Annotated in this window: 55 protein-coding genes and 1 pseudogene (2 of these 56 only partly in view); 34 read left to right on the top strand and 22 right to left on the bottom strand. The window is 68.0% G+C overall.

Annotated features, from left to right (window positions below; translation table 11 throughout):
* A protein-coding gene (locus ACH438_RS39135; RefSeq protein WP_397014934.1) for a DHA2 family efflux MFS transporter permease subunit crosses the window boundary here: on the bottom strand, positions 1-1354 show its 5' portion. Its footprint begins 200 nt before the window's first position; 1354 of the gene's 1554 nt are visible here — the first part of the coding sequence; it begins with the start codon at positions 1352-1354; its stop codon lies beyond the left edge, outside the window.
* Positions 1355-1433: 79 nt separating this feature from the next.
* Positions 1434-1604, bottom strand: coding sequence for a hypothetical protein (locus ACH438_RS39140; RefSeq protein WP_397014936.1), 171 nt, complete (start codon positions 1602-1604; stop codon positions 1434-1436).
* Between the two features lie 169 nt (positions 1605-1773).
* Between ACH438_RS39140 and ACH438_RS39145 the strand changes: the two genes are divergently transcribed.
* Genes ACH438_RS39145 through ACH438_RS39165 form a run of 5 tightly spaced genes read left to right on the top strand, consistent with a single transcriptional unit; the run spans position 1774 to position 5801 of the window.
* Positions 1774-1992, top strand: a complete 219-nt coding sequence (locus tag ACH438_RS39145) for a hypothetical protein (protein WP_397014938.1) — start codon at positions 1774-1776, stop codon at positions 1990-1992.
* Positions 1993-2048: 56 nt separating this feature from the next.
* On the top strand, positions 2049-3155 hold the full coding sequence (locus tag ACH438_RS39150) for an SPFH domain-containing protein (RefSeq protein ID WP_397014940.1): 1107 nt from the start codon (positions 2049-2051) through the stop codon (positions 3153-3155).
* A gap of 43 nt (positions 3156-3198) precedes the next feature.
* Positions 3199-3597: a cold-shock protein gene (locus ACH438_RS39155; RefSeq protein ID WP_397014942.1), complete on the top strand. Its 399-nt coding sequence runs from the start codon at positions 3199-3201 to the stop codon at positions 3595-3597.
* 51 nt (positions 3598-3648) lie between these two features.
* Entirely contained in the window at positions 3649-4731 is a 1083-nt protein-coding gene (locus ACH438_RS39160) for an ATP-dependent DNA ligase (RefSeq protein WP_397014944.1), read from the top strand.
* Positions 4728-5801, top strand: a complete 1074-nt coding sequence (locus ACH438_RS39165) for a DNA polymerase domain-containing protein (RefSeq protein ID WP_397014946.1) — start codon at positions 4728-4730, stop codon at positions 5799-5801. The genes ACH438_RS39160 and ACH438_RS39165 overlap by 4 nt, the downstream gene beginning before the upstream one ends.
* Before the next feature lie 162 nt (positions 5802-5963).
* Here ACH438_RS39165 and ACH438_RS39170 read toward each other — a convergent pair whose 3' ends face one another.
* Both ACH438_RS39170 and ACH438_RS39175 read right to left on the bottom strand, forming a co-directional pair.
* Positions 5964-6263, bottom strand: coding sequence for a hypothetical protein (locus tag ACH438_RS39170; protein ID WP_397014948.1), 300 nt, complete (start codon positions 6261-6263; stop codon positions 5964-5966).
* 188 nt (positions 6264-6451) lie between these two features.
* Positions 6452-7135 carry a hypothetical protein gene (locus ACH438_RS39175; RefSeq protein WP_397014950.1) on the bottom strand — a complete coding sequence of 228 codons (684 nt, stop codon included), beginning with the start codon at positions 7133-7135 and terminating at the stop codon, positions 6452-6454.
* 93 nt (positions 7136-7228) lie between these two features.
* On the opposite strand from ACH438_RS39175, the gene ACH438_RS39180 reads away from it, so the two are divergent.
* Both ACH438_RS39180 and ACH438_RS39185 read left to right on the top strand, forming a co-directional pair.
* Positions 7229-10261: an alpha-mannosidase gene (locus ACH438_RS39180; protein ID WP_397014952.1), complete on the top strand. Its 3033-nt coding sequence runs from the start codon at positions 7229-7231 to the stop codon at positions 10259-10261.
* A 54-nt stretch (positions 10262-10315) separates the two neighbouring features.
* Entirely contained in the window at positions 10316-11356 is a 1041-nt protein-coding gene (locus ACH438_RS39185) for a DUF4232 domain-containing protein (protein WP_397014954.1), read from the top strand.
* Here ACH438_RS39185 and ACH438_RS39190 read toward each other — a convergent pair.
* Positions 11344-12351 carry a hypothetical protein gene (locus ACH438_RS39190; protein WP_397014956.1) on the bottom strand — a complete coding sequence of 336 codons (1008 nt, stop codon included), beginning with the start codon at positions 12349-12351 and terminating at the stop codon, positions 11344-11346. The genes ACH438_RS39185 and ACH438_RS39190 overlap by 13 nt on opposite strands.
* A 271-nt stretch (positions 12352-12622) precedes the next feature.
* On the opposite strand from ACH438_RS39190, the gene ACH438_RS39195 reads away from it, so the two are divergent.
* The 3 genes from ACH438_RS39195 to ACH438_RS39205 all read left to right on the top strand — a co-directional run bounded on the left by ACH438_RS39195 (position 12623) and on the right by ACH438_RS39205 (position 16072).
* Positions 12623-13780, top strand: coding sequence for a serine hydrolase domain-containing protein (locus ACH438_RS39195; protein WP_397014958.1), 1158 nt, complete (start codon positions 12623-12625; stop codon positions 13778-13780).
* A gap of 139 nt (positions 13781-13919) precedes the next feature.
* Positions 13920-15245, top strand: a complete 1326-nt coding sequence (locus ACH438_RS39200; protein WP_397014960.1) for a diguanylate cyclase domain-containing protein — start codon at positions 13920-13922, stop codon at positions 15243-15245.
* Positions 15246-15250: 5 nt separating this feature from the next.
* Positions 15251-16072, top strand: coding sequence for an SAM-dependent methyltransferase (locus ACH438_RS39205; RefSeq protein WP_397014962.1), 822 nt, complete (start codon positions 15251-15253; stop codon positions 16070-16072).
* Here ACH438_RS39205 and murJ read toward each other — a convergent pair.
* Entirely contained in the window at positions 16058-17746 is a 1689-nt protein-coding gene (murJ, locus tag ACH438_RS39210; RefSeq protein WP_397014964.1) for a murein biosynthesis integral membrane protein MurJ, read from the bottom strand. The genes ACH438_RS39205 and murJ overlap by 15 nt on opposite strands.
* Positions 17747-17886: 140 nt before the next feature.
* On the opposite strand from murJ, the gene ACH438_RS39215 reads away from it, so the two are divergent.
* On the top strand, positions 17887-18201 hold the full coding sequence (locus ACH438_RS39215; protein WP_397014966.1) for a hypothetical protein: 315 nt from the start codon (positions 17887-17889) through the stop codon (positions 18199-18201).
* Positions 18202-18207: 6 nt separating this feature from the next.
* Here ACH438_RS39215 and ACH438_RS39220 read toward each other — a convergent pair whose 3' ends face one another.
* Positions 18208-19437 (bottom strand): thioredoxin family protein, encoded by a 1230-nt coding sequence (locus tag ACH438_RS39220; RefSeq protein ID WP_397014968.1) that lies wholly within the window; start codon positions 19435-19437, stop codon positions 18208-18210.
* Between the two features lie 99 nt (positions 19438-19536).
* Between ACH438_RS39220 and ACH438_RS39225 the strand changes: the two genes are divergently transcribed.
* Positions 19537-19974, top strand: a complete 438-nt coding sequence (locus ACH438_RS39225; protein WP_397014970.1) for a hypothetical protein — start codon at positions 19537-19539, stop codon at positions 19972-19974.
* An 84-nt stretch (positions 19975-20058) separates the two neighbouring features.
* Positions 20059-20196, top strand: coding sequence for a hypothetical protein (locus ACH438_RS39230; RefSeq protein WP_397014972.1), 138 nt, complete (start codon positions 20059-20061; stop codon positions 20194-20196).
* A 20-nt stretch (positions 20197-20216) separates the two neighbouring features.
* Here ACH438_RS39230 and ACH438_RS39235 read toward each other — a convergent pair whose 3' ends face one another.
* Complete coding sequence (locus ACH438_RS39235; protein ID WP_397014974.1) at positions 20217-21053, bottom strand: LLM class F420-dependent oxidoreductase; 837 nt, start codon at positions 21051-21053, stop codon at positions 20217-20219.
* Between the two features lie 48 nt (positions 21054-21101).
* A complete protein-coding gene (locus tag ACH438_RS39240; protein ID WP_397014976.1) occupies positions 21102-21983 on the bottom strand; it encodes an AraC family transcriptional regulator in 882 nt (293 codons plus the stop codon).
* Positions 21984-22132: 149 nt separating this feature from the next.
* On the opposite strand from ACH438_RS39240, the gene ACH438_RS39245 reads away from it, so the two are divergent.
* Entirely contained in the window at positions 22133-23179 is a 1047-nt protein-coding gene (locus ACH438_RS39245; RefSeq protein ID WP_397014978.1) for a saccharopine dehydrogenase family protein, read from the top strand.
* A 9-nt stretch (positions 23180-23188) separates the two neighbouring features.
* On the opposite strand, the gene ACH438_RS39250 is transcribed toward ACH438_RS39245, so the two are convergent.
* The 3 genes from ACH438_RS39250 to ACH438_RS39260 form a co-directional block, all read right to left on the bottom strand.
* Positions 23189-23827 carry a TetR/AcrR family transcriptional regulator gene (locus ACH438_RS39250; protein ID WP_397014980.1) on the bottom strand — a complete coding sequence of 213 codons (639 nt, stop codon included), beginning with the start codon at positions 23825-23827 and terminating at the stop codon, positions 23189-23191.
* 1 nt (position 23828) lies between these two features.
* A complete protein-coding gene (locus ACH438_RS39255; protein ID WP_397014982.1) occupies positions 23829-24974 on the bottom strand; it encodes an acyl-CoA dehydrogenase family protein in 1146 nt (381 codons plus the stop codon).
* 99 nt (positions 24975-25073) lie between these two features.
* Positions 25074-25772: a TetR/AcrR family transcriptional regulator gene (locus tag ACH438_RS39260; RefSeq protein ID WP_397014984.1), complete on the bottom strand. Its 699-nt coding sequence runs from the start codon at positions 25770-25772 to the stop codon at positions 25074-25076.
* Positions 25773-25961: 189 nt separating this feature from the next.
* Between ACH438_RS39260 and ACH438_RS39265 the strand changes: the two genes are divergently transcribed.
* The 5 genes from ACH438_RS39265 to ACH438_RS39285 all read left to right on the top strand — a co-directional run bounded on the left by ACH438_RS39265 (position 25962) and on the right by ACH438_RS39285 (position 30776).
* Positions 25962-26177 (top strand): hypothetical protein, encoded by a 216-nt coding sequence (locus tag ACH438_RS39265; RefSeq protein ID WP_397014986.1) that lies wholly within the window; start codon positions 25962-25964, stop codon positions 26175-26177.
* Positions 26174-27706, top strand: a complete 1533-nt coding sequence (locus tag ACH438_RS39270; RefSeq protein WP_397014987.1) for a hypothetical protein — start codon at positions 26174-26176, stop codon at positions 27704-27706. Before ACH438_RS39265 ends, ACH438_RS39270 begins: the two co-directional genes overlap by 4 nt.
* Before the next feature lie 104 nt (positions 27707-27810).
* Positions 27811-29271, top strand: coding sequence for an SDR family NAD(P)-dependent oxidoreductase (locus tag ACH438_RS39275; RefSeq protein WP_397014989.1), 1461 nt, complete (start codon positions 27811-27813; stop codon positions 29269-29271).
* A gap of 369 nt (positions 29272-29640) precedes the next feature.
* Complete coding sequence (locus ACH438_RS39280; RefSeq protein WP_397014991.1) at positions 29641-30018, top strand: DUF2784 domain-containing protein; 378 nt, start codon at positions 29641-29643, stop codon at positions 30016-30018.
* A gap of 38 nt (positions 30019-30056) precedes the next feature.
* Entirely contained in the window at positions 30057-30776 is a 720-nt protein-coding gene (locus tag ACH438_RS39285) for an O-methyltransferase (RefSeq protein ID WP_397015049.1), read from the top strand.
* Here the strand turns inward: ACH438_RS39285 and ACH438_RS39290 are convergent.
* Positions 30773-31534 (bottom strand): thioesterase II family protein, encoded by a 762-nt coding sequence (locus tag ACH438_RS39290; protein ID WP_397014993.1) that lies wholly within the window; start codon positions 31532-31534, stop codon positions 30773-30775. The two genes, ACH438_RS39285 and ACH438_RS39290, sit on opposite strands and share 4 nt — an antisense overlap.
* 34 nt (positions 31535-31568) lie before the next feature.
* Here ACH438_RS39290 and ACH438_RS39295 point away from each other — a divergent pair, with 34 nt between their 5' ends.
* Entirely contained in the window at positions 31569-32942 is a 1374-nt protein-coding gene (locus tag ACH438_RS39295) for a CoA transferase (protein WP_397014995.1), read from the top strand.
* Positions 32943-33093: 151 nt separating this feature from the next.
* Positions 33094-34656 carry an MFS transporter gene (locus ACH438_RS39300; protein ID WP_397015051.1) on the top strand — a complete coding sequence of 521 codons (1563 nt, stop codon included), beginning with the start codon at positions 33094-33096 and terminating at the stop codon, positions 34654-34656.
* A 16-nt stretch (positions 34657-34672) separates the two neighbouring features.
* Here ACH438_RS39300 and ACH438_RS39305 read toward each other — a convergent pair whose 3' ends face one another.
* Positions 34673-35245 carry a TetR/AcrR family transcriptional regulator gene (locus ACH438_RS39305; RefSeq protein ID WP_397014997.1) on the bottom strand — a complete coding sequence of 191 codons (573 nt, stop codon included), beginning with the start codon at positions 35243-35245 and terminating at the stop codon, positions 34673-34675.
* Between the two features lie 109 nt (positions 35246-35354).
* Here ACH438_RS39305 and ACH438_RS39310 point away from each other — a divergent pair, with 109 nt between their 5' ends.
* The 5 genes from ACH438_RS39310 to ACH438_RS39330 all read left to right on the top strand — a co-directional run bounded on the left by ACH438_RS39310 (position 35355) and on the right by ACH438_RS39330 (position 40658).
* Complete coding sequence (locus ACH438_RS39310) at positions 35355-36566, top strand: FAD-dependent monooxygenase (RefSeq protein ID WP_397014999.1); 1212 nt, start codon at positions 35355-35357, stop codon at positions 36564-36566.
* A gap of 146 nt (positions 36567-36712) precedes the next feature.
* Entirely contained in the window at positions 36713-37759 is a 1047-nt protein-coding gene (locus tag ACH438_RS39315; RefSeq protein ID WP_397015001.1) for a nucleoside hydrolase, read from the top strand.
* Complete coding sequence (locus tag ACH438_RS39320) at positions 37756-38637, top strand: amidohydrolase family protein (RefSeq protein WP_397015003.1); 882 nt, start codon at positions 37756-37758, stop codon at positions 38635-38637. The genes ACH438_RS39315 and ACH438_RS39320 overlap by 4 nt, the downstream gene beginning before the upstream one ends.
* Before the next feature lie 107 nt (positions 38638-38744).
* A complete protein-coding gene (locus ACH438_RS39325; protein WP_397015005.1) occupies positions 38745-39128 on the top strand; it encodes a hypothetical protein in 384 nt (127 codons plus the stop codon).
* Between the two features lie 384 nt (positions 39129-39512).
* Positions 39513-40658, top strand: coding sequence for an FAD-dependent oxidoreductase (locus tag ACH438_RS39330; RefSeq protein WP_397015007.1), 1146 nt, complete (start codon positions 39513-39515; stop codon positions 40656-40658).
* Positions 40659-40665: 7 nt separating this feature from the next.
* Here ACH438_RS39330 and meaB read toward each other — a convergent pair whose 3' ends face one another.
* The 3 genes from meaB to ACH438_RS39345 all read right to left on the bottom strand — a co-directional run bounded on the left by meaB (position 40666) and on the right by ACH438_RS39345 (position 45993).
* A complete protein-coding gene (gene meaB, locus ACH438_RS39335) occupies positions 40666-41769 on the bottom strand; it encodes a methylmalonyl Co-A mutase-associated GTPase MeaB (protein WP_397015009.1) in 1104 nt (367 codons plus the stop codon).
* On the bottom strand, positions 41766-44057 hold the full coding sequence (gene scpA / locus ACH438_RS39340) for a methylmalonyl-CoA mutase (protein ID WP_397015011.1): 2292 nt from the start codon (positions 44055-44057) through the stop codon (positions 41766-41768). The genes meaB and scpA overlap by 4 nt, the downstream gene beginning before the upstream one ends.
* A gap of 70 nt (positions 44058-44127) precedes the next feature.
* Entirely contained in the window at positions 44128-45993 is a 1866-nt protein-coding gene (locus ACH438_RS39345; protein ID WP_397015013.1) for a methylmalonyl-CoA mutase family protein, read from the bottom strand.
* Positions 45994-46175: 182 nt separating this feature from the next.
* On the opposite strand from ACH438_RS39345, the gene ACH438_RS39350 reads away from it, so the two are divergent.
* Positions 46176-46892, top strand: a complete 717-nt coding sequence (locus tag ACH438_RS39350; protein WP_397015053.1) for a TVP38/TMEM64 family protein — start codon at positions 46176-46178, stop codon at positions 46890-46892.
* 6 nt (positions 46893-46898) lie between these two features.
* Here the strand turns inward: ACH438_RS39350 and ACH438_RS39355 are convergent, their stop codons facing one another.
* Positions 46899-47594, bottom strand: a complete 696-nt coding sequence (locus tag ACH438_RS39355; protein WP_397015015.1) for a L,D-transpeptidase — start codon at positions 47592-47594, stop codon at positions 46899-46901.
* Between the two features lie 64 nt (positions 47595-47658).
* Here ACH438_RS39355 and ACH438_RS39360 point away from each other — a divergent pair, with 64 nt between their 5' ends.
* Positions 47659-48048 carry a pyridoxamine 5'-phosphate oxidase family protein gene (locus ACH438_RS39360; RefSeq protein ID WP_397015017.1) on the top strand — a complete coding sequence of 130 codons (390 nt, stop codon included), beginning with the start codon at positions 47659-47661 and terminating at the stop codon, positions 48046-48048.
* 2 nt (positions 48049-48050) lie between these two features.
* Here the strand turns inward: ACH438_RS39360 and ACH438_RS39365 are convergent, their stop codons facing one another.
* Genes ACH438_RS39365 through ACH438_RS39375 form a run of 3 tightly spaced genes read right to left on the bottom strand, consistent with a single transcriptional unit; the run spans position 48051 to position 50656 of the window.
* A complete protein-coding gene (locus tag ACH438_RS39365) occupies positions 48051-48527 on the bottom strand; it encodes an NUDIX domain-containing protein (protein WP_397015019.1) in 477 nt (158 codons plus the stop codon).
* A 9-nt stretch (positions 48528-48536) separates the two neighbouring features.
* Positions 48537-49934, bottom strand: a complete 1398-nt coding sequence (locus ACH438_RS39370; RefSeq protein ID WP_397015021.1) for an ABC1 kinase family protein — start codon at positions 49932-49934, stop codon at positions 48537-48539.
* A 50-nt stretch (positions 49935-49984) separates the two neighbouring features.
* Positions 49985-50656 (bottom strand): TetR/AcrR family transcriptional regulator, encoded by a 672-nt coding sequence (locus tag ACH438_RS39375; RefSeq protein ID WP_397015023.1) that lies wholly within the window; start codon positions 50654-50656, stop codon positions 49985-49987.
* A 226-nt stretch (positions 50657-50882) separates the two neighbouring features.
* Here ACH438_RS39375 and ACH438_RS39380 point away from each other — a divergent pair, with 226 nt between their 5' ends.
* From ACH438_RS39380 to ACH438_RS39400, 5 genes are all read left to right on the top strand, one after another.
* Positions 50883-51446, top strand: coding sequence for an SRPBCC family protein (locus ACH438_RS39380; protein ID WP_397015025.1), 564 nt, complete (start codon positions 50883-50885; stop codon positions 51444-51446).
* Positions 51443-53002, top strand: coding sequence for a flavin-containing monooxygenase (locus tag ACH438_RS39385; protein ID WP_397015027.1), 1560 nt, complete (start codon positions 51443-51445; stop codon positions 53000-53002). The genes ACH438_RS39380 and ACH438_RS39385 overlap by 4 nt, the downstream gene beginning before the upstream one ends.
* 180 nt (positions 53003-53182) lie before the next feature.
* A complete protein-coding gene (locus ACH438_RS39390; RefSeq protein WP_397015055.1) occupies positions 53183-54010 on the top strand; it encodes an ABC transporter permease in 828 nt (275 codons plus the stop codon).
* Positions 54007-55065 carry an ABC transporter substrate-binding protein gene (locus tag ACH438_RS39395; RefSeq protein ID WP_397015029.1) on the top strand — a complete coding sequence of 353 codons (1059 nt, stop codon included), beginning with the start codon at positions 54007-54009 and terminating at the stop codon, positions 55063-55065. Before ACH438_RS39390 ends, ACH438_RS39395 begins: the two co-directional genes overlap by 4 nt.
* A gap of 71 nt (positions 55066-55136) precedes the next feature.
* The gene (locus ACH438_RS39400; RefSeq protein ID WP_397015057.1) at positions 55137-55937 is read left to right on the top strand and encodes an ABC transporter ATP-binding protein; all 801 of its coding nucleotides are present in this window, start codon (positions 55137-55139) and stop codon (positions 55935-55937) included.
* An 81-nt stretch (positions 55938-56018) separates the two neighbouring features.
* On the opposite strand, the pseudogene ACH438_RS39405 reads toward ACH438_RS39400, so the two are convergent.
* Positions 56019-56351: pseudogene (locus tag ACH438_RS39405) on the bottom strand (transglycosylase family protein); the annotation flags it as partial.
* 450 nt (positions 56352-56801) lie between these two features.
* Between ACH438_RS39405 and ACH438_RS39410 the strand changes: the two are divergent.
* Positions 56802-57282: the 5' portion of an IclR family transcriptional regulator gene (locus ACH438_RS39410; protein ID WP_397015031.1), read on the top strand. Its footprint extends 245 nt past the window's final position; 481 of the gene's 726 nt are visible here — the first part of the coding sequence; its start codon is at positions 56802-56804; its stop codon lies beyond the right edge, outside the window.

Consider the following 57282-nt stretch of genomic DNA (forward strand, 5'->3'; position numbering starts at 1 on the left):
GCGAGGCGGTGGCCGTGTTGGCCAGCGAGTGCCCGCCCACGCCGGCGGGGCCGCGGTTGAGCAGGCTGGTCAGCACCACGGAAATGGTTGCGGTGCCGATGGATCCGGCGGTCTGGTTGACGATGTTCATCAGCGTGGAACCGCGTGCGACCTGTGCGTAGGTCAGCGTCTGGATGGCGGCGGTCATGGTCGGCATCATGGTGCAGCCCATGCCCAGGCCCATCACGAACAGCGCGCCCAGGATCAGCGGGTAGGAGGTGTGCGCCCCGACCTGGGTCAGTACGGCCATGCCCGCGCACATGACGACGATGCCGGTGAGCACGATCTTGCCGGGCCCGATCTTGTCGACCAGCCGGCCCGCGACCGGCATGGTGAGCATGGCGCCCAGGCCCTGCGGGGCGATGAGCAGACCGGCCATGAGCGTGGATTCCCCGCGCACCTGCTGCAGATACGACGGCAGCAGCAGACCGGATCCGAAGAACGCCATGGCGAACAGGGTCATGGTCAGCACCGCGTAGCGCAGTGACCTGTTCTGGAACAGGTGCAGATCGATGAGCGGATGCTCGGTGCGCAGCGCGTGGAAGATGAACGCGATGATCAGCACCAGGCCGACGCCGGCGGGGATGAGCACCTTGGCCGAGGCCACGGTGCCCTCGCCCGGAATCGAGGACACGCCGTAGAGGAACGCGGCGAGACCCGGTGAGACCAGCAGCATTCCGATGAAGTCGAAGGACTGCGAGGGTTCGGGATTGTCGCGCGGGAAGACCACGAAGGCCAGGATCAGCGCGATGATGCCGATCGGCACGTTGATCAGGAAGATCCAGTGCCAGCTGAAGGAGTCGATGAGCCAGCCGCCCAGGATCGGGCCGCAGATGGGCCCGAGCAGCATGGGCACGCCGAGCACGGCCATGACGCGGCCGATGCGGGCCGGGCCCGCGGCGTGGGTCATGATCGTCATGCCCAGCGGCATGAGCATGCCGCCGCCCAGACCCTGGATGACGCGGAAACCGATGAGGGACTCGATGTTCCAGGCGGTCGAGCACAGCACCGAGCCGAGCACGAAGAAGACCAGCGCCATCATGTAGAGGCGTTTGGTGCCGAAGCGGTCGGCGGCCCACCCGGTGAGCGGGATGACGGTGGCCAGCGCCAGGGTGTAGCCGGTCATGGACCAGGCGGCGATGGCGTAGGTGGTGGAGAATTCCTGCTGGAACTTGGGGATTGCGACGGTCACGACGGTCACGTCGAGGATCGACATGATGGCGCCGAGCACCACGACGCCCGCGATCTTGAAGACGCGCGCGTCCAGTTTGTCGTCGGCCGAATCGGCCGCCTGTATATCCGGAGGGGTTGTCACCGGTTCAGCCTGCCAGCCGGTTGGTAACGAAACCAGCACATTTTTCTCTCGGCCATGATCGGCATCTCTCGAGCACCCTTCATGCGGGCGGCGGCCAGCCGTCGTCGTTGTCGTAGAAGTTGTCGGCCTCACGGTCGGCGAGCGCCTCGGCACGCAGGTCGAACTCCGAGGGGTCACCCGGATCCGGTTGCGGCGCAGTCTGTTTACCCGTCGAATCGACGGGATCGACCGGAATTGCATCCTTGCCCACGAGAAGTCCTCTCCTACCTCGGCGTTGGGCATCGAGCGCGGTCCCCTATCGTACCGAGTGATAGCAAATCTCGGGCAACCATCGGGAGGTGCATTGCCTCGCGCCGGTACCGCCCAACCCGCGCGTACGCTGGCGGTTTCAGGTGGGTAAGGGAGAGGTGTTGGGCGAGATGTCCGACCCGGTACTGGGGTTGACCGGTACGCTGACCACGCCGATCCGTGGCGCGGGAACGCTCGGGGAGGTGTTGGTCGCCATACGAGGGGGAACCGAGCTGTACATCGCGCGCGCCGAAGAACCACTGGCCGCAGGCACGTCGGTGCTGGTCGTGGCCGTGCATCCGGGACGCATCGTCGATGTTGTTGCGTGGGTGCCCTTTCCCGGCGATTGACATAGCGCCACATTCATTCCAGTTCAAGCATCCAATTCATTGAGGGAGACGAGTCGATGCTGGGTTTCCATGTACCCGATCCGGACGAGGCCATGCTGGTCAGCGGATCGCGCAGCGGTAGGGGCGACGGTTCGCCGTTCCGGGTGGTGATCGGGCACGGGGTGTTCGTACTGCCGATCTTCCGCAAGGTGCGGTACCTGTCGCTGGCCATGTTCGAGGCCGAGATCGGCGAGCGCTGTGTCACCAAGCAGGCCATCCAGCTCGATGTGCGCGCCGTGATCGCCTTCAAGGTCGCCAACGACACGGCGTCGATCGTCAATGCGGCGCAACGCTTCCTGTCCGAGCAGGAGCGCGAGATGTCGGTGCTGACCGGGCGCATCTTCTCCGGTCACCTGCGCTCGATCGTGGGCTCGATGACGGTGGAGGAGATCATCCGCGAACGCCAGAAGCTGGCCGACGAGGTGCTGGTGGCCTCCAAGGTGGAGATGAGCAATATCGGGCTGTGGGTGGACTCGTTCCAGATCCAGTCCATCGACGACGGCAACCTCGGCTACATCGCCGCGCTGGCCGCCCCGCACAATGCCGCGGTCAAGCGCGATGCCTCGATCGCGCAGGCCGCCGCCTCCCAGGCCGCGGCGCAGGCCGAGCAGGAGTCCCAGCGCCGGCAGGCCGAATACCAGCGCGAGACCTCGCTGCTGCGCGCGCAGTACCAGCGCGATATCGACAAGGCCAATGCCGAAGCGGCGCAGGCGGGTCCGCTCGCGCAGGCCACCGCCCTGCAGGAGGTGCTCACCGCGCAGGCCGTGCAGGCGCGCAAGCAGGCCGAGCTGCGCGAGCAGCAGCTGCAGGCCGAGGTCGTCAAACCCGCTATGGCAGAGGCGGAGCGGGTGCGCATCCTGGCCGAGGCCGAGGCCGACCGCACCCGCATCCAGGCCGACGCGGCGGCGTCGAACAATCGCATCGCGCTGGATCAGCTGCTCATCGAACAGCTTCCGGAGATCGTGAAGCAGGCCTCGCTCGGGTTGTCGAAGGCGAACCTGACCGTGCTCAATGGCCCCGACGGCGTCAGCGAGATCGTGAACGGGATGGTGGGCCAGGGCCTGACCGTCTTCAATTCATTGCAAAAGGCACTTTCTTCCAACAATGATCAGCCTGCGGACTAAAGTGACCGCAAGAGGGACGCGGCGACGAGGAGCGGGTGTTTAGGTGTCCATCGGGAAATTGGTGTCGTTCGACAGCTCTCGGGGTTTCGGTTTCATTCGTCCGGAGGACGGCGGGCCGGATGTGTTCGTGCATGTCAACGACATCGGGTTGGACGAAGACGAGTTGCGGCAGGGGCGAGTGTTCGAATTCGATGTGACCGAGGGTGACCGGGGTCCGAAGGCGATCAATCTGGCCTTGGTGGCGGGGCAGCCCGCCCCGCCCCGGCACAAGGGCAAGGAGCGTGGTGACCGCCCCGGCGGTCTGCTCAGTGCGTCCGAGCATCGCCGGCTGATCACCGAGCTGCTGCTCGATGCCTCCCCGGCGCTGACGGCCGGGGAGATCGTGACCATCCGGGATCGGCTCACCGCCTTCGCGGATCAGCACGGATGGATCGAAAACTGATCGGTTCGGATTAGGATCGTTCCCGGGTCAACCGCGAGCCGAGGAGGTCCAGTGGATCTGCCCGTCATGCCACCGATCAAACCGATGCTGGCGAAATCGGTGTCGGAGGTGCCACGTGAACCGGGGCTGCGCTTCGAACCGAAATGGGACGGCTTCCGCTGCATCGTCTTTCGCGACGGTGCCGAGATCGAGCTCGGCTCCCGCAACGACCGGCCCTTGACCCGGTATTTCCCCGAACTGGTGGAACTACTGGGCAAGGCGCTGCCGGAGCGTTGCGTGCTGGACGGGGAGATCGTGGTGGTCACCGAGAACGGCCTGGACTTCGACACGCTGCAGCAGCGGCTGCATCCGGCGGCCTCGCGGGTGAACAAGCTGGCCGTGGAGACCCCGGCCAGTTTCGTCGGCTTCGACCTGCTGGCCCTGGGTGACGAGGATCTGACCGAGCAGCCGTTCTCCGAACGGCGGCGCCGGCTGGAAACGGTGCTGAGCGAGGATGTTCCGCGCCTGCATCTGACCCCGATCACCGATGATCCCGATACCGCCGCGGACTGGTTCACCCGGTTCGAGGGCGCGGGGTTCGACGGGGTGATGGCCAAGGCCGCGGATCTGCCGTATCTGCAGGACAAGCGGGTGATGCTGAAGATCAAGCACGAGCGCACCGCCGACTGCGTCATCGCCGGGTTCCGCTGGCACAAGGACGGTAAGGGCGTGGGCTCGCTGCTGCTGGGGCTCTTCGACTCCGACGGGCGGCTCAATCATGTCGGGGTGGCGTCGAGTTTCACCGCGGCCCGGCGCGCCGAACTGGTCACCGAGCTGGAACCGTTGCGGCGCAATGCGCTCGAGAATCATCCGTGGCGCAGCTGGGCCGATGCCGCCGAACAGGCCAAGGCCGAGGGCAAGATGCCCGGCGGGGTGAGCCGCTGGACCGGCGGCAAGGACCTCTCGTGGGAGCCGCTGCGCCCGGAACTGGTCGCGGAGGTCCGCTACGAGCATGTGATGGCGGGGCGATTACGCCACGGCGGGCGGCTGGTGCGCTTCCGCACCGACCGCACGCCCGAATCCTGCACCTACGCCCAGCTCGACGAGGTCGCCCCGGCCGAACTCGACACCCTCTTCGACGAGGCGCGGCGATGAGCGAATCGGTGGATCTCGAGGTCGACGGCCGTACCGTCACGCTCACCAATCCGGGCAAGATCTACTTCGGCAAGCGCGGGGAAACGAAGCTGGATCTGGCGAATTACTATCTCGCCGTTTCGGATTCGATCATGAACACCATCAAGGACCGGCCGGTCCTGCTCGAACGCTACCCCGACGGCGCCTCCGGCAAATCGTGGTTCCAGAAGCGCGTACCCAAGGGCACCCCGGACTGGTTGCAGACCACCGTCGTCTCCACCCCCAACGGCACCACCAGCGATGCGCTGGTCGCCGCCGATATGGCGCACATCCTGTGGGCGGTGAACCTGGGCTGCCTGGGTTTTCACGTCTGGCCCACGCACGCCGGCACCGATCCGGAGATCTCGGCGCCACCGGTGCACGACGCGGCCGGGGAACTGCTGCCGCCCACCGGTGTCACCGATGAACTGCGGGTGGATCTGGATCCCTCCCCCGGCATCGGGTTCGAGGATCTGCGCGAGGCCGCGGTGCTGACCCGCGCACTGTGCACCGAACTGGGTATCGATGTGCGGGTGAAGACCTCGGGTTCGCGCGGGCTGCACCTGTATGCGCTGCTGGAACCGCGCTGGGACGGCTATCAGGTGCGCGCGGCCGCGGTGGCGCTGGCGCGCGAACTCGAGCGCCGCCATCCCGAGCGCATCACCGCCCAGTGGTGGAAGGAGGAACGCGGCGCGCGCGTGTTCTTCGACTTCAACCAGAATGCCCCGCACAAAACGGTTTTCGGCGCCTGGTGTGTGCGCCCGAAGGTGGGCGCGCAGGTGTCCACGCCGATCGCCTGGGACGATCTGGCCGATATCGTGCCCGACGAGCTGACCATCGCGACCGTGCCGGCCCGCGTCGCCGCGGGCGCCGACCCCTGGGCGGATCGGGTCCCGCAGTCCATTCAGGTGCTGCTGGAGATGTCGGAGAAGGATATGGCCGCCGGGCTGATGGACGCGCCCTGGCCGCCGGTCTACCCGAAGATGCCCAACGAGCCGCCGCGCGTGCAGCCCTCACGCAAGGCCACCGGCAAGAAGGACGCCGCCGAATAACGCGCACGCGGGCCGGCATCCGGCAGGCCGGTGCGCCCTCGGGCGACGATGACCGAGGACGCCACCGGCGTGCCGTGACACCGGGATCGGCGCGGGTTCGCGCGACTACCGTTGCGCGACAGTGGATTCCGCGACAATAGTTTCCGCGACGGTGCTTTCGGGCTACGGGCTGGGCTGCGGCGGGTTGGGGTTCCAGCAGGCCAGCGGCGGGCCCGGCGGGTAGAGCTGGGTCCAGCCGACCAGGGCGCCGATGCCCGCGCCGATCAGCGCGCCCGGCAGAGCACTGAAGGTGCCGCCGATGAGTCCGCCCACCAGCGCGCCTATCAGGGCGTTGCACTGGTGCATGGTGGTGTCGGGATCATCGACCGGGGCGGTGACGCTCGGGCTCGGCTCGGGTTGCAGATCGAGCGGTTCCGCGCTCGCCACACCGATGGTGGCCGCCGTGAGACCGATTGCGAGCACGGCGGTTGCTGTAAATCGTTTGATTTTCATTGCTCCTTCTCCCGTGCAAGTGAACCTGACTGGTGAGAATGCATATCGGTTTTCTCGGAGCAGCTGAACAGCTCATTTATGCGTACCAGATATGACCGTTTCTCAATGTCGTTTCCGAAATTTCGTGACCGCCACGGCGTGCGGTCGTAACCGGTGAGTTAAACGGCCGCGGCCTGACCGTGGGCGTAATCGATGACGTCCGCCGCGTAGGACGCGGCATCGTGTTGTACACCGAATAACCGCAATTGTTCGCACGCGTGATCGAGTTCCGCGCCCGGCCCGTCGGCGCCGAGCAGCACCACGATCGCGACCCAGGAGTCCAGGCCCGGATCCGGTTGCGCCAGTAGCTCATCGAGATACGCCCCCGGTTGTAGCAGGCGTAGCGCGCGGCGCGCATACAGGTGCACGCGCCGCGGCAGCTGGGCGCGGATCGCGTCGATATCGGCCTGCAGGGCCTGACCGGGCTGTTCGGGGTCCAGTCGCAGCGACCACGGCTGGGTCGCTTCCACCGGCAGCCCGGAGTTGCCGAGCAGCCCGGGCCCCTCGGCCTGCGCGAACGGCACCGGTGCCTGCCCCGATTGTGTGTTGCGCCAGGCGCGGTACTCCCACCAGGCGAGCGGGGTGGCGTCGAGGGCGAGCCCGAATCGCAGCTCCTGCTGCCCGCCGGTCCAGTTGCGCACGGTGCGGGTGCGCGTCACCGACGCCACCCCGGCCTCCTCGACCCGTATCCAGCCGGATTCGGCTCGGCCGCCGTGGGATTCGGCGCTCTCGAATCCATAGGGCTGCAGCAACTTTCCCGTTTCGCGCATCAGGCGGCGCACCGCCGACTCCGGACTGACCATGTCGGCAGCGTATCGATCCGCGCCGACAGGTCGTGGTTGCCGCAGAATGGGCGTGTTGGTCGATCACGTCACCGGTTCGAGGGAGACACCGCCATGCACGATGACCGCCGATTGATCGAGGGGCGCCTGGCCCGGGTGCTGTCCGAGCGGATCGCACCGGCGATCTACCCGGAATCGGTGCCGTTGCGGGCCTCGATGTGGGTGGCCCCGGACGAGCCGGTACCGGTCGCGGAGGGCATCGCCGCACTCCGCACCCCGGTCGAGCCCGGCACGCGCTGGGGTGCCGCGTGGGGCACCAGCTGGCTCACCGTGGAGGGCACGGTGCCGGCGGCGTGGGCGGGGCGCACGGTCGAGGCGATCATCGATCTCGGCTTCGACGGCACCATGACCGGATTCCAGTGCGAGGGACTGGTGTACCGCGCGGACGGGACACCGGTGAAGGGGCTGCATCCGCGCAATCAGTGGGTGCGGATCGCGGGCTCGGCGGCCGGGGGCGAGCAGGTGCTGTTGCATGTGGAGGCGGCCTCGAATCCGGTCATCGGGTTCTTCGCACCGACCACGCTGGGCGACAAGGCGACCGCGGGCAGCGAACCGCGGTATCGGCTGGGCCGCATGGATCTGGCGGTGTTCGACGAACAGGTGTGGGGGCTGGTGCAGGATCTCGAGGTGCTCGGCGAGCTCATGCACGAGATGCCCGAGGATCCCGCGCGCCGCTACGACATCGTGCGCGCCATCGAACGCGCCCTGGACGCGGTCGATCTGCAGGATGTGAACGGCACCGCCGCCGCGGCCCGCGCCTGCCTGACCGCAGTACTGGCGCGCCCGGCGATCGCGTCGGCGCACACCATCCACGCGGTCGGGCACGCACATATCGATACCGCCTGGTTGTGGCCGCTGCGGGAGACGGTCCGCAAGGTGGCGCGCACGACCGCGAACATGACCGCGCTGCTCGAGCAGGAACCCGAGTTCATCTACACGATGTCGCAAGCGGCGCAATACGATTTCCTCAAACAGCATCGGCCCGAGGTGTACGCGCGGGTGAAACAGGCTGTCGCGGAGGGCCGGTTCGTCCCGGCGGGTGGCATGTGGGTGGAATCGGATACGAATATGCCCGGGTCGGAGGCGATGGCGCGGCAGTTCGTGCACGGTAAGCGGTTCTTCCTCGACGAGTTCGGGGTGGAGAACCGGGAGGCGTGGCTGCCCGACACCTTCGGTTTCGCGGCCGGGCTGCCGCAGATCATCAAGGCGGCCGGCTCGGAATGGCTGCTGACACAGAAGATTTCCTGGAGTCAGATCAACCAGTTCCCGCATCACACGTTCTGGTGGGAGGGCATCGACGGCACCCGCATCTTCACGCACTTCCCGCCGATCGACACCTACAACTGTTCGATGCAGGGCAGTGAGATCGCGCATGCGGCAAGGAATTTCAAGGAGAAGGGGCGGGCCTCGCATTCGCTGGCGCCGACCGGTTTCGGCGACGGCGGCGGCGGGACCACCCGGGAGATGATCGCCAAGGCGGCGCGCATGCGCGATCTGGAGGGTTCACCGAAGGTGGTGTGGGACACCCCCGCCGGGTTCTTCGCCCGCGCCGAGGCCGAGTATCGGAATCCGGCGGTGTGGGTGGGCGAACTGTATCTGGAGTTGCATCGCGCGACACTGACCACGCAGGCCCGCACCAAACAGGGCAATCGGCGCAGTGAGCATCTACTGCGCGAGGCCGAGCTGTGGGCGGCCACGGCGGCGGTGCGCAAACGCGCCGACTACCCGTCTGCGGAGCTGGATCGGCTGTGGAAGACGGTGCTGTTGCACCAGTTCCACGATATTCTGCCGGGCTCCTCGATCGCCTGGGTGCATCGGGAGGCGCAGCAGACCTACGAGCAGGTGGCCGAAGAGCTGACGGCGCTGATCGAGCGGGCGCAATGGGTGCTCGGCGGGGAACGCGGCGGGGAGAACGTGTTCAATGCGGCGCCGCATGCGCAGGATTCGGTGCCGGCCGGGGCGGCGGGACCGGTGGCGGCGGGTGCGCCGTGCCGGGTGGCGGAGCGGCCCGGTGGCGGATTCGTGCTCGACAACGGGGTATTGCGGGTGGGGGTCGATGCGCGCGGGCTGATCGTGTCACTGATCGATCTGGCCCAGGAGCGCGAGACGCTGCCACCGGACGGGGTCGCGAATCTGCTGCAGGTGCACCCGGATCTGCCGAACTCCTGGGATGCCTGGGATGTGGACCTGTTCTACCGCAACCGCGTCACCGACCTCGTGGAGGCGGATTCGGTGGTGGCGGAGGTGGATTCGTCGGGTGCGGCGGTGGTGCGGGTGGGCCGGACGTTCGGGTCCTCCAAGGTGGAGCAGGCGTTGACGCTGCGTCCGGGTGCGCGCGGGCTGGACATCGAGACCGCCGTGGACTGGTTCGAGACCGAGAAATTCCTCAAACTCGCCTTCCCCCTGGATATTCACGCCGACCGCTATGCCGCCGAAACCCAGTTCGGTCACCTGTACCGGCCCACGCACACCAATACCAGCTGGGAGTACGCCAAGTTCGAGGCCTGCAATCACCGCTTCGTCCATATCGGCGAGCCCGGCTGGGGCGTGGCCCTGGTCAACGACTCCACGTACGGGCACGATCTCACCCGCACTGTGCGCGCCGACGGCGGAACCACCACCACTGTGCGGGCCTCGCTGCTGCGCGCTCCGCGGTTCCCCGACCCGGATACCGATCATGGGGCTCATGTCTTCCGGCATCGGCTGCTGCCGGGCGCCACGATCGGTGATGCGGTGCGCGAGGGCTACCGCATCAACCTGACACCGGCGCGGCCCGGTGTCGCCGACACCGTGGAGCCGCTCTTCAGCATCGACAATGATGCCGTCGTGACCAGTGCCGTGAAGCTCGCCGATGACGGCAGCGGTGATGTGGTGCTGCGCGTGTACGAGGCTCACGGCGGGCGCGCCTCGGCTCTGGTGAGGCCCGGCTTCCCCACTGCCGGTGTCGAAGTGTGTGATCTGCTCGAACGTCCCGTCCCGGCCGATACCGCCGTGGCCGCGGACGATGCGGGAGTGCGCCTGCGGCTGCGCCCGTTCCAGCTCGTCACCCTGCGTTTCGCCCGCTCCCCCGAACCCAGCGCCGGCTGAGCCCGGCGTCCGGCTCGGCTACGATCGAATCTTGTAGCGAGGGGGGAAATTTCGTTGAACACACGCCATGCCGTGGGATCGATCGCGGCGGTGGTGGCGATCGGTGCCGCGCTGATCGGATGCGGGACGTCCGGCACATCGCATACCGCCGGACCATCGAGCACCGCCACTACGACCGCGCAGTCCGTCACGCCGACACCGACGCCGACGGTGGATCCCACCACGCGCTGCCATACCGCCGACCTGTCCGCCACGGCCCAGGTGACTTCCAGCGCCGGGCGCACGAACATGCTCGCGGTCATTCTCACCAATACCGGTTCGCGTCCGTGCACGGCCTACGGTTTCCCGGGCCTGGAATTCACCGGGGTCCCGGCCGTCACGATCGATCGGGCCTCCGCGGCGCCGCTGTTGGTGCTGCTGGCGCCGAGGGTCGAGGCCGAATTCCTGGTCACCGTCACCCATCCGGACACCGTGCGCGATGCGACGACCTGTCCGCAGCCGTCAGGGTTGCGGATCATTCCGCCGGATGAGACCTCCCAGCTCACTGTGGCGTCCTCACCGCAGGGCGGGGGTGCGGACGCCATGCATGTCTGTGCCGGTGATCGGATGACCGTGCGGGCGTTGACCTCTCCCGCGGTCACCTGGGTGGGCAGCGCGCTCCCCGAGGGAATGCCGGATTGCCGGCCCAAGGATCTCGCGGCCACCGCATTCCACAGCGCGAACGGTGACGGGATGGGCCATGTCGGCGTGCAGGTGTGGGTGGCCAACACCTCCGGCGCCGATTGCGTGATCCGCGGTGCGCTGAACGTGGTGCCCGACAACGGCAGTGGCACCGCACAACCGGCCCAGTGCGCGGGCACGTGCACACCGGCGCCGGACACCGTGCTCGCCTTGCCCGCCGGCGCCGTGATCGTGGCGAACGGCAGCACCACCAACGGCGCCGGGAACGAATCCGCTTGTGGCACAGAGACACCGTTCGACGCGAAGACGATCCGGGTCTTCCTGCCCGATGGGCATGGTGTGGTCACCGGCCCGTACGGTGCGGCGCTCTACTGCCACGGCGCGTTCGGTCTCAACGACTTTCAGCCGTTGTAGGGTCCACCGGGCGGGCACCAGTCGTGACGGTAGGTGTCCAGGTCCTGGGGTGTGGCGGTGAAGTCGACATACAGTGCCACACCGAAGCTTTCGCGGTGCGGAGCGGTTCGGCCCAGGCCCAGTCGGATGCCGCGCACGGCCGCGGCGACGGTTTCGGCGTCGCCGTGGTGGCCGTAGTCCTCGGCCCAGAACACCGGCACACCCATGAGCAGGTCGACCGATTGCGGTGTGACCTGCAGTGCGAGGCTGGTCTGCTGGGCGACGTAGCCGCTGTAGAGGGGGCGGGTGGGCATGGAGGTGTCGTAGGACATCACCGCGATCTGGTCGACGCGCCGCGCCACTTCCCCGAAATAGGCTTGCGACCAATACTTTCCGTGGCCGACGAGGGCGATACCGAGGGAGTGCAGGCCGGGCAGCGGGTCGATCTGCGGCGCCGACACCGACAGCAGGGCGTGCCGGGCGGTGGTGAGCGCGCGCGTGCTGTCCAGGAGGGTCAGATAGCCGGCCGAGCCGGAGCGGACGGGCTCGAGATCGTAGTGCACGCCGTCGAATCCGAGATCCAGTGCTTGCCGCACCGACTCGATGACCCGAGCGCGCACCCCGGCATCGTCGAGGTGCAGGGCATCGTGTTCGGGTGCGACGAAGTCGCCGAGCCAGGCCTGTACCCGGACGCCGGGCAGTAGCCGGTGCACGGCGTCGGTGAACCAGCTCGCTTGCGGGTGCAGGTCCGCGGGCAGGGTGCCGTCCTCGGAGAGCGGCCCGGTGTGCACGAACAGGTCCTTGATCCCGCTGCCGGCCAGCGCGGTCGCGAGCCCGGCCACATCGGCCTCGGTCTTGCGGCCGTCGACCCAGGCATGCCCGAGCCAGTACGCGTCGCGCCCGCGGGTGCGGGCCTGCGCCGACACCTGCCCGGAGCCTTCCAGCCGCAGGGCCGCGGCCAGCACGGCCACCGGGGTCGCCAGCAAACACATCACCAGCACCGTCGCGATCGACATTCGCTGCCACCGCGTGCGCCGGCGCCACCGCGCGCGGATCGCACCACCGACTCTCATGCCCTGACATTACGACCCGCCGACCCGCCGGTTCGCGTCGAATGGTGCAGAGTTTGTGAAGGTTCCGCGCATACCGGCAAAGGGTTCTCCCGGACCTCGGCTACGCCGCGGGAATGACCACGAACCAGCAGTGCGGGTGACGCGGTCCGCGCGGTCGGCGCATTAGCGTCCTGACCATGACTTCTTCCATACAGCCGGCCCGGTGAGAGACGCCATGGCGAACAACGTGTTCCGCCGGATCGCGCCCGCCGCGCTCGTCATCGGTGTGGCCTGCGCGGTGACTGCGTGCACCGGCGACCCTGCGACGCCGCCGCCGGGTCCGCTGTCGGAGAGCTCGCGCGCCGCGGTGCGGCAGGCCCTCGATGCGGCGGTGGCCGCGGGCGTCCCCGGTGTCCAGGTCGTGGTCACCGAGCATGACCGCGACTGGACGGCGAGCTCCGGGGTCGGCGATATCGCCACCAAGGCGCCCTTCCCCGATGGCGCACATGCCCGGATGGGCAGCAACACCAAGGCCTTCGTCGCCTCGGTGGTGATGCAGCTCGTGGCGGCGGGCTCGGTGGACCTGGATGCCCCGATCGAGCGCTATCTCCCCGGTGTCGTGCAGGGCAACGGTATCGACGGCAATCACATCACGGTCCGAAACCTCATGCAGCACACCAGCGGCCTGCCCGAATACCTGGAGCTGCCCGCCCTGCAGGATGATTCACCCGACATCCTGACCAAGCATTTCGACACCGCGGACCTGGTCCGTCAGGCCATGACCCTGCCGCCGCATTTCGCGCCCGGCGCGAAGGCCGAGTACAGCAATACCAATTACCTCGTGGTCGGCCTGCTCGCCGAACGTGTGACCGGGCATCCGATCGCCGAGGAGATCGCCGGCCGCATCAGCGGTCCGCTGGGCCTGCACGACACCTACTTTCCCGCTTCCGGCGACACCGGCCTGCGTGCCCCGCATTCGCAGGGCTACGAGTCCGAGGACGGAAAACCCACCGACGTCACCCGCTACGACCCTTCCTGGGCAGGCCCGGCCGGCGCGCTGATCTCCACCGGCGCCGACGCCAACCGGTTCTTCACCGCCCTGCTCACCGGAAAGCTCGTTCCCCCGGCCCAGCTCGCCGAAATGCAGAAGGACCCACAACCCCTCACCAACCGTCCCGGTTATTCCTACGGCCTGGGCCTCACCGAACAGACCGCGTCCTGCGGTGAAAAGATCTGGGGCCACGGCGGTTCCATCCCCGGCTTCCGCACCTACAACGGTATGACGCCCTCCGGTCGCGCGGTCACCGTGATCGCCGACTACCGCGCCCCCGACCCCGCGGTGGATGACGCCGTCCACCAGGCCTTCGACACCGCCGTCTGCGCAACCGGCTAGCGACCCTCTCCTTCGTCCTCGCCAGGCCGTTCGAAAACTGTTGTGCACGGGGTCAATCCGTCGTTGTTAGGATCACCCGCGTATTCGAGACCGCGCGGAGAGGGGTTGTCCGGGCGGGGGCAGAGCGTGAGGGGGCGTCGTGGAGGAACGCGAGCGCGGCAGAGTGGCGTACGACTGGTGGCGGGCCTTGGCCGAGACCTGTTACGTGCCGATGCCCGCGCGGGCGGCGCAGCGGCTGTTGGAGGGGGTGGTCGGAAGCCTTGCGGTGGCGCTGGATCGGGAGACCGTGGATACCGCGGGGGCGGCGGCCGCGGGGCGGATGCTGGTGGAGGCGAAGCTGACCGATCCCGCGGTGGTGCCGGTGTCGGCGCGCGCGCTCACGAGGCTGGCGCAATTCTGTGGCCGCCCGGACGTGGAGCAGCGGATGGCGGTGCTGCTGGCCTGTTTCGGGCGCGGGTACGGGGCCGCATTGCATCAGGTGCAGCATCGAGGGCGACTATCCCTCGAACAGGGCATGGACGAGGCGCGCCGCGCGGCGGAGGAGCGGTTCCGGGTGGTGTTCGACAATGCGGCGGTCGCCATCGCGGTCGGCGACACCGAAGGGCGGCTGGTGGACGCGAATCGGGGGCTGGCCGAGATGGTCGGGGTACCGGTGGGACGGCTGCGCGGCGCGTCGGTGTACGACTTCACCCATCCCGACGATCGCGACGAGATCCGGGCGGTGATCTACGAGAAGCTGGTGCCGGCCGGGGAGGGTACCGCGAAGTTACAGTTGCGGATTCAGCGCACCGACGGGCATTGCCGGTGGGCGTCGTTCGCCATCACGTTCGTCAAAGGTGGTGGCGGGCAGCATGATTACCTGCTCGCGGTGGGTGAGGATGTCACCGAGCGGCACCGGATGCAGGACGAACTGCATCGCCAGGCGCGCCACGACCTGCTCACCGGGCTACCGAATCGGCGCTACCTGGTCGAGCAGCTCGACGCCTCGATCGCGCAGGCGGGCGGCGAGGAGCAGGTGGGGTTGTGTTTTCTCGACCTGGATGGTTTCAAGCACGTCAACGACCGCTACGGGCACGGTGTCGGTGACCGGTTGCTGACCGCGGTCGCGCTCCGGTTGCGCGAGGGGGTGCGTGAGCATCGGCCGCTGCTGGCGCGCATCGGCGGGGACGAATTCGTCGCACTGGTCCCCGACGCGGACGCCGATCGCGTCACCGCTGTCGCCGCGGCACTGCTCGCGGCGTTGACCGACCCGATCCTGGTGGGCGACACCCGGGTTCAGGTGTCGGCCAGTATCGGTGCGCTGGTCGCGCCGGTGGCCGGTGCGGAGGCCGAAACCCTGCTCGATGCCGCCGATACCGCGCTGTTCCGTGCCAAGGCCGCGGGCAAGGGGCGGTGGGTGCTGCGGCGCCACGATCTTCGCGAGGGCGCGCTCGCCCTGCATCTCGACCCTGAACAGAGAGGCTGACCGCCATGCCGTTGCCGGATTGGGCACCCGACGATATCGATCCCGAAATCCCCAGTAGCGCACGCGTTTACGACTACATCCTCGGCGGGGTCCATCACCTGGAGAGTGATCGGCGCCTGGCGCAGCAGATCACCGCGCTGGCACCGGACGTGCCGCGCAGTGGCCGCGCCAACCGGGCGTTCCTGCGGCGCGCGGTCACCCATCTCGTCACCGAGGCCGGGATCACCCAGTTCCTGGATCTGGGTTCGGGCATTCCGACGGTCGGCAATGTCCACGAGGTCGTGCACACCCACAATCCGGACGCGCATGTCGTGTATGTGGACATCGACCCGGTCGCGATCGCGATGAGCCGGCGCATGCTGGCCGATACTCCGGCCGCCACGGCGGTGCGCGGTGATTTCAATGCCATCGAGGCGGTTCTCACCGATCCGGAGGTCACCGCGCTCCTCGACTTCAGCCGCCCGGTCGCGGTGCTGGCGGTGGCGTTGCTGCATTTCATGCCCGATCAGGTGCAGCCGATCGACACGCTGGCGCGGTTGCGTGCGGCGATGGCGCCGGGCAGCTACCTCGTGCTCTCTCATGCCGGCAATGAGGGCCCGGCCGATCAGATGAGTGCGACGCTGCAGCTGTATCAGCGCACCCCCACCCCGATGGTGTTGCGTTCGCGCGCCGAAATCGCGGCGCTGCTCGACGGTTTCGACCTGGTCGATCCGGGCCTGGTGTATCTGTCGCAGTGGCGGCCCGATCCGGGCGATGTCGTCGAGGTCCGCGCCTTCGACGGCTACGCAGGGATCGGGCGCATTCCCACGGTGTCAGCGCCGCAGTAGTGCTCGGGCCGTGCGGATTTCGGGGATGCCGATGAGTTTGGCGGCCAGCAGGAAGACCAGGGTGCCGGTGGCCGCCCCGGCGAGCAGCGCGGTCGAGTGGTCGAGGGTCGGCGCGGTGATGGTGGCGTGGGTGAGCACGATCGCGGTCAGCGCGCACGCTCCGGCGAGGGCGGTCGCCCACAGCACCCGATGTGCGGAGGCGGCGACCGCGGCGAAGCCGAGCAGGCCGTGGCGGCGGCGCAGCAGCAGGTGGCCGGTGAGCGCGCCGACGGTGTAGGCCAGTGAGCCTGCGACGCTGAGCATCACGATGACCGCGTGGGTGGGCAGGGTCGCCGCCGCGATGACCCGGGTGGCGACCTTCACCGCGACCATGACGACATTGATGAGGGTGGGTGTGCGAGTGTCGTTGTGGGCGTAGAACACTCGCATCTGCAGCATGACCAGTGCGAAGGGCGCCAACCCGAACGAGGAGCAGGCGACCGCGAGCCCGATCAGGTGCGCGGCCGCGGGATCGACGCGGCCGGTGAACAGCAGGGCCGTCATGCCGGGAGCCAGCAGTGTCATGGCCATGGCCACGGGAACCAGTGCGGCCGAAAGGTAGCGGGCGCCCCGGGACAGGTCAGCGAGCACCGCCGCATCGTCGCCGGCCGCGGCGGCGCGGGAGATGCGCGGCATGAGCACCGTCAGCATCGACGCGGCGAGAATGCCGTAGGGCACCTGGAACAGCAGTTCGGCGTATCCGGAGATGGAGACGCCGCCATGGTCGAAGGCCACCCGCATGGTCACCGCCACCCCGATCTGGCTGATCGCGGCGTACACCACCAGCCAGCCCAGCATCGGCAGCCCGGCCCGCACCGGCCGCCAGGTGTAGGGCAGTGGGCGTGCACGCCAGCTCCATTCGAAACCGTTGTGCCGCAGCGCCGCCACCACCCAGGCCGCCTGACCGGCGATACCGGCCGTGGTGCCGATACCGAGGGTGAGGATCTGCGCGAGCGTCATCGAGGCCGGGGTGAGCGTGATCGGTCCCGGCAGCACAAGGAACACCGCGCAGGTGACCAGGACGATCACATTGTTGATCACCGGCGCCCATGCGGCCGCCGCGAAGCTGTCGCGCACATTGAGCACCGCGCCGGCGACCACGCTCACCCCGTAGAAGAAGATCTGCGGCAGCAGCAGATACGCCAGCCATGTCGCGAGATGCCGCTCCCCGGAATCGGCGACGAACACGCGCACGATCCACGGCGCGCACACCACGGTCAGCACGGTGATCACCGCCAGCGCCAGCAGCGTCCCGACCATCACACGCTGGGTGAACTCGCGAGAGTTCTTGCGCCCGCGCCGTCGCGCCCGGGTCAGCACCGGCACCACGGCACTGGCGAGCACACCACCCAGCAGCAACTCGTAGACCATGTTGGGCAGATTGTTCGCCCCGTTGTAGGCGTCCCCGACCGCGCCGGCCCCGAGCACGGCCGCCACGACCAAGGTTCTGGCGAGCCCGGTGATCCGGCTCGTCACCCCGGCCAGCGCCACCGCCCGGCTCGCCCGAGCCAGCCCGGCGGTTTCCGAACTCCCCTCTGCGGCAACACCTTTGAACTTCACCGGCACCTCGGCGCGCTGCGTCTCCCGCTGGATCGGCAACGGTAGTGTCGGAAAACTGCCGTAGTCGTGCAACACGCCCCCTCATCACAGGTGTCTCAAATCGCCCAGCCCAGGCTACGCATCCGCGAGCGGTCCCCGCCGTTCACGAAATAGTCACGCGGCCTCCGCGAAGCTGCGTAGCGAACACGAACCGTCACAACAACCGGAGTACTCCCATGCGTAAGTTCTTGTCCTGCGCCTTCGCCGCCGTGGCCGTCACCGCCGCCCTGGTGACCCTGCCGACCGGCACGGCCGCGGCTCAGTCGACCGCGTGCAGTACCGCCGTCGACCTGATCAACGCCGCCATCGCCGCGGCCCCCGGCGGCAACCTCGACGATGCCGGGCAGAAGGATCTGGCGAACAAGTTGCTCGCGGTCCCCGCCAGCGGCGCGGACAAGGACGCCATTACGTTGTTCGCGCGCTCACTGCTCGATGACAACGTGACCGACATGGGCGCAGCGACGGCCAAGTTCAACACCGCCTGCGCCTAACCACCACTACGCGAGCGCGGTGTGGACGCGCAGTTCGGTCGGGGCCAGGCAACTGTCGGGACGACATGCCTGCGCACGGACGTGCAGGGTCAGTTCGTCCCCGCCGCCGATGAGTTCGATTGCGAGCAGCGTGGTTCCGGTCAGCTGGCCGTCGTCGGTCACCGGAGCCACGATCTCCGTTATGGTCCAGCCACTTTCGGGATCGGTGCTGATCGCGAGGGGATATTGCGCCTCGGCGTCCGGCGCATACAGATGGTAGCCATCGCTGATCGCGACGGTGAGATACGCGGTGACCCGGTCGGGAGTTCGGCGCCGGGCCCGCAGCACGATGGCGATCGTCTCCGATACCTCGACCTGCCCGTCGAATTCCGGCGCGTCGACCGTGGCCTGTTCTGCGGCGCGCACCAGTTCGGCCAGGTCCGGGCGGCCACGCAACCCGTTCACCCTGGCGTGCGGCAGGGCGATACGCAGGGACTCGACGGCCGCGGCGTCCGGCGACGCATTCTCGTCGGATTTCGTGGACTCGACACTGACCTGCTGCAATCCGGTCAGGCGCGCGAGTTGCCCGATACCGTCCGCGTCGATGCCGGTGTCGAACAAGGTCACGGCGGTCAGCCCTGTGAGCCGGCCGAGGACGGCTGCGTCGGCCGCAGTCACCGGTGTGTCGAACAGTGTCAGCGAGTCGAATGCGTCGGGTGCGAATCCGGCCAGCACGCCGGCATTTCCGCGGGCGATCATCAGTGACAGCCGGGCGCCCGCGGGCAGGTCCACGACGGCGTCACCGGTGGCGGCATCCGGGTCCCAGTCGATGGCGACCCGGGCCAGCGGCAGCGGCCCCGGAATCCGCACCGTCCGACCCACTGCCGCACGGGGTTTCGCCGGCGCCGTCGTCGTGGGGTCGACGGCCAACCGGTCGAGGACCGCGGGCAGCGGGTCCAGGCTGTCCGGGCCCACCCATTCCAGCACCGGAATCCCGTGCTGGAACACCAGCAATGTCGGGTAGCCGTCGATGCCGTAGCGTTCCGCGATCTCGGGATGCTCGTCGACGTCGATCGATACCACCCGCACGCGGTCCTGTTCGTCACGCGCGAAGCGTTCCAGCTTCGGGGCCAGGTGCCGGCACGGCTCGCACCATACGGCGGTGAAATCGACGATTACCGGCCGTCTTTCCTCCGCGAGTGCCGCATCGAACTCGGCGGACCCGATCGCGCGCACCACGGACTCGTTCGATGTCATGCGGTCCACGGTAGTCAGGCGACCACGGCGCCAGCGCGCGTGCGGGTCATTCCCTGCAGGGAATCGCCAGTTCGGGGGCGATTGACGAATCTTGTGGATGTGACTTACGAACCTGATGACATCGAACTGAAGCAGTTGGTCGACCGGTGGGTCGCGCAGTGGAACGAGCCGGATGCCGAGGAGCGGCGGCGGTTGATCGAGGCCGTGTGGGCCGATAACGGGTATCAGACTCTGGTCCGGCCGCCGCAGGCCATGCGCGATAGTGCCGACGAGCTCGGGATGCCGTGGCCCGAGGTCGAGATCCGCGGGCATACAGCGCTTTTCGCGCGGGTGACCAGAGCTTATGAAAGGTTCGTCGCGACGGGGGAATTCGCCTTCGAACGCGACGGGGAGCTGGTCCGGCATCTCGGTGGGACGGTGGCGCTGAACTGGGTGATGCGTTCGCACGCCGACGGCACGGTGGTCGGGGGTGGGTTGGATGTGCTGACCTTCGCCGATGACGGCCGGGTGCGCAGCAGTCACCAATTCGTCTCCTGAGCGCTGAATTTCCCTGCGCTGGGCCGTCTTACCTGATAGGAGGCACCGACCGGGTGCCTGGTCGGACAGTCAGGAAGGCTCGTCATGCGTATCCCACAGCGGCTCGGTAATGCGCGTCATCTCTCCGAGAAGATGTTGCGCGCCCGGCGTATCGGATCGGCCGATCGGGCCGAGGTGCATTACCGGCGGGTCAGCCAGGAAGCGTGGCGCGGTGCCCGGTGATCACCGGGCACCGCGGGAGATCACTCGGACGGCGTGGCCAGCAGTGGCGCGAGGGCGCGCAGGGTGGGCAGCGGGTCCTCGGCGAGGACCTGCACGGCCACCTGATCCGCGCCCGCGCGCAGATGCTCGTCCAGGCGGGCGGCGATCTGCTCGGCGCTCCCGTGCGCGACCACCGCGTCGATGAAACGGTCGCTGCCGGGCTCGGTCAGGTCCTCGTCGGTGAAACCGAAGCGGCGAAGGTTGCTCACGTAGTTGGACAGGCCCAGGTAGTAGCCGACGCGGGGGCGGGCGGTGGCGCGGGCCCGCTCGGCGTCCTCGTCGAGGACGACCTTGTGCTCGGTGACGATGAGCGCTTCGGGACCCAGCAGTTCACGCAGGCTCGCGGTGTGCTCGGGGACCGTCAGGTAGGGCAGCGCGCCGGCGCTGCGGTCCGCGGCGAGTTTCGCGACTCGCGGGCCCAGGGCGGCCAGGGCGCGGCGCTCGCGCGGGACGCCGCCGGCCTCCAGGACGTCGAGGTAGGCGGCCAGGGCGTCATAGGGTTTGGCGTAGGTGCCGGTGTGCTCGCGGTGACCGGCGCCGACGCCGAGGAAGTAGCGGCCGGGGAACTTGTCGTCGAAGCGGTGGAAGCCCTGCACGGCCTGTTCGGCCGGGGTCGCCCACACGTTCACGATGCTGGTGCCGACGACGATCGAGCGCGTCGCGGCGAGCGGGGCCTCCAGGCCCTCCCAGTCCGGCGGCGGTGAACCGCCCAGCCAGACCGTCCCGTAGCCGAGTTCTTCGACCTCACCCAGCAGTTGCGGGGTGAGTGACGCGTAGTGGATCCATACGCCGAGGCGTCCCAAGCCATCCTTTGCCATATCGAGCGCCAACACACCGCGATCGGCCCGCATTCCCCGCCCGCCGGATCATGCGCTGGGCCGGATACGCGATATCTCCGTCGGCGCGGCCGCCCGGAAACGACCCGGTGCGAGACCGAATTCGCGCTTGAACGCCTTCGCGAAGGCGTATTCGGAGGTGTAACCGGATTTCTCCGCGACGACGCGCAGCAGTGCGTCGGTATCGCGGAGCATGCGCGCGGCCAGAGTCATCCGCCACCAGGTCAGATACGACTGCGGTGCGACACCGAGCGTCGCGGTGAAACGCTGCGCGAACACCGAGCGTGACAAACCCGCTTGGGCGGCAAGGGATTTCACCGTCCACGGCGCGCCCGGATCCCGGTGCACGGCGGCCAGGGCGGCATGGATGGCCGGGTCGTACAGGGCGGCCGACCAGCGGGTGTCGGCGGGATGGTCGTCGTACCAGGCGCGCAGCATGTAGAGCAGCAGCACTTCCAGCAGTGGTGCGATGGCGCCGGAATCGTGATCGGTGCCGAGTTCGTGGCCGAGCAGGTCGATGGCGCCGCGCAGCGGGGTGCGGTGGCCGACGCGGGCGGGGATATGGATGACGTCGGGCAGTTCGGCCAGCAGGGGGTGGGCGCGGCTCTGATCGAGAAGGTATGCCCCGCACAACATCACGGTCTTTTCCGCGATGGTGTCGCGGCGGTCGGGGTGCGGGCTGTCGCCGATGGTGTGGCCGCGTTCGCGCGGCAGGAAGGCGACATCGCCGGGCAGCAGCCGGATGGGGTCGCCCGCGCTGGGGATGAGCCGGCACGAACCCTGCAGCACCACATGGAATCCCGCACCCTCCTGCGCCGCGAAGGACTGCTGCCAGGGGGCATGGTTCTCGCTGCGATTGGAATGCGGTGTGCCGGTGCGCATGGCGGCGACCGCATCGCTGAGCAGGTCCATTCACCCACCGTACCGAGTCATGCCTTGTGGTCGGACGATCGGACATCCGAGCGGGAGGAATGAGCATTTATCGTCCTGGCAGCAGTCCATAGCGTGGTGTGCGGGCCGTTTCCCGGCTCCACCCCTCACCAGCAATGGAGTTGCCGACCATGAGAATTGCCGTTTTCGGCGCCAGCGGGTTCACCGGTTCGCTGGCCGTCGCGCAGGCCCATCGGCGCGGCTTCGTGCCCGTCCTGGTCGGGCGCAATGCGGACCGGCTGCATCGCACCGCCGAGGCTGCCGGACTGTCCGACCCCGAGATCCGCGTCGCGACCCTCGACGATATCGATTCCCTCACCGCGGCATTCGCCGACTGCGACGCCATCGTCAATACCGCCGGGCCGTTCACGTTGTGGGGCGAACCGGTGATCCGCGCCGCGTTGGCCGCACGCGTGCACTATGTCGACACCGCCGGCGAACAGGGCTACATCCACCACGTCCTCGAAACCTTCGGCGCCGCCGCACAACACGCGGGCATCACGATCGTGCCCGCCATGGCCGATGACGGTGGTCCCGGCGACCTGATCGCCGCACTCACCACCGCCCGCCTCGGCGCTCCCGTCGAGGATTTCCTCATCGCCGATCTGCGGATCCCCGTCCCGGGCGGCGCCTCTCGCGGTACGGCACGATCCATGGCCGCGATCCTGTCCGGCGAAGCCCTCGAATACACCGACGGCGCCTGGCATCCCGCCCACGGCGAGCCCCTCGCACCCCTCACCCCGCCCGGCGAAACCTCCGCGATCGAGATCGCCGCCTTCGCCCTGCCCGGTATCGCCACCATCCCCCGCCATATCCCGGCGCGCCGCGTCCGCAATGCCATGCGTGCCGAAACCGGTGACCTCTTCGCGGCATTGACCCCGGAGGTGGTCGATTCCATCCCCGAGGTCCCGGACCTCGACGCCCGTAATGCCTCCCGCTGGCTCATGCTCGCCGAGGCCACCGCCGCCGACGGCACTCGCGCCCGCGGCTGGGTCACCGGCACCGACGGCTACCGCCACACCGCCGTCATCGCGGTGGAGGCCGCCCGCCGCCTGGCCACCGGCGCGGCCCCGGCCGGAGCCCTCACCCCCGCACAGGCTTTCGACCCCGCCGACTTCCTCGGCTATCTCACCGCCGAGGGCGTCGACTGGGCCGTGCAAGCCCCGGTCATCGTGTGAGGACCGGGTTCACTTGGGGTCGTTGATCTTCGGGAACGTGTCACCGATGAGGGTGAGCAGCGAATCGGTGAGCAGGCCGTGCACCTGGGCGCGGGTCAGTGACTTGCGCACGATCCATTCGCGGCCCGCGGCTTTCACCAGTCCGCCGTAACAGCGCACCAGCGCCCGTAATTCGGCGCTGTGCAGCGAATCCGACAGGCCCATCATCGCGACCACGCGCTCGGCGGCGGCATTGTCGGCCTCGTCGAGGATGCGCTGCACCTCCGGATCGTCGCCGATGCCCTCCAGGCCGGTGACCTTGACCCAGGTGGTGCCGTGCTCGCCGATGGTGTCCAGCAGCCAGTTCACGCTGCCGTCCACACGTTCACGCAGAGTGCCGGTCGGCGCGCGCATGTGGTCGGGCCGCGGCAAGGTCACCATGCGGCGCACGACCGCGAGGTACAGGTCGCGTTTGTTGCCGAAGTAATGGTTGATCAGGCCGCGCGCCACCCCGGCTCGCTGGGCGAGCTCGGCGGTGGACACGGCCGCGTAGGGACGTTCGCCGAACATGTCGATGGCGCAGGACAAGATCTGCGCGCGGCGTTCGTCCGGTTCGAGCCGGCGGCGGCGCGACGGAATGTCGTCGCCGGCCACCGGCTCTGTCGTCATGTCAGAGTGAGCGGGCAATGAGGTCCTTCATCACCTCGTTGGCGCCCGCGAGGATCCGCAGAACCCGGGCGCCGGTGTACAACTGGGAAATCGGGTATTCGGTCATGTATCCATAGCCGCCGAAGAACTGCAGGCAGCGATCCACCACGATACCGAGTTGGTCGGTCAACCAGTATTTCGACATGGCCGCGGTAGGGATATCGAACTCCCCGCGCAGGTGCTTGGTGATGCAATCGTCCAGGAAGACCCGGCTCACGGTGGCGATGGTCGCGCACTCGGCGAGCTCGAAGCGGGTGTTCTGCATGGCGAACAGCGGCTTGCCGAATGCCTCGCGACCCTTGGTGTAGTCGACGGTCAGCTCGACTGCCTTCTCCATCATCGCCACCGCCAGGATCGCGGTGACCAGGCGTTCCTGAGCCAGCATCTGCATCATCTGATAGAAGCCCTGGCCCTCGGCCGTGCCCAGCAGGTTCGAAGCGGGCACCCGCAGGCCGTCGAAGAACAGCTCGGCGGTGTCCTGGGCCTTGCCACCGATCTTGGACAGGATGCGCCCGCGCTTGAAGCCTTCGACATCGTCACCGACCTCGGCGAAGATCAGCGAGACCCCGGCCGCGCCCAGGCTCGGGTCGGTCTTGCAGGCGAGGATGATGCCGTCGCACAGCCAGCCGTTGGAGATGAAGATCTTCGACCCGGTGATGACGTACTCGTCACCCTCGCGCACCGCGCGGGTCTTGATGTTCTGCAGATCCGAGCCGGTGCCGGGCTCGGTCATGCCGATGGACAGCACCATCTCACCGCTGGCCGCCTTGGGCAGCACCCGCTGTTTGAGGTCCTCGGAACCGAATTGGTGAATGTAGGGCGCGATGATCGAGGAGTGCACCGACATTCCCAGTGACCCGTCACCGAGGTGCGCCTGAGCTTCGATGATCGCGGCCTCGTGGGCGAATGTGCCGCCGCCACCGCCGTATTCGGCCGGAATGGCCGCGCACAGCAGGCCGAGTTCGCCGGCCCGGTTGTACAGGGCGCGGTCGGGATGGCCCTGGGCGATGAACTTCTCCTCGTGCGGGATCACCTCCTTCTCGAAGAAGGTGCTTGCCAGTCCTCGTACCGCCTCGACCTCGTCGTCGCTCCATGCGGGGCGTGCCATCGTCAATCCCTCACGTCGTGCCCACGCGCGGCGCCGTCGCCGGTCCTGCGCGTCTTGCCCCCAAGGGTGCACGGCTATTGGCATGATGTCAACAAGGGGTCAATGCTCGCCCGAGCGGGCCTGATTCACCTCGGCGAGCGTGCTGAAGATCGGCGTGTCCGGATCGGCCTCGATGCGCTGCCGGCGCAGATACCCGTCGATCAGACCCCAGGCCAACTCGGTGGCCTGATCGATGAACTCATCGGTCTGCTCGGCGCCCGGGGTATCGGAATCGCTGAGCCACAGATCGGTGATCGACACCAGCAGCCCGACCAGCGCGCGGGACAGATAGTCCAGGCCCGCGGTCTCGAGGGGCACCGCCTCGGCCACCGAGCGCGCCATCTTGCTCAATCGCGCGGCCGCCTCGCGGCCCAGATCCAGTTGCAGTACACCCGAACCCGACTGCTGCACCACCGGGCCCTGGCCCAGGAAGCGGAAGACGTTGGGATGCTCCAGGATTCCCTGCGCGTACTGGGTGAACACCCGGCGCAGGGCGGTGCGCGGCGGCTGCAGCATGAGGGTCATATCGCCGCCGGTGGCCGAGAAGGCCTGGCGCGACATGCGTGTCGCGATCTCGGTGAACAGGTCGCCCTTGTCGGCGAACTGCCGATACAGCCGGGGTTTGGTGATGTTCGCCTCGCGGGCGATGTCGTCCATGCTGGGCCGCGGGCCGTCCCGATCGATCACCCGGATCGCCGCATCCACGATGTCGTCGCGGGTCACTGTCCGCGGGGCGGAACCGGCACTGCTTCGAGCCACGGGCGAAGCATACACGTACCGCCAGTACGCGCAAGATCTCCGCCGTCCGGCCACACAAACCGCTTGGTTACCGGCACGTCAAGTGACAGATACCACAGCCCGGTCCATCAGAAGCACATTGCTTTCGCACCGAACGTACTGCCAGTATCGGAACCCGTACCGGCAGTACGATCAACCGGAAAGACACCGATGTCAGACGCAGCACGCCAGCTCAGCGACACCCTGCGAGCACCCCTGCCCGCGGCCTTCGAGCAGCTCACCGACGCCGATCTCACCGAACTCGACCGGCTCCTGCACGACGCCATGGACCGCCGGCGCGACACCCTCGACGCCGCCCTGTCCTCCTCCCTCGACTTCGTCCCGCGCCTCATGCGCCCGGCCGTCAAGAAAGCCCTCGGACTGTGAGCGAACACCTGGTAGCCGTCGCCGAAATCACCAAACTCGCACGCCTGCTCGGCATCAGCGACCCCACCGAACTCGACTTCCTCGTCGACCTGCCACCCGCCGCCATCCGCGAATACCGCGAACGCGTCACCGACCGGCTCTTCGACCGCGACACCAAACGCCTGCGCGCCGTCGCCTCCGCCAGCAAGATCGTGCCCGTCGCTATCAGCTCCAAAATCGCCGAACGCGCCTTCGGACCCATCCTCTGCGCCGCCGTCGCCAGCGCCGTCGAACCCAACCGCGCCGTCGACATCGCCAAATCCCTCTCCGGGCCCTTCCTCGCCGAATGCGCCACCGGACTCGACCCGCGCCGCACCGCCGCCATCATCGCCGCCGTCCCACCCCGCATGGTCACCGACGTTGCGCGCGAACTGCTTTCGCGCGGCGACCACATCACCATGGGCCGCTTCGTCCACGTCGTCCCCGAACCCGCCCTGCGCGCCGCCGCACCCGTCATGAGCGACGCCGACCTACTGCGCATCGCCTTCCTGCTCGAAGACAAATCCGCCATCGACAACGTCCTGCACATCGTCGCCGACCGCGTCCCCGGCGTCATCCGCGCCGCCGCCGAACAACACATGTGGGCCGAAGGCATCGACCTGCTCGACTCCATCGCACCCCACAACCGCGCCTGGATCGGCGATATCGCCGCCGGCCTCGGCGGCGACGTCCTCGACACCCTCATCACCGCCGTCGCCGAACTCGACGCCTGGGCCACCCTGCTGCCCATCACCAGCGCCATGAGCCACGACAGCCTGCGCCTGTTCGCCGAACGCCCGCCCGTCCACGACACAACCGTGCTCGGCGCCATCATGGACAGTGCCCTCGACGGCGGCCAATGGACCAACCTGCTCCCCCTGGCCGCACACCTGCCCGCCGCACAGCTCGCCTTCATCGCCGCCCGCGTCGGCGAACAGACCGACGGACGCCTCGGCGAACTCATCCGCGAAGCCGACACCGCCGGACTCTGGGACGCGCTCATCCCCCTCGCCCTCGCCATGAACGCCGGCGACCGCCGCCGCATGGCCGCCCTACCCATCCTGCAAGAACCCGACGTGCTGCGGCGCATCATCACCAGCACCGCCGAACACGACCTGTGGTCCCAGGCCCTGCCGCTCGTCGACGCCATCCCCGACACCGCCAAACCCATCCTCGCCTCCTGCCTCGGCGACCTCACCCGCGAGCAACTGCTCACCGCCGTCCACACCGCCTCCCGCAGTGACACCATCCACACCCTCGTCGACGTCGCCCTCGCCCAGGACCAGGACGGGCGCGCCCGCATCCTCGAACTCATCGACGGCATGGACGACGTCGAAGAATTCCTCGACGCCCTCACCACCGAAACACCGGATGTGGTGTGGCAGGCCCTGATTCAGGTCCGCACCGAAATCCCCGACCGGCTCCTCACCCTGCTCGCCGACCGCGCCCGCCACCTCGGCCGCGACCGCGACGCGGGCGAACTACAACCCATCGGCGCCGCCGCCGAATAGGCCCGCCACCCGGGCCCGCAGGCGGGGGCGGCAAACACTGCGGCAATGCAATGAGAGAATGACTCGGTCAACCGCCCCCGCACGAAGGATCACCCCGCTTTCCGATGGCCGAGCACAGCACCCCGGCGTACCCGACCGACTCCTCGACCATCGACCCCGAAGAGTTGGCCATCTGCCTGCGCGTCATCGAACGCGCCGGACAGCTCGACAAGGATGATCCGGACTCCCTCACCGTCCAGCGCGCAGTCGGCCACATGTTCAAGCAACTCAAGCGCCGCAAGCGCATCGAAGCCCGCGACGCCGTCCAGGCCAACGACCGCGCCGTAGTCGCCGCCACCGCCACCGGCTCGCCCAACCGCATCGACGACGAAACCGCGGGCATCCCCATCAGCTCCAGCACCGGCGACGGCAGCGCCGGCGAACTGCTGCGGCCGCGCCCCTGCTACATCTGCAAGCAGCGCTACACCCGCGTCGACGCCTTCTACCACCAGCTCTGCCCCGACTGCGCCGCCAAGAGCCACGCCAAACGCGACGCCGGCACCGACCTCGCCGGACGCCGCGCCCTGCTCACCGGCGGCCGCGCCAAGATCGGCATGTACATCGCACTGCGACTACTGCGCGACGGCGCCCACCTCACCATCACCACCCGCTTCCCCAACGACGCCGTCCGCCGCTTCGCCGCCCAGCCCGACAGCGCCGACTGGCTGCACCGGCTCCGCATCGTCGGCATCGACCTGCGCGACCCCGCCCAGGTCGTCGCCCTCGCCGATGACGTTGCGGCCCAAGGCCCGCTCGACATCCTCATCAACAATGCCGCGCAGACCGTGCGCCGCTCCACCGGCGCCTACAGCGCCCTCGTCGAAGCCGAGAACGGGCCGCTGCCCGCGGGCGCACTGCCCGATGTCCTCACCTTCGGCAAGACCATGCAGGCGCACCCGACCGCGCTCACCGCATCCCTCACCCCGAGCCTCACCGCCGCCGACATCACCGACCTCGCCCTCGTCGCGGGATCGGCCACGCCGGAACGCATTTCGCAGGGCGTCGCCATCGACGCCGGCGGCCTGGTCCCCGACCTCGCGCACACCAACAGCTGGGTGCAGAGCATCGGCGAGGTCGATGCCACCGAGCTGCTCGAAGTGCAGCTGTGCAATTCGGTCGCGCCGTTCATCCTCATCTCGCGACTACGCCCGTCCATGGCCGCCTCGCCGGCCCGCCGCAAGTACGTCGTGAACGTCTCCGCCATGGAAGGCGTCTTCGCCCGCGGCTACAAGGGCGCCGGCCACCCGCACACCAATATGGCCAAGGCCGCGCTGAACATGCTGACCCGCACCAGCGCTCGCGAAATGTTCGAGGCCGACCGCATCCTCATGACCGCCGTCGACACCGGCTGGATCACCGACGAGCGCCCGCACTACACCAAGATCCGCCTCGCCGAAGAAGGCTTCCACGCACCCCTCGACCTCGTCGACGGCGCCGCCCGCGTGTACGACCCCATCGTCCGCGGCGAAGCCGGCGACGACCTCTACGGCTGCTTCCTCAAGGACTACGAACCCTCCAACTGGTAACCCCCTGCGGCCCAGCCCTTCCGAGCCGGGCCGCCCCTCTCCTCTTTGTGGTTTTGAGCAGTTCCTTTCCGTCTCGACTGGACCTCCAGTTGAGAACGCAAGACATGCTTAGATGCGCATATCCGTGTATAGATATGTAATAAACTGCAATTGAGCGTGACCTGGGGTGATCCGATCCACGACGCCCCCGATCCGCCGCCGGCCCGTTGCCACTCCTACCTCTCCCCGTACTTAGGCCGATGTTGCGGGCGCGGCGGCCCCGCTCCCCTGCCGACCGACTCGCCCTGCTACATATAGTTAGATGCGCATATCTGCGTGTGGATATGCCACTCACTGCCCCTCCCCTGTTCCGGGGCCTATGCTGGGCTCATGTGGTACCGGCTGCTGGCCGATGCGACGGCGGTCGTACATTTCGCGTTCGTCATCTACGTGGTGGTCGGCGGATTCATCGCGTGGCGGTGGCGCTGGACCATCTGGCTGCACATTCCCGCTGTCGCTTGGGGATTCAGCACGGTGTTGTTCAAGGTCGACTGCCCGCTGACCGAGCTGGAGAACTGGGCTCGGCACAAGGCCGGCGAGGCCGGACTGCCGTCGAGCGGCTTCATCGACCACTACATCACCGGGGTGCTCTATCCGCGCAGCGATCTCGAGCTCGTGCGCGTGCTGGTCGTCGTCTGTGTCGTGGTGTCCTGGTTCGGTTTCTACTGGTTGCTGCGCCGGCGGCAAGCGATGCGGCGGGCGACATGAAGGATCGGATCCCCTACCTCGTCAAGTCCGCCATCGGGATGGCGCGGGGATATCGCTCTTTCATGCAAACCGGGCAGTGGGGAGACGGGCGGGAGGCGACGGCGCGGGATCATGTGCTGGCGAACGCGACAGCGGGCGACCCCGCGAGTGTGCTTGCGGCCATGGACGATTTCGCCAGGCACCGCAGCATGCTGGTGAATGTCGGGGACGAGAAAGGGCTGATCCTCGATGCCGCGGTGCGCAAGGCCGAGCCGAGGCTGCTGCTCGAGCTGGGGACCTATCTCGGTTACAGCGCGGTGCGGATCGGGCGGGTGATGCCCGAGGCCGCGCGACTGGTGTCGGTCGAATTCAGCGCTCCCAATGCGGAAATCGCGCGGGCCATCATCGCCCATGCCGGGCTCGCCGAGCGCGTGAGCGTGGTGGTCGGCACCATCGGCGATGGGGGTGCGACCCTGCGGACGCTGGCGGTCGAGCACGATTTCGGGCCGGGCGCAGCCGATTTCCTGTTCCTCGACCACACCAAGGAGGCCTATCTGGCCGACCTGCGGTCGATCCTGGCCGCCGGGTGGCTCCGGCCGGGCGCGATGGTGGTCGCCGACAATGTCGGGGTGCCCGGCGCTCCGGACTATCTGCGGTACATGCGGCAGCACGAGGGCAAGGACTGGCGCACGGTGGAGCACCGTACTCATGTCGAATACCAGTCCCTGCTCAAGGATCTCGTGCTGGAGTCGGAGTACCTGGGGCTGAGCCAGGCCTAGCGGAGCCGCCGGGCGATCAGTTCGGCGATGGCGGGTTGGTTTTCGGGCAGATCCAGGTAGAAATGGCCGCCCGGGAAAGTGGCGAGCTCGAAGTCGCCGCTCGTGAAGCGCCGCCACTCCCCCGCTTGCGCCTCGGTGGTGGTCGGGTCGGCGGTGCTCAGCAAGGTCGTGATCGGGGTGCTCAGCGGCTCGCCCGGTTGGTGACGGTAGGTCTCGACGGCCTCGTAGTCGTTGCGGACGGCGGGCAGCACTACTTCGGCAAGGCCGGGTTCGGCGCGCAGGATGCGGACCGATTCCGGGTCGTTGGAGAGGAGTTCGAGCTGGCCGATGAGGTCGCTGTCGGAGCCTTTGTGGAAGGTGCCGGGTTCGTCGAAATCGGGTGCCGGGCGGCAGGATACGAACAGGTGCTCGACCGGTCGGCCCGCGGCTTCGAGGCGGCGGGCGGTTTCGTAGGTGACGGTGGCGCCCATGCTGTGGCCGAAGAGGGCGAGGCGCTGGGTCCGCGGCCAGGTCAGCAGGTCTCGGGCGGCTTGTTCGGCGAGGTCGGTGAGCGCCGGGACGAGGGGTTCGCCGAGGCGGTCCTGGCGGCCCGGATACTGGACGCCGAATACCGCGGTGCCGGAATCGAATCGCTGCGCCAGTGTCCGGTATGCGGTGACCGAGCCGCCGCCGGGTGGGAAGCACACCAGGACGATCGCCGGGTCGGCGGCCGATTTCAGGGTGCGCAGCCAGTCTGTGCCGGTGAGATTTGCCACCACGGCGGGTCCTCCTTCAAGCGTTAGTGTCGGACTCGTGGGTACGTATGAGGCGCTGGTCCACGATTACGAGTCCGGGGTCGGGGTCACCCGAACGAGTATGCCCGCAGTCGATCCGGGCGCGAATCTGGCTGCGACACTGCCCGTGTGGGCGCTGTCGGGCGGCGCGGTGGCGGCGTTCGGGGCGGCGGCCGACCGGCGCCGCACGGCCTACGGATCGGCGCCGCTGGAGAGCGTGCCCGATCCGGGTCGGGTAGCGGCGGCCTTCGCGAGTGATCGGCTGTTCCGCCGGAACGGCTTGCCCGCGCAGGGCTTCGCAGAACTGTCCGGGTTCTTCCGTGCTGCGGACGCCTGGGTGCGTACGCACGCCAACTATCCGCATCATCGCGCTCGCCTGCTGACGGCGCTGGAGTTGCCGGCCGATGCCTCGCGGGCGGCGCTCGAAAACCGGCTTGCCGCACTGCCTGCCGCGGAGGTCGAGGCGCGGGCGCAGGAGGCCGGTGCGATCGCGGTGCGGGTGCGCGCGGAGGCCGAGTGGGCGGACAGCCCGCAGGGCAAGGCGGCCGCGGCGGGGCCGTTGGTCGCGGTCGAGGCGCGGGCCGATCGGGGTGCGGTGCGATCCCGTTCCGCGGCAACCCAACTGCTGCCGCTGCGCGGGATCCGTGTACTGGACTTGACACGAGTTATCGCGGGACCGGTGGCTACCCGTGCGCTGGCCCTGCTGGGCGCGGATGTCCTGCGGGTGGATCCGCCCCAGCTACCCGAAATCCACTGGCAGTATCTGGACACCTGCCAAGGGAAGCGGTCCACACTACTCGATTTGCACACCGATCTCCCTGTTTTTCGCGAATTGATCAGCAATGCGGACATTCTCGTCACGGGTTACCGACCGGGCGCTTTGAAACGGCTCGGTGTGCAACCCTCGGAAATTAGTCCGGGAATTGTGCACGGGCGAGTTTCGGCATGGGGTGAGCAGGGTCCGTGGGGTGATCGACGCGGTTTCGACAGCATCGTGCAAGCGGCCTCCGGAATTTCACTCATCGAAGGCATGCCGGGCAATTCACCGCATGCGGACGGGGTCGGGGCGCTGCCGGCGCAGGCCCTCGACCACGCCAGTGGCTACCTGCTGGCGGCCGGGGTGCTCGACGCGCTGCATGCCCGCGAGCGCGACGGACTGGGCCGGGACGTGCGAGTTGCACTGGCTCGCACGGGATCCTGGCTGCTGTCGGCGGCGGGCCGGACGCCGGATCATGCACCCGCGCAGGATCCGGACCAGCGATATGCCGTCACGCACGGCGCGGTGACCACCGCCCGGCCCGCGCTCGCCGAGTATCCCGATCATCCTTGGCCCGCACCGCCATACGGCGAGGACGGGCCCGCCTGGCTGCCCAGACCGGACGGTTCGAGATAACCGCGAAACGTTTGAGCTTCAAGTGCACGCACACTCGCAAGTACATCAGCGAATAATGTGAATTGCCTTCCGGCATACGGGTTTTTGCGCCGTTAATAGATGAGATCCTGAAACCGACATCATTAATGCCGGCGCGGTTGCCGGTATGCGGATGGAGGACGTCATCGTGGACACACCTGCCCCTTTGTTTACTGCCGCCGACGACGGAGGTCGTCTCGCAGTGACACGCCGCGAGTGGACCGGTTTAGCGGTCCTCGCGCTGGCATGCCTGGTGTATTCCATGGATCTCACCGTGCTGCACCTCGCGGTGCCACAGATCAGTGAGCGGTTGCACCCCACCAGCTCTCAATTGCTGTGGATCATCGACGTCTACGGCTTCATGGTCGCCGGGCTGCTGCTCACCATGGGCACCATCGGCGACAGGATCGGGCGCAGACGACTATTGATGACCGGCGCCGCCGCCTTCGCGGTGGTGTCGGTCATCGCGGCCTTCGCCCCCTCGGCGCCCATCCTCATCGGCTGCCGCGCCATCCTCGGCGTGGCCGGAGCCACGCTCGCGCCGTCCACGCTCTCGTTGATCTTCAGCATGTTCCGCGATCCCCATCAGCGTTCCATCGCGGTCGGCGTGTGGGTCGGGTCCTATTCGGTCGGCGGATCGGTCGGGCCGTTGGCCGGTGGCATCATGCTCGAGCACTTCTGGTGGGGATCGGTGTTCCTGCTGGCGGTTCCGGTCATGGTGCTGTTGCTGATCCTCGCGCCCAGGGTGTTGCCGGAGTATCGGGATCCGCATGCCGGGAGACTGGATCTGATCAGCGCGGGACTGTGCATCCTCGGGGTGCTGCTGCTGGTCTTCGGCATGAAGGAAGTCGCGCAGAACGGCCCGGGGCCACTCTCGGTGGGGGCCTTGGTGATCGGGGCGGTCGTCGGGGTGGTGTTCGTGCGCCGCCAGCTCACCGCCGACGAGCCGATGCTGGATCTGCGGTTGTTCCGATTGGGCAGTTTCCGCACCGCGCTGACCATCAATATGGTCGCCATCTTCGTGGCGTTCGGGTATTTCCTGTTCGTGGGGCAGTACTTCCAGCTGGTGCTGGGCATGTCGCCGCTGCGGGCCGGAATCGCCACCATTCCAGCCGGATTGGGGTTCATGATCGGGTCCCAGCTGGGCCCGCGGATCATGAAGGTGGTGCGGCCGGCCTACATGATCGGCGTGGGCATGACCATGGCCGCGGGCGGACTGCTGCTGCTCACCCGGATCACCGCCAGCGGCGGCGTGGAACTCACCATCGCCGCCTCGCTGCTGGTCTCGTTCGGGCTGGCGCCGGTCTTCGGGATTACCACCGAGCTCATCGTCGGCACGGCTCCGCCGGAGCAGGCGGGGGCCGCGTCCGGGCTGTCGGAGACCGGGGCCGAATTCGGTGGGGCGCTCGGCATCTCGATCCTGGGCAGTATCAGTATCGCGCTGTACCGCGGTCAGCTGGGCAATACCCTGCCCTTCGGGCTCAGTGACGCCGATACCAACAATTCGCGCGACACCCTCGGCGCGGCATTGCAAGTCGCCGGGACGCTGCCGGGCAAGCTGGGCACGTCGGTGGCCGAGGCCGCCAAGCAGGCGTTCCTCATGGGGATGCACCTGACCTCCGCTATCGCGGCGGGTGCGGCGCTGTTGCTGGCGTTGATCGCGATGACGCGGCTGCGGCATGTGCCGCCGGGGTGAGTCGCCCGGGCCGGAATCATTGCCCGCGTAGGGCTTCGATGGCGGTGACCAGTCCGTCGCCGTCGAGCAGCGGCGCCTCGGGTGCGATCAGCCACTGCACCGCGAAGCCCTGGAAGAGGATGAAGTAGAGCTTGGCCACGGCGTCGGTCTGCGCCTCGGACATCTCGGGATAAGCGCGGTGGACCGCGTCGGTGATGCCGCGGTGCGCCTCGAGGGTCGCCGTGGTCATGAACTGCTGCGCCTCGGGGTCACGGGCGATCTGCACACTGTTCTCGGTGCTCAGCAGGAGCGCTTCGCGATTCTGCTGGATGACGTCGATCAGGCCGTTCCAGGTGGGGCCCATCCCTTCCCAGGGTGAGCGGCCCTCCCCCGCGCCGACGATCGCGGCCTCCATGCCGTCGCCGACCGCGTCGCCGATGCCCTCGGTGATCGCCTCCATGACGAGGCGGTCCTTGGATCCGAAGTGGTATCCGATGGCGGCCAGGCTCACTCCGGCGGCATTGGCGATGTCACGGGCGGTCACCTTCGCCAGGCCGCGGTCCAGGATGGCCCGGCGCGCGCCCGTCAACAGGTCTTCTCGGTTTCCCATGACCCCACCCTACCAGCGTCTTAGACATTTGTTCTAGACAGCTGTGCCATCCATGTGTTAGACATTTGTCTAAGACGGAACGACCAAACCGCATCACAAGGGGAACCCGATGAGCACCACCTCGAACCTCCGCATCCTCGTCGCCGGCGGCGGCATCGCCGGCAATGCCGTTGCGCTGCAACTGCTTCGCGCTGGCATCGACACCACCGTCGTCGAACGCGCTGCCACTCCCCGGCCCGGTGGACAGGCCGTCGACCTCCGCAGCGCCAGCAAGGAAGTCGCCGAGCGCATGGGCCTCATGCCCGGCGTACGCAAGCTCCAGCTCGACGAGCGCGGCTGGATCTACGTGAACGAACAGGGCACGCAGTACGCCGAACTGCCGGTCCACATGTTCGACGGCAACGGCCCGGCCGCCGACATCGAAATCTCCCGCGGCGATCTCAATCAGGTGCTGCTGGACCTCATCGCCGAGACCGACGGACCATTGGACTACCGCTACGGCGACTGGATCGAACAGCTGGAACAGGACGCGCGCGGCGTCGACGTCACCTTCGCCTCCGGCCGCACCGAACGCTACGACCTCGTCATCGCCGCCGACGGCGTGCACTCGGCCACCCGCCGCATGATCTTCGGACCCGAAGAAGAATTCGCCACCCACCTGGGCGGATACATGGCGTTCTTCTCCATCCCCACCCCGGCCGACGCCAAGGAAGGCTGGCTGACCGGCTGCAATATCCCGGGAGCCATGTTCGCCATTCGCCCCGATCGTGATCCGGCGACCTCCAAGGCCATCCTCACCGTGCGCCGCGACCACGATCCGGCGCTGCACCGCGATCCGGCCGCGCAACGGCAATTCATTCGCGACACCTACGCCGGTGCGGGCTGGAAGGCGTCGACCATTCTCGAGGCCATGGACGACACCCCCGACTTCTACTTCGACCAGCTCGCACGCATCGATGTGGCGAACCTGTCGAAGGGCCGGGTCACCCTGCTCGGCGACGCCGGCTACTGCGGCTCCCCGCTGACCGGTATGGGCACCGCCATGGCCTTCGTCGGCGCCTATCTGCTGGCCGGCGAAATCGCCGCCACCCCGGCCGATATCGCCGGCGCGCAGACGCGCTACCAGGAGAAGCTCACTCCGTTCCTGGAGGGTGCGAAGGAACTGCCGGGCGGCGGCGTCAAGTTCATGTTGCCCGCGGGCAAGTTCGGGCTCGCGGCGGCACGGTTCAACATGCGGATCCTGACCTCGAAAGTGATGCTGCCGCTGAGCAAGAAGCTCTTCGAGCCCAAGACCAAGGACTACGCCCTGCCGAATTACTGACAGCCAGGACGTAACTCGCGGCCCCGCCGCCGGGCATATGCTCGGCGGCGGGGCCGTCCGTATGGCTTCGCGACGGCCGGAGAAGACGGAGCGATTCCGGTCTGATACCTGTATTAGGCCCGGAACTCGACGAATGCGAGGCGCTCATGCCAGTGAAGGTTCTGATGGACAATGACACCGGGATCGATGATTCCCTGGGGTTGCTGTATCTGCTGGCCTCCCCCGAGGCCGAGATCGTCGGAATCGCCTCCAGCGCGGGCAATGTGCCCGCCGCGCAGGTCGCCGCGAACAATCTCGCGCTGCTGGATCTGTGCCGGGCGCCGGAGATCGAGGTCGCGCTCGGGGCGGCGGAACCGCTGGCGATTCCCTTGCGCACCACCGAGGACACGCACGGGCCGCAGGGTGTCGGGTATGCGATGTTGCCGGCCTCGCCGCGGACGCTGTCGGAGCGGTCTGCCGCGCAATTGTGGGTGGATCTGGCGCGGGCGCATCCGGGTGAGATCGTCGGGCTGTGCACCGGGCCGGTCACGAATCTCGCGCTGGCGCTGCGTATCGAACCGCGGCTCCCCCAGCTGCTGCGCCGGCTGGTGATCATGGGTGGCGCGTTCAACCATCCCGGCAACACCACGCCCACCAATGAGTGGAACGTGCACGTCGATCCGGAGGCCGCCAAGGCGGTGTACGACGCCTTCGCCGCGGCGCCGGCCGATCGGCGGCCGCTGATCTGCGCGCTCGACATCACCGAGACCATCGAGATGAAGCCCGCGCACCTGGCGGCGCTGGCCGAGCGCGCGGGCAGTACACCGGTGGAGCTGGTGGCGGAAACCGATCCGCCGGAGGCGCGTTCGCAGGCGAGCAATCCGCTGGTGCGGTTCCTCACCGATGCCGTGCGGTTCTACTTCGACTTCCACAAGCTCTATGACCAGGGCTATCTGGCGCACATGCACGATCCGTTCGCGGCGGCGGTGGCGCTGGATCCCGATCTGGCCGTGACCAAACCCGCGACCGTGGACGTGGAGCTGAGCGGAACCATCACTCGCGCCACCACCGTCGCCGACTGGGCGGGCATGTGGGGGCGGGAACCCAATGCGGACATCGTGGTCGCGACCGATCCGGACGTGTTCTTCGACCGGCTGATCGACCGGATCGGGGCCCTCGCCGCGGCCGCGTATCCGGAAGCGGGCCCGCAGTGACCGAGCAGGCCAATGATGATTCGGTCGCCGCGTTCCGTGGTCGGGCCGGGCTATCCGGAATCATCGACATCCATACGCATTTCATGCCGGACCGGGTCATGCGGAAGGTGTGGGAGTACTTCGACTCCGCCGGGCCGCTGATCGGGCGCAGCTGGCCCATCGAATATCGGGACGAGGAGCAGGTGCGGCTGAAGACGCTGCGCGGCTTCGGGGTTCGCGCCTTCACCTCACTGGTGTACGCGCACAAGCCGGATATGGCCGCCTGGCTCAATGAATGGACCGCCGACTTCGCCGCGCGGACGCCGGATTGCCTGCACACCGCGACCTTCTACCCCGAGCACTACGCGGCCAGCTATGTCGAGGCGGCGGTGGAGGCGGGGGCGCGAATCTTCAAGGTGCACGTGCAGGTCGGCGGATTCCATCCCGGCGATCCGCTGCTCACCGAGGTGTGGGGGCTGTTGCAGGACGCCGGTGTGCCGGTGCTGATCCACTGCGGATCCGCGCCCACCGCCACCGAATTCACCGGTCCCGAGCCGATCGCCGCGCTCTTGCAGCGGTTTCCGCGATTGCGGTTGATCATCGCCCATATGGGGGCGCCGGATTACGGCGCGTTCCTGCATATCGCGCAGGCGCACGAGCACGTCCTGCTCGACACCACCATGAACTTCACCGACTTCTTCGAGGCGGCCGATCCGTTCCCGGTGGCCGAGCGCGGGCGGCTGCGGGAGCTCGGCGATCGGATCCTGTTCGGTAGCGACTTTCCCAATATCCCGTACACCTACGGTCATGCCCTGACCGCGCTGGAAAGGCTGGAGCTGGGCGAGGACTGGCTGCGGCGGGTCTGTCACGACAATGCCGCGCGGGAGTTCGGGCTCTAGGCCACTACCTGGGTCACGCGTTTTCCACCCCTGGGGTGCGTGGAAGTGCCGCGCGCGGGTACGCACACTCGAGGACAGCGTCTGTCCAGAGTGAACGGATCCGAATCATGGTGTGGCTATTGGTTTCCGGCGGCTGCCTCGTACCGCTGATCTGGGCGGCGGGTGTCTGGGGCCGGCCGCTGCGCACGAGCGAGCCGCGCTGGCGGCGTTCCTTCGAGCACGCGGTGAATACCGGCGAGCGGCCCGAATTCGCCGATCCCGACGACTGGTCCGCGCTACTGGCCGAGCGCCGCCGCGATCACCACGCCGCACTGGGCGCGGCGTCGATCATTGCCGCGATCACGGCGCTGGCCGCGGTGCTCGCGGATACGCTGCCGACGCCGACCCGGGTTGCGTGCCTGGTCTTCCCGTTACTGTTCGTGCTGCACCTGAGTTTGCGGTTGCGGCGGATCGAACAGCTCGAGGCGGCCAACCTGTCAGCGGCGCAATGACATACCTGTCATCGGCGCAGCGACATCGGGGGTAGCAATCCATAGCGATCGAGCAGAATCCACATGATGGCCCATACTCGTTCCGGATCCATCGTCACTCATCTCCTCGCCCGACGACGGCAATCCCTCCCCTTTTCACGACCTCCAGCCGCGTCCCGTCCCTGGTCACAGCGGGATGGGACATCTACGGTATGCCCAAGTCGACCGACCGGAATCATCGAACCCCGAAAACGACCCCCGAACCGTGACTAGACTGGCCATCGGACGCGCGAAGACACAGCTCGGGTATCGGTTAGTCCCGGCGGCGCACCGCGCCAGACACCACACCCCTCGGGTGCGACCTGGGCGTCCCTTCCATTCACCGAATGTTCGAAGGGACTCGTCATGACCCGATTCACCGTCATCATCGCCGGCGCGGGCCTGGGCGGACTCGCCCTGGCACAGGGCCTCCGGCGCGCAGGCATCGACTACACCGTCTACGAACGCGACGCCGCACTCGATTCGCGCCGGCAAGGCTACCGTCTGCACCTCGACAGCGCGGCCGAGCACGCACTACAGCAGACGCTGCCACCGGAGCTCGCCGACCGTTTCCACGCCACCTCCGGGACTCCGCGGCCACGGTTCACCTTGCTCGACCGCGAACTGCGCGAACTCTTCACCCAGGAATCGGACGATATCGCCTACGCCGTCGACCGGCTCACCCTGCGGCGGATCCTGCTGGCGGGCCTCGAGGATTCGGTGACCTTCGGAACCGGCATCGATGGCTACGAGATCGATCGCGACGGCAGGATCGTGGTGCATCTCGACGACGGCAGCACCGCATCGGCCGATGTGCTCGTGGGCGCCGATGGCATCAATTCCGCCGTGCGGCAGCAGTATCTGCCCTATGCCCAGGTCGTGGAGACCGGCGTGTGGCAGATCTACGGAGCCGTCCCACTCGATACCGAGACCCGGAAACTGTTCGACGACAACATGTTCGGCATCTTCACCGCTGTCGCCGGATTCGACGGCACCTTCGCCGGCGTCGCACCCGTGGAGTTCCCGGCGAATACCGGACTGCGCGACTACATGACCTGCTCGTTCGGCGCGCGCAGCGAATGGTTCGAGCAGCGGGTCGCCTCGGTGCGCGATCTCGACGGCACGCAACTACACGACCTGATCACCGCCGCCGTTCGCACCTGGCATCCGCGCCTGCGCGAAATCGTCGCGCACTGCGATCCGGTCTCGCTCTTCGCACTTCCGCTACGCACCAGCGTGCCCATTCCTTCCTGGCCCACGACCCGGGTAACCCTGCTGGGCGACGCGATTCATGCCATGAGTCCCGCCTCGGGTGCGGGCGCCTGCACCGCGTTGCGCGACGCCGCACATCTCAGTGATGCCCTCGTGCAGGCCGCGCAGGGCCGCGATGTGCACGATGCGCTGCACGAATACGAGTGCAACATGATCGACTACGGTTTTGCCGCCGTGCGCGGGGGTGCGGAGAACGGGCAGCGTTTCCTCGGTCAGGATCCGCTGCCCGCTGGCGTGTAGGTGCCGTTCAGCGGCCGTCGTCGAAAGCCCGCAGGATTTCTTCGGCGGCCAGGGCCGGTGTGAGGGAGCCGTCGCGGACGCCTTTTTCCACCTGGGCGCGAATGGATTTCACGTGGGGGTTGTCGGTGAGGCGGCGGAGGAGGTTGTCGTGGACCATGGTCCAGGTCCAGTCGACCTGCTGGCGGCGGCGTTTTTCGGCGAACTCGCCGGCTTCGGTGAGGACGCGGCGGTGGGTGAGGACGGTGCCCCAGAAGTCGCCGAGGCCGGTGCCGTTGAGGCCGCTCATGGTGAGGACCGGTGGGCGCCACAAGGAGTCGCGGGGGTGGATGAGGCGCATGGCGCCTTGCAGTTCGCGGGCCGCGGCCTTGGCTTCGAGTTCGTGGCGGCCGTCGGCCTTGTTGACCGCGACCAGGTCGGCCAGTTCCAGGACGCCTTTCTTGATGCCCTGCAACTGATCTCCGGTGCGGGCCAGCGTGAGGAAGCAGAAGACGTCGACCATATTGGCGACCGTCACCTCGGACTGGCCGACGCCGACGGTCTCCACGAGGATGACGTCGTAGCCCGCGGCTTCCAGGAGCACGATGGTTTCGCGGGTGGCCTTGGCGACGCCGCCCAGGGTCCCCGCGGTCGGGGACGGGCGGATGAAGGCGTCGCGTTCGGCGGCCAGGCGGGCCATGCGGGTCTTGTCGCCCAGGATGGAACCGCCGGTGCGCGTGGAGGACGGGTCGACGGCCAGGACCGCGACCCGATGCCCCTGTTCGATGAGCGAGATGCCCAGCGCGTCGATGAAGGTCGATTTGCCCACGCCCGGAACGCCGGTGATGCCGACCCGGTTCGAATCGATGCGATCGGCCTCGGGGGTGAGCCGCAGCAGCAGTCGCTGAGCCAGCTCCCGGTGGTCACCGCGGGTCGATTCGACCAGGGTGATCGCGCGCGCCAAGCCGGCGCGCTCGCCGTTGCGGACCGACTCGGCGAGCTGATCCACATCGATGACCCGCCGGGCGGCGCGCACACCGCGGGGTGCGGGGCCGCCGACTGCCGTCACACCGGCGGTGGTGCCGAGCCGAGGGTGGATCGCGCCACCCTCGTTCTCGCGTCCGGCCTCGCTCATTCGCCCCCGCCGGTACCGTTCTCGCCGCCCGGGCCGGTTTCGCCTGCGCCGCCGCCGATCTCGTAGCCGAGCGCGTCGCCCAGCTTCTTGATCAGGTCGATGGCCGCGTCGGCGATGACCGTGCCGGGCGCGAAGATCGCGGCCGCGCCGGCCTCGTACAGCTCGTCGAAGTCGCCGGGCGGGATGACGCCGCCGACCACGACCATGATGTCGGGACGTCCGACATCGGCCAGTGCCTGCCGCAGGGCGGGCACCAGCGTGAGGTGACCGGCCGCCAGCGAGGAGACGCCGACGACGTGCACGTCGTTGTCGGCCGCCTGCTGGGCCACCTCTTCCGGGGTCTGGAACAGCGGGCCCACATCGACGTCCATGCCGAGGTCGGCGAAGGCGGTGGCGATCACCTTCTGGCCGCGGTCGTGGCCGTCCTGGCCCATCTTGGCGACCAGGATGCGGGGGCGGCGGCCCTCGGCCTCGGCGAACTCCTCGACCAGCGTGATGGCCTTGCTGATATTGCTCACCTTGCCGGCCTCCTCGCGGTAGACGCCCGAGAGCGTGCGGATCTCGGCCTGGTGGCGCCCGTACACCTTTTCGAGGGCGTCGGAGATCTCACCGACGGTGGCCTTGGCGCGCGCGGCGTTGATGGCCAGGGCGAGCAGGTTGTTGTCCATGCCGCCCTCGGAAGAACCGGCGGCACGGGTCAATTCGGCCAGTGCGCGTTCCACCTCGGCCGCGTCGCGCTCGCCGCGCAGCTTCACCAGTTTGGCGTTCTGCTCGGCGCGCACGCGGGTGTTGTCGACCTTGAGCACCTCGATCGGGGTGTCTTCCTCGACCTGGTACTTGTTGACGCCGATCACCGGCTGCTGGCCGGTGTCGATGCGCGCCTGGGTGCGGGCGGCGGCCTCTTCGATGCGCAGCTTCGGGATGCCCTCCGAAATCGCCTGTGCCATACCGCCGTGCGCCTCGATCTCGGCGATGTGGGCGCGGGCGCGTTCGGCGAGCTGGTGGGTCAGCCATTCCACGTAGTACGAGCCGCCCCACGGGTCGGCGGGGCGAGTCGTGTTGGACTCCTGCTGAATCAGCAGCTGCGTATTGCGCGCGATGCGGGCGGAGAAGTCCGTCGGCAGCGCGAGTGCCTCGTCGAGGGCGTTGGTGTGCAGTGACTGGGTGTGGCCCTGGGTGGCGGCCATCGCCTCCACGCAGGTGCGGGCCACATTGTTGAACACGTCCTGCGCGGTCAGCGACCAGCCCGAGGTCTGCGAATGGGTGCGCAGCGCCAGCGATTTCGCGCTCTTGGGCTCGAACTTGGCGACCAGTTCGCTCCAGAGCAGCCGCCCCGCACGCAGTTTCGCGACCTCCATGAAGAAGTTCATGCCGATCGCCCAGAAGAACGAGAGCCGCGGCGCGAACTTGTCGACCTCCATGCCCGCGTCGATACCGGCCTTGATGTACTCCACGCCGTCGGCGAGGGTGTAGGCCAGCTCCAGGTCGGCGGTCGCGCCGGCTTCCTGAATGTGGTAGCCGGAGATGGAGATCGAGTTGAACTTCGGCATCTTCGCGGAGGTGAAGGCGAAGATGTCGGAGATGATCCGCATCGAGGGCTTGGGCGGGTAGATGTAGGTGTTGCGGACCATGAACTCCTTCAGAATGTCGTTCTGAATGGTTCCGGCCAGCTGCTCCGGCTTGACGCCCTGCTCCTCGGCGGCAACGACGTACAACGCCAGAATCGGCAGCACCGCGCCGTTCATGGTCATCGACACCGAAACCTGATCCAGCGGAATCTGATCGAACAGTTCCCGCATATCCAGGATGGAGTCGATGGCGACACCGGCCATGCCCACGTCACCGGTGACGCGCGGGTGATCGGAGTCGTAGCCGCGGTGGGTGGCCAGGTCGAAGGCGACCGAGAGGCCCTTCTGACCCGACTGCAGGTTGCGGCGGTAGAAGGCATTCGAGTCCGCGGCGGTGGAGAAGCCCGCGTACTGGCGAATCGTCCACGGCTGGTTCACGTACATGGTCGGGTACGGGCCGCGCACGAACGGGGCCAGGCCCGGCACGCTGTCGAGCGGGTAGCCCTGCTCGACGATGCCGTCGCGGTCCGCCTTGGTGAACACCGGCGGCACGTCGATGCCCTCGGGGGTCGCCCAGGTGAGCTGTTCGGGCGCATAGTGATTGGCCTCGGCCGCCTCCTTGACGAAGGCCTCGACCTGCGCACCCTGCACCGGGGCGGTCTCCGCCCCCCCGAGCGGGACCTCGGCGAAACTGCCGATCAGATGCTTGATATCGCTCATCGCCGTGTCCTCTCCGCATGACCGGGGCCCTGCGTGGTTACGCTCCGCTGCCGCCTTCGGGCCTGACCGTTCATGCGGGGGCTCCCAGCTTCTCGAGCAGGCCGGACAGAGCCGTCACCGCATCCATCCGCGCCGTCACGAATCCGTCCGGTCGCTGTGCGCCGGACAGCTCCGCCACCGCCTTCTCCGGTCCGGCCAGCAGCACCGTGGTGATGCCGGCCGCGCGCAGGGCGTCGGTGGCCGCACCGGCCTCGGCGCCGTAGCGGGCGTCCGCACCGCACAGCACCGCGAGCTTTACACCGGATTCGGCTGCCGCCGCGCCGAATCCGGCGAGATCGAGGGCACCCGGATTGACCGATTCGATGCCGCCGGAGGCCAGCAGGTTGGCGGTGAAGGTGACACGCACATTGTGCTCCGAGACCGGGCCCAGCGGCACCAGCAGGGCCTTCGGCCGCGCGCCCTGCGCGGCGAGGTAGGCATCGGAGCGATTGCGCAGCGCCTCGAACGCGGCGCCGTAGGCGGCGGCCGGGCTCGTCGCGCGGGCAGCCTCCGACAGCGGCTTCTCGGCCAGGTTCGGGAATTCGTTCACGCCGGTGACGGCCGTCTTGCGGTGCGCCACATCGGAATCGCGCTTCGCCTTGGTGGCGGCGATCCGCTCGGCGAGCAGGCCCGCCTGCAGGGCGGCCAGGTAACCGCCGGCCTTCTCGATCTCCTGCATGAACTCCCACGCCTTGGCGGCGAGTTCATCGGTGAGCGACTCCACGAACCAGGAACCCGCTCCCGGATCCTGCACGTGACCGAGGTGGGATTCCTCGAGCAGCAGCAGCTGGGTATTGCGGGCCATGCGCTCGGAGAACGCCTGGGACACCTCGAGTTCCCCGGCGGGCAGGGCGTCGTCGAAGGGCAGCACGGTGACGATATCCGCGCCGCCGACACCCGCGCCGAAGGCGGCCAGGGTGGTGCGCAGCATGTTCACCCACGGGTCGCGCTGGCTCATCATGGCCGGCGAGGTCACGGCCTGCTGCGGGGCATTACCGAATTCCGGGGCGCCGCACACCTGCGCCACCCGGGCCCACAAGCGTCGTGCGGCACGGAATTTGGCGATGGTCTCGAACTGGTCGTCGGTGGCGGCGAAACGGAACTCCAGCTGTTCCAGCGCATCCGCGATATCGGCGCCCGCCGCGGTGAGAGCGCGCAGGTACTCCAGGCCCGCGGCCACGGCCGCACCCAGTTCCTGTGCGTCCGAGGCGCCGGCATTGTGGAATGCCACGCCGCACACCATGATCGCGCGCACCGTCTCCGGCCGTGCCACGGCCTGGCGGGCCAGCGCGATCGCGCCGTCCAGGTCGATGGCCTCGCTACCGGCGAACAGGCTGGTCAACGGGGTGGCGCCGAGCTGCACGCGAATGCCCTTGCGATCGGCCACCTGGTAGCCGTCGAGGATCGAGAAGACCTGGGCCGCGGCCGCATCCGCGTCGGTGCCCGCGTCGAGGGTCAGCGGCGCGAGCTCGAAGAGCAGGCCGCGCAAGGCCTGCGGCAGGTCCGCGATCGGGACACCGCGCTCCCCCGCGCCGAGCCACAGTGCGCTCACGCCGTTCTCGAGCGCGAACAGGATCTGCTCGTTGACGGCCTTGGCATCCGGGCCGCCGAAACGCTGGCTCACGAACCAGCCGCGGTGCACATCGCGTTCGGCGTCACCGCCGCGCACGAACGGGAAAGCGCCCGGCAGCGGCTGCTCGGGCAGCTCGTCGCGACGCGTGTAGAGCGGGTTGACCGTCAGGCCGTCGTAGGTCTGGACCGCGAGCAGCTTCTCCGGCTCGTCCGGCAAGTCGGCCACGTCCACCCTGCGGGCCTTTGCCAGCACCCCGGCGACACCCTTGCGCCAGGCGGCATACTCGGGCACCGGCTCGGTGCCCGGGTCGGAAGCAATCGGCATAGCTGCTGTTTCCTTCTTCCACTCACTGACCACATAGCCGATTTCATGGGCATTCGCCCAGCTCAGCAGCCACTTCGGTTAACGAGCATTCATCGTCTTTCTTGTGATGCTAGCGGGACGTTTCCGGATACAGTCGACTGAGTCTCACTACCAGCCGGTAACCTGGCGCGGTGCCAACAACCGTGCGCGGGCCGCTCACCAGCGCCTCCGAACCGCGCAGCCGACTCTTCCAGCAGCTCCGCCGCCTGCGCCGGCCGCGGGTGCTCGCCGTGGTGCTGCTGTGTGCTGTCCTGTTCGCGCTGGCGGCGTTCGCGCCGCATCCGGGTCCGGTGCAGATCCGGCACTGGGCCGATTCGGTCGGGCCGTTGCTACCGCTGGTGTTCTTCGTCCTGCACACGCTGATCTGCATCGCACCGTTTCCGCGCACGGTGTTCACGTTGAGTGCGGGGATGTTGTTCGGGCCGGTTCTCGGCCTGACGCTTGCCCTTTCGGCCACCACGCTCAGTGCGGTGCTGGCGCTGTTGCTGGTGCGCGCGATCGATCATGAGCGGGTGCGGGCGCGGCTCACGCATCCGACGGTCAAGGCGGTCGATGCGCGGCTGGCGCGGCGCGGGTGGCTGGCGGTGGGGTCGTTGCGGCTCATCGCCTTCGCGCCGTTCTCGATCGTGAACTATTGCGCGGGGCTGTCCTCCGTGCGCATGACGCCGTATCTGATCGCGACGCTGATCGGCATCGTGCCCGGGACCATCGGCACGGTGCTGCTGGGTGATGCGCTCACCAACCGCACCTCGCCCGGGCAGATCATTCTCACCGTCGCCTGCCTGGCGGTCGGGATCATCGGACTGGCGATCGATACCCGGCTCGGGGTGCCGGACCCCGAACCGGAAGTCGCGGACTGAGTCCCGCTATTCGGCGACGGAGATGTCGATGACCGGGTGGTCGGCCGGGTCCAGCCAGCGCATGACATCCACGAGCGTGGGACCCGGGACGGTGACACAGCCGGCGGTCGGATTGCCGTCGCCCACATGCAGGAAGATCGCCGACCCGTTGCCCGGTACGACGGGTGAGCGGTTGTAGTCGATCACCACCGCGTGGTCGTAGGCCGGACCGGCCTCACCCAGATCCTCGCCGTCCTCTTCCTTGAACGGGCAGGTGCCGGGGGCGCAGGTGTAGTGGGTGTTGTAGTAGGCCGAGGCAGGGTCCGATACCCACCAATCCTTGTCGGTCACCTGCCGGTAGGGCAGCCGCGTGCCCGGGTTGGGCTGGATACCGAATGCCTCGGTCAGCGGCCAGGTCCCGGCCGGGGTGTGAGCCGTGGTCTCGTTCGCCACGCCGATCCCGTCCGCACCGAGATCCGCGTGCAGCGGACCGAAGACGCGCACCCAGCGATCCCCGTTGCGCTGCCACGCCGTGAGCCGACCGGCGGTATGGGTCGGCGAACCCGACACGACGGTGATCAACTGCTGCGCCGGACCGTGATACGAGGGCTGTAGCGAATCCGTGCTCGGCCCGCTGTTCCGACCGCTGCCGCCACAGGCAGAAACCACGAAGAAGACCGCTACCGCGGCCAGCACACTGCCGACATGGCGAATACGAGGCACAACGAACAAGTCTGGCCTATGAACCTGGCAGTCCTCGCACCGGCGCGGTCGGTACGCTGGGGCGATGAGTCAAGTCGTGGCATCGGACGAGCTCGAGCAGACGCTCGCCGGATACGGGATCGCCTACCTCATCACCATCGGGGCGGATATCCGGCCGCACGCCGTCGAGGTGCACGCGGAACTCGACTCGCACCGATTCCTCGTGGCCGACACCGGCAACAGCACGCGCCGCAATATCGGCGAGCGCGATACGGTCACCCTGCTGTGGCCACCGCTCGAGCCTGGCGGCTACACGCTGCTCGTGGACGGCACCGCCACTCTCACCGACCGCGGCATCGAAATCGTGGTCACCCGGGCCGTGCAGCACCGCGCGGCGACCGAGGTCAGTCAGAGCGTGGGCGCGTGCGGCAGCGATTGCCATCCGCTGGCCATTGCCGCGCAACCGGGTTCGTAAGGTCAGGCGGGCGCGAAGCCGTCCTCCAGGTAGGTGGTGAAACCGGCGGCGCGAGCCTGGCGGGCGGCAATGGCTCTGCGGGCCAGCAGGTCTGTCAGCCGCGTGGCGGCTTCCTCGTCATCGCACCAGGCCCACGAGCGCAGTTCCTCGGCGGGCAGGCGGATCGAATCCCGTTGCGCGGGGCTGAGTGTGCCGCCGTCGTAGACGAAGATCAGGCCCTCGGTGCGTTGCGGGATCGGGGGTACCCAGTCCACCGCGAGCAGGCGGCCCGGTGAGATCGTGAGCGCGAGTTCTTCGGCGATTTCGCGGATGGCGCCGGCCCGCGGGGATTCGTCGGCTTCGATCACGCCGCCCGGTAGTTCCCAATGGTTCTTGTAGGTGGGTTCCACCAAGAGGATTCGGTCCGACTCGTCGAAGAACAGGACGCTCGCGGCGGCTCGTTTGCGCGGCAGGGATGCGAGGTATTCGAATCTGTCCACACGGTCAGGCTATGTGTGTTCGCCGGTGCGCCACTGCTGTTCGAGTCGGCCGAGTTCGGTGCGGGGGCTTTCGCCGTAGATCCACTCGCGGGCGATCCGGTGCCAATTGGCGGAGGCGCGCAGGGTGCCGAGCAGGGCGAGGGTGCCGTATTCGACGCGGCGGGCCAGGGCGTGTTCGGCGGGGGCGTATTGGTCTCGCCAACGGTCGAAGTAGGCGCGGCGGGGATCTATCCAGGTGAACAGGGCGGTGGCGCCGGCATCTTCGGGAATGCGGATGTCGGCGTCGGTGAGCAGCCAGCCGGAGATCTCGTGGAACATGCGCAGGCATTCCTCGGGCGTGGCGGGGGCGTCGTCGTCGAGGACGCCGTAGCCGACCAGCAGGGCCCGGAGGTCGCCGGCGCGGTATTCGGCGGCGGCTCGGACGCAGTCCATCTCGAATTCGACTGCGGCGGCGTCCATCTCCTTGAACAGGCCGAAGTCGAGGAAGACCACCGCGCCGTCGGGGGCCAGGACGATATTGCCCGGATGCGGGTCGCTGGTGAAGCGGCGGAAGCGCAGCATGGAACCGGCGTAGAAGCGCATGACGATTTCACCCACGCGGTCACGGGTCGCGGCCGGCAGGGCGGCGATGCCGGAGAAGGGTGTGCCCGCGGCGAATTCGGTGACCAGGACGTGCGGGGTGCACAGTTCCGAGATCACTTCGGGGATGCGGATGAAGGGGTGGCCGCGGTACATCTCGGCGATGGTGCGGTGGTTCTCGGCTTCGATCCGGTAGTCGGTCTCGGCGGCCAGGTGGGTGGAGAGTTCCCGGTACAGGACGCGATCGTCGAAAACCGGTGCGAGGACGCGGGTCATGCGCATGAGCAGGGCCAGATTCTTGACGTCGGCACGGACTGCCACGTCGATGCCGGGGTATTGGACCTTCACGGCCACCGTGCGGCCGTCGGCCAGCCGCGCGCGGTAGACCTGCCCGATCGAGGCGGCGCCGATGGGTTCGGCCTCGAACTCGGCGAAGATTTCCGCCAATGGACGGCCGTAGTCGGATTCGATGACCGTGCGCATGCGTTCGAAGGACACCTGCGGCGCGCGATCGTAGAGTTCGGCGAGCTTGCGCTGGAAGCGTTCTCGCTGTTCGGGCGGGATGGTGGTGCGGCCGAAGACCGCCAGCGGATCGAACATGGACAGCAGCTGCCCGGCCTTCATGGCCAGGCCTTTCATGCTGCCCAGCACGGTGACGATGTCCTCGGCCGCGTCGGCCAGGGCGCGTTCGGTGCGGGCCGCGCGTTCCTCCTCGCTCGCGCGGACCGCCGAGAGGGTGACGCCGGCGCCGCGGACGGCTTGGCCCGCAACGAGTTTGCCGAGCTGGGCGCCGCGCAGCACGCGCGAGGTGACTATCTCATCCGACATCGGATCATCCCCGTTCTGCTGCGGCCGAGATTAGCAGACGTGGATGTCCGTTAATTGGAGTTCGGGGTTGCCCGCAGTCCCGGCGACAGCACCGCCATGACGGTTTCGGAGTAGCGGCGGCGGTCGAATTCGCCTTCGCCCTGCAGGGTCCGCATGACCGGAGGAATGGTGAGCGCCAGCAGCATCCAGGCCACATTGGCCACATCGAGGTCGGCGCGCAGCACGCCGGCGTCGACGGCGCGGGCCAGGAATCGTTCGAGGGTGGCGCTGAGTACCCCGCCCAGGCCGAGCAGCCGGGCATTGAGGTCGTCGTCGATGCCGGTCAGGTCGAACAGCAGCGCGCGCATGAGCGCGGGTTCGGATTCGGCGATGTGGCACATCCGGTCCACGGCCGAAACCCATGCGCCCACCAGGGATTCGAGGGTGATGTCGAGTCCGGTCAGGCCCGGTTCGAACAGGTCGCCCACGATATCGGTGAGGATGCGGTCCAGGCCGTAGTCCACGACATCGTCGAGAATGGCGCGCTTGCTGTCGAAGTAGCGGTAGAAGGTGCCGTAGCCGACGCCCACCTCCGCGGCGATATCGGCGGCGGTGGCGGTGGCGTAGCCCTTGGTGGTGAACACGCGGTAGGCGGCCTCGATCAGCTCGCGACGTCGGCGTTCGGCATTCCGCTCGTCCCGTGGCCGGCCGGGACCGCGCGCGGGCTTGGCTGGTTCGGTCATCCAGGACATCGTATGCGGCTCGATGCGCTCGGGCGGGCGGCGGCGAGCGGGCACCTCTTGCACCACCGTCCCAGACGGGTGTACTTTAACTGACGTTAACGTCATCTAATTGACCGCAGGTACAGCCTACGGACATCACTTTCACACATCCAGCGATGGACGCCGTGGAGTCCACCAGCGGAATCGTCTGAGACGCGCGTCTCGCGTTCGACAAGGGAGTCGTCCTATGCCCCAGCCAGCCCCGCTCCTGCCTTTCCTGCACACTCAGCACGCGGCAGCGCCCATCGACGACTCCGTCTTCGACACGGCCGCACTGGTTTTCACCACCGAGTACGAATTCGACGCGCCGCCGAGCGCCGTGTGGACCGCCCTCGACGACGATCACGCGTGGAAGTGGCTGCCGTTCCCTGGTGTCGGCGTGCGCTACGACTCGCCGGATCGGGGCGAGGGCGTGGTGCGTGAGATGGGTTCGGTCTTCGCGCCGTGGCGGTTCGGCTGGGTCGAGCGTGAACACTTCTGGCGGTACGAGCCCGGCAAGCGGATCACTTTCGGTGTGGTGAGCGGGAACTGGAGTCAATACCTGCTGGTCCGCCAGTATGCCGAGGATGTCACCTTCGACGAGATTCCCGGCGGCACCAAGGTGGTCTGGACGGTTGCCGTCACGCCGCGGCTGCCGCTGCGCTTCGCCACCTGGTTCCCGCCGGTGTGGAAGATCGCCTACCGCATCGGGTTCGGGCCCGGCATGCGCAAACGCCTGCGCGAGATCGCGCCGGCCGGAGGCGCCCGATGAGCAGCACGGACACCGCGGATCTGACCGCGACCGAAGCGACCGAGACGCTCGAAACGCCGCAGCACGAGGTCATCGTGATCGGCGCGGGTATCGGCGGCATCTGCGCCGGGGTGAAGTTGCAGGAGATCGGGATCGACGATTTCCTCATCGTCGACCGGGTCGGCGGGCTCGGCGGCACCTGGTACAGCCATCACTATCCCGATGCCGGGTGCGATATCCCGACCACCACCTATCAGTTCTCCTTCGCGCGGAAGCCGGACTGGGACCGGCTGTTCGCCAAACGCGATCAGATCCTGGAATACCTCGAAGAGGTGGCCGCCGATCATGATCTGCCGCGGCGCATGCGCTTCGGCGTCAATGTGGTGCAAGAAGTCTGGGACGATGCCCATGACCTGTGGCGGCTGCACCTGGAATCCGGTGAAGTGCTCACGGCGCGGTTCGTGATCAGCGCGGTCGGGGCGTACATCAATCCCAAACTGTCGCCGAACATTCCGGGGCTCGGATCGTTCACGGGTGTGTCCATGCACCCCTCGGACTGGAATCACGACTACGACTTCACCGGTAAGCGGGTCGCCATCATCGGGGTCGGTGCGAGCACCATGCAGATCGCACCCCAGCTCGCACCGCAGGTCGCGAGCCTGGACATCTACCAGCGCACACCACAGGTGTATCTGCCGAAACCCGATTTCGTGCTGCGCAAGTGGATGCAGCAACTACTGGCGCTGCCGGGTGGTTCGGCGGCGGCGAACGGGGTCGCGCAGGTGCTGATCGATTCGATGTTGCGCGTCGCGGTCTACACACCGCACCCGTTGTGGCGGCTGGGTGCGCGGGGTATCGATGCGGCCGGGCGGCAGCTGTACGCCGGCTGGGTGCGAATCAAGGTGAAGGACAAGGCGACCCGGGACAAGCTGCGGCCCGGATTCGGCATCGTCTGCATTCGCGGCGGGTGCGGTGGCGGCTATCTGCCGGCGCTCAATCGCGACAATGTCGACCTCATCACCGGCGGGATCGCGGAGGTGACCCCGGACGGCATCCGTACCGCCGACGGGACGGAGCGGCCGATCGACGCGCTGGTGCTGTCGACGGGATACGAGGTGTTCTCCGATCCGGAGAGCTACAAGCCGGGAACGGTGCTGGGCCGCAATGGCTTCGACCTCGGCCTGTTCTACAACACCGAGGAGCTGAAGGCGTATTACAGCACCTCGGTGGCCGGGGTTCCGAATCGGTTCATCATGATCGGCCCGTATTCGTGGACGGGTACGGCGTTCCATTACTTCGTCGAGAACTCCATGCGGCATATCGCCGCGGTGATCGACGAGACCCGCCGGCGCGGGGCGCGGTCGGTGGAGGTGCGGCCCGAGGCGCAGGAGCAGTTCCACCGCAATATGCTGCGCAGCGGCCGGAATCTGGCCTATTACCTGGAGACTCGGTGCGAGGGCTCGAACAGCTACTTCGTGAATTCGCAAGGTAAGTCGCCCTATATCCGGCCGTGGTCGTTGCTGAAGACCTATCGGCGGGCGGTGCGTTTCGATCGGGACGACTACCGGTATCGGTAGGAGTTGCGATCACGGTGAGTGTGAACCTCGTCCTCGCGGGGCGCGGCGGCCAGGATCGGACCGGACGGTCTCGGCCTGGGACCGCCGCCACCCGAGCAGACAGGACGAGTGCGCACCGTGACGCCATCACCGACCGTTGCCGTCACCGGCGAGGTGCTCGCCCCGGCCCGCCTGTCCGCAGTGCTCAGGGCCGGGCGGGGCGGCGTGCGGGTGCGCGGGATCGTGGTGCGAGTGGTCTCGCTGGCCGGCTTCGTGGCGCTGTGGTGGGCGGTCAGTGCCGCCAAACTGGTTGACGCGCAGTTTCTTCCGACGCCGCAGGCGGTATGGCACGCGTTCGTGCGCGCCAACAGCCGGCACGAACTCGCCCCCGGTGTCCCGCGGCAGGTGCGCGGGGAGCAGAACTACTTCCTGTGGGAGCATCTGGTCGCGAGCCTGCAGCGCATCGGCATCGGGGCGGGGGCCGCGGTGCTGCTCGGCCCGCCGGTCGGATTCCTGCTCGGCACCTCCCGCGCGGTCAGCGCGATCGTCGAGCCGTACCTCAACTTTCTGCGCATGCTGCCGCCACTCGGCTATATCGGGCTGCTGATCGTGTGGTTCGGGATCGGCGACACCTCCAAGGATTGGCTGTTGTTCCTCGCGGCCTTCCCGCCGATCGTCATCTCGACCGTCGCAGGGGTGCAAGGGGTTTCGCAGGATCGGGTCAATGCCGCCCGGTCCCTGGGCGCGAACCGGTTGCAGGTGATCACGCGGGTGCTGTTCCCGTCCACGCTGCCCGAGATCATCGGCGGGGTGCGGGTGGCGATCGGGTTCGCGTGGACCACCGTGGTCGCCGCGGAGCTCAACAATGGCATTCCGGGGATCGGCGGGCTCGCGTATCTGGCCGGGCAGCAGTTGAATACGCCGCTCACCGTGGCCTGCATCATCGTCATCGGTCTCACCGCGCTCGCTCTGGACGCGGTCATCAAGTGGATAGGCGCGGTCCTCGTGCCGTGGAAAGGTAGAGCGTGAAGCGCAGTTTCGTGTCGTTGGCGATAGCCGGGGTTCTCACCGTGGCGCTGGCGGGATGTGTGTCGTCGGGGCGCAGTGATCAGTCGAGCGGCACCGGCGCCAAGGCCGACTGCCCGGTGGCGGTGGACGACACCTTCACCGGTGCGGTGCGCATCGGATACCAGGACATTCCCAATGGCGATCTGATCGTCAAGGATGCCGGGCTGCTGGAGACCTGCCTGCCCAAGGCACAGATCACCTGGTCGAAGTTCGCCTCCGGCGCCACGGTGGTGCAGGCGTTCGGCGCCAAATCGCTGGATCTGGGTCTGCTCGGCAGTGCGGCGGTGGCGCAGGCGGTTTCGCCGCCGTTGAGCCTGCCGGTGCAGGCGGTGTGGATCCACGATGTGATCGGGCCGGCCGAATCGCTGGTCGCCAAGGACGCGAGCATCACCTCGGTGGCGGCGTTGAAGGGCAAGAGGATCGGGGTGCCGTTCGCGAGCACCTCGCACTACAGCCTGCTGGCGGCGCTCAACGCCGCCGGGATCGAAAACGATGTGACGCTGGTGAATCTGCAGCCGGATGCGCTGCTCGCGGCGTGGAAGTCGGGCGGGATCGACGCGGCCTTCGTGTGGGATCCGACGCTGGCCGAACTGCAGAAGACCGGGCATGTGGTGACCACCGCGGCCGATACGGCCAAGGGCGGCAAGCCGACCTACGATCTCGAGGGCGCGCGCACCGAGTTCGTGGCCGCGAACCCGAAGTTCCTCGCGGTGTGGACGGCGGCGCAGAACTGGGCCGTGCATCAGCTCGCCGCCGATCCGCAGGGGGCGGCGACCCATATCTCCGCGCAGCTCGGTGTGCCGGTGGACGAGGTCCGCACGCAGCTCGCCGGCTACACCTACCTGGATGCGGCCACCCAGGCCGGCGCGGCCTACCTCGGTAAGCAGCTCGGGTCGGATCTGCAGAGCACGGCACAGTTCCTGTTGAGCCAGGGCCAGATCCAGGGCGTCGCGTCGCCGGACAAGTACGCGGGCGCGGTCTACGCCGATGCCGCCACCACGGTGAGCGCGAAGTGATCACCACCCGCGAACGCCGAGCGACCAGAGCGGCCACCCGTGACGGCCGGACGGCCGGCGCGGGTCAAGGCCTGACAGCAGCTGGTCCGGCGGGGCGTGATCGGGTGGTGCTGAGTGAGGTCTCCCAGACCTATGCGACGCCGACCGGTGACACGGTCGCGCTCTCCCCCACCGATCTGGTCATCGAACCCGGGGAGTTCGTCAGCATCGTCGGGCCGTCCGGTTGCGGTAAGACGACGCTGCTGCAGCTGCTGGGCGGCTTCCTCGAGCCCACCACGGGCACGCTGCGGGTGGGCCAGGATGCGGTGGCCGGGCCAAGTCCGGATCGGGGTGTGGTGTTCCAGTCGCCGACGCTGTATCCGTGGCTGTCGGTGCGCGGCAATGTCGAGTTCGGGCCGAAGTGCCGTGGGGTGGATCGCCGGACGCGGCGTGCCGAGGCCGAGCGGCTGCTGCGGCTGGTCGGGCTCGCCGAGGCGGGCGACAAGAAGCCCTACGAGCTGTCCGGCGGCATGCAGCAGCGGGCGCAGATCGCGCGCGTGCTGGTCAACGATCCGCGCATCGTCCTGATGGACGAGCCCTTCGGGGCGCTGGATCAGTTGACCCGCGAACGCCTGCAGGTGGAGTTGCTGCGGCTGTGGCGGGATGCGGCGAAAACGATTGTGTTCGTGACCCATTCGGTGGAGGAGGCGGTGTTCCTGTCCACCCGCGTGCTCGTCATGAGCGCCCGGCCCGGACGCGTCATCGTCGATCGGCGCATCGAACTTCCCGGCGACGGGGACGCCGTGGTGCGTGATCTCGAAGTGATCGCGACGCCCGAATTCCAGACCGTGAAGTCCGAACTGGCGCAGGCGATCTACGCCGCTCACAAATAGGTTTTGCAAATGCAATGGGCCCGCTTCGCTAATGGCGAAGCGGGCCCATTGTTTTGCGCTGAGTGCGAGCGGAGCGTCTTACAGGTACGCGCCGCAGACGGGCCAAGCGCCCGCGCCCTGGCCGGCGAGCACGTTCTCCGCGACGCGGATCTGCTCGTCACGGCTGGCGTTGGACGCGCTACCGTTACCGCCGTAGGCGTTCCAGGTGCTCTGGGTGAACTGCAGGCCGCCATAGAAACCGTTGCCGGTGTTGGCGCCCCAGTTTCCGCTGCTCTCGCAGTTGGCGACGGCATCCCAGTCGTGTCCGGCGGCCGAGGCGGTCGCGGTGGACAGAGCGAACGGGACCGACACGAGTGCGCCGACGGCCGCGGTGGCGGCGAGCATACGGGTGGTGAGCTTCCGGTTGCGATGCATATGGGATTCCCTGCCTGCGCCCACCGCCCGCCGTGAAACTCACGGGTTCCCGTCCCCAGGGATGTCGGTTGCGTTCGAATCGCGGGACGGGTTAGCCGGTGTTCGGCGATTCGAGTTCGGGCTCGTCGATTCGAGCCGAGAACGACGGTAACGGAACAATCACGTTGAATCACGGGGCGATCACGGCGGGTTGACAAATCGATCTCGACCGTACTTATCCAGTTTTCGCAGATGGCATCGAACGCCGCGCGAATTACAGTTCTGGAATTAGCATGCGGAATTGTGACGGAGGTCACGCGAAATGCGTGATCCGCATCGCGTAATACAAAACCTTTACGGGACGATCGTGCGGAGCAGACCCCTCGGATCCCCCTGCGCACAACCATTGCCCCAGGTCAGGATGCTGGTGATAGTTCCGGAGACGTCGTTTCCGGTACCGCAGGAGGCACCATGACCACCACCGACGAACCACGTTCCGGCGCCCGCGCCGTGGATCGGGCGATAGCGGTGCTCACCTGCTTCGAGGGCGACGATCCCGAGCTGACCCTCAGCGAACTGGCCCAGCTCGCCGATCTGCCGCTGAGCACCACGCACCGCCTCGCCCAGGCCCTCGTGCGCGGGCGACTGCTCGAACAGGACCCGGCGACCGATCGTTACCGAGTCGGGCACACCCTGGCCTCGCTCGCCCGGCCCGCCCTCACCCGGCTGGGCCTGGACTCGGCCGCGCCGCACCTCTACGCGCTGGCCGCGGGCATCCGCATCACCGTCAGCGTGAGCATGGTCGAGCAGCGCGACGCGGTCACGGTCTTCCAGGCCCGGCCGCCGGTGTCGTTCTGTCATCACCAGGTGCCGCGGGCGCGGCAATCACTGCGGACCAGCGCGGCCGGGCAGGCCCTGCTCAATCAGGATGGGGTCGGCCGGACCGGGTTCG

Source organism: Nocardia sp. NPDC020380 (genome assembly GCF_044386975.1).
Taxonomy (GTDB): Bacteria; Actinomycetota; Actinomycetes; order Mycobacteriales; family Mycobacteriaceae; genus Nocardia.

Bases quoted from the DNA above. Each gene is read 5' to 3' on its own strand.
- ACH438_RS39145 (WP_397014938.1), top strand. From the start codon at position 1,774: ATGTCCGACCCGGTACTGGGGTTGACCGGTACGCTGACCACGCCGATC.
- ACH438_RS39150 (WP_397014940.1), top strand. From the start codon at position 2,049: ATGCTGGGTTTCCATGTACCCGATCCGGACGAGGCCATGCTGGTCAGC.
- ACH438_RS39165 (WP_397014946.1), top strand. From the start codon at position 4,728: ATGAGCGAATCGGTGGATCTCGAGGTCGACGGCCGTACCGTCACGCTC.
- ACH438_RS39175 (WP_397014950.1), bottom strand. From the start codon at position 7,135: ATGGTCAGTCCGGAGTCGGCGGTGCGCCGCCTGATGCGCGAAACGGGA.
- ACH438_RS39180 (WP_397014952.1), top strand. From the start codon at position 7,229: ATGCACGATGACCGCCGATTGATCGAGGGGCGCCTGGCCCGGGTGCTG.
- ACH438_RS39190 (WP_397014956.1), bottom strand. From the start codon at position 12,351: ATGTCGATCGCGACGGTGCTGGTGATGTGTTTGCTGGCGACCCCGGTG.
- ACH438_RS39195 (WP_397014958.1), top strand. From the start codon at position 12,623: ATGGCGAACAACGTGTTCCGCCGGATCGCGCCCGCCGCGCTCGTCATC.
- ACH438_RS39205 (WP_397014962.1), top strand. From the start codon at position 15,251: ATGCCGTTGCCGGATTGGGCACCCGACGATATCGATCCCGAAATCCCC.
- ACH438_RS39215 (WP_397014966.1), top strand. From the start codon at position 17,887: ATGCGTAAGTTCTTGTCCTGCGCCTTCGCCGCCGTGGCCGTCACCGCC.
- ACH438_RS39220 (WP_397014968.1), bottom strand. From the start codon at position 19,437: ATGACATCGAACGAGTCCGTGGTGCGCGCGATCGGGTCCGCCGAGTTC.
- ACH438_RS39230 (WP_397014972.1), top strand. From the start codon at position 20,059: ATGCGTATCCCACAGCGGCTCGGTAATGCGCGTCATCTCTCCGAGAAG.
- ACH438_RS39235 (WP_397014974.1), bottom strand. From the start codon at position 21,053: ATGGCAAAGGATGGCTTGGGACGCCTCGGCGTATGGATCCACTACGCG.
- ACH438_RS39240 (WP_397014976.1), bottom strand. From the start codon at position 21,983: ATGGACCTGCTCAGCGATGCGGTCGCCGCCATGCGCACCGGCACACCG.
- ACH438_RS39245 (WP_397014978.1), top strand. From the start codon at position 22,133: ATGAGAATTGCCGTTTTCGGCGCCAGCGGGTTCACCGGTTCGCTGGCC.
- ACH438_RS39250 (WP_397014980.1), bottom strand. From the start codon at position 23,827: ATGACGACAGAGCCGGTGGCCGGCGACGACATTCCGTCGCGCCGCCGC.
- ACH438_RS39255 (WP_397014982.1), bottom strand. From the start codon at position 24,974: ATGGCACGCCCCGCATGGAGCGACGACGAGGTCGAGGCGGTACGAGGA.
- ACH438_RS39265 (WP_397014986.1), top strand. From the start codon at position 25,962: ATGTCAGACGCAGCACGCCAGCTCAGCGACACCCTGCGAGCACCCCTG.
- ACH438_RS39275 (WP_397014989.1), top strand. From the start codon at position 27,811: ATGGCCGAGCACAGCACCCCGGCGTACCCGACCGACTCCTCGACCATC.
- ACH438_RS39280 (WP_397014991.1), top strand. From the start codon at position 29,641: ATGTGGTACCGGCTGCTGGCCGATGCGACGGCGGTCGTACATTTCGCG.
- ACH438_RS39285 (WP_397015049.1), top strand. From the start codon at position 30,057: ATGGCGCGGGGATATCGCTCTTTCATGCAAACCGGGCAGTGGGGAGAC.
- ACH438_RS39300 (WP_397015051.1), top strand. From the start codon at position 33,094: ATGGAGGACGTCATCGTGGACACACCTGCCCCTTTGTTTACTGCCGCC.
- ACH438_RS39305 (WP_397014997.1), bottom strand. From the start codon at position 35,245: ATGGGAAACCGAGAAGACCTGTTGACGGGCGCGCGCCGGGCCATCCTG.
- ACH438_RS39310 (WP_397014999.1), top strand. From the start codon at position 35,355: ATGAGCACCACCTCGAACCTCCGCATCCTCGTCGCCGGCGGCGGCATC.
- ACH438_RS39315 (WP_397015001.1), top strand. From the start codon at position 36,713: ATGCCAGTGAAGGTTCTGATGGACAATGACACCGGGATCGATGATTCC.
- ACH438_RS39325 (WP_397015005.1), top strand. From the start codon at position 38,745: ATGGTGTGGCTATTGGTTTCCGGCGGCTGCCTCGTACCGCTGATCTGG.
- ACH438_RS39330 (WP_397015007.1), top strand. From the start codon at position 39,513: ATGACCCGATTCACCGTCATCATCGCCGGCGCGGGCCTGGGCGGACTC.
- meaB (WP_397015009.1), bottom strand. From the start codon at position 41,769: ATGAGCGAGGCCGGACGCGAGAACGAGGGTGGCGCGATCCACCCTCGG.
- scpA (WP_397015011.1), bottom strand. From the start codon at position 44,057: ATGAGCGATATCAAGCATCTGATCGGCAGTTTCGCCGAGGTCCCGCTC.
- ACH438_RS39345 (WP_397015013.1), bottom strand. From the start codon at position 45,993: ATGCCGATTGCTTCCGACCCGGGCACCGAGCCGGTGCCCGAGTATGCC.
- ACH438_RS39360 (WP_397015017.1), top strand. From the start codon at position 47,659: ATGAGTCAAGTCGTGGCATCGGACGAGCTCGAGCAGACGCTCGCCGGA.
- ACH438_RS39370 (WP_397015021.1), bottom strand. From the start codon at position 49,934: ATGTCGGATGAGATAGTCACCTCGCGCGTGCTGCGCGGCGCCCAGCTC.
- ACH438_RS39375 (WP_397015023.1), bottom strand. From the start codon at position 50,656: ATGACCGAACCAGCCAAGCCCGCGCGCGGTCCCGGCCGGCCACGGGAC.
- ACH438_RS39380 (WP_397015025.1), top strand. From the start codon at position 50,883: ATGCCCCAGCCAGCCCCGCTCCTGCCTTTCCTGCACACTCAGCACGCG.
- ACH438_RS39385 (WP_397015027.1), top strand. From the start codon at position 51,443: ATGAGCAGCACGGACACCGCGGATCTGACCGCGACCGAAGCGACCGAG.